At 68.7% G+C, this 57671-nt stretch carries 49 protein-coding genes (1 of these 49 running past the window's edge); 28 read left to right on the top strand and 21 right to left on the bottom strand.

Annotation, left to right across the window (positions count from 1 at the left end; all coding sequences use genetic code 11):
- A protein-coding gene (locus TY25_RS09330) for an ABC1 kinase family protein (protein WP_042255567.1) crosses the window boundary here: on the bottom strand, nt 1-1284 show its 5' portion. 678 nt of this gene lie to the left of the window's left edge; 1284 of the gene's 1962 nt are visible here — the first part of the coding sequence; its start codon is at nt 1282-1284; its stop codon lies beyond the left edge, outside the window.
- Nucleotides 1285-1492: 208 nt separating this feature from the next.
- Between TY25_RS09330 and TY25_RS09325 the strand changes: the two genes are divergently transcribed.
- Complete coding sequence (locus TY25_RS09325; protein ID WP_042255519.1) at nt 1493-2479, top strand: endonuclease/exonuclease/phosphatase family protein; 987 nt, start codon at nt 1493-1495, stop codon at nt 2477-2479.
- 27 nt (nt 2480-2506) lie between these two features.
- Here TY25_RS09325 and TY25_RS09320 read toward each other — a convergent pair whose 3' ends face one another.
- Nucleotides 2507-3931 (bottom strand): MDR family MFS transporter, encoded by a 1425-nt coding sequence (locus TY25_RS09320; protein WP_042255518.1) that lies wholly within the window; start codon nt 3929-3931, stop codon nt 2507-2509.
- Nucleotides 3932-4703: 772 nt separating this feature from the next.
- Here TY25_RS09320 and TY25_RS09315 point away from each other — a divergent pair.
- The 12 genes from TY25_RS09315 to TY25_RS09260 are packed head-to-tail and all read left to right on the top strand — an operon-like array spanning nt 4704 to nt 30353.
- Complete coding sequence (locus TY25_RS09315; RefSeq protein WP_162184194.1) at nt 4704-5465, top strand: CPBP family glutamic-type intramembrane protease; 762 nt, start codon at nt 4704-4706, stop codon at nt 5463-5465.
- A gap of 15 nt (nt 5466-5480) precedes the next feature.
- Nucleotides 5481-8786 (top strand): type I polyketide synthase, encoded by a 3306-nt coding sequence (locus TY25_RS09310; protein WP_081868768.1) that lies wholly within the window; start codon nt 5481-5483, stop codon nt 8784-8786.
- Nucleotides 8770-13803, top strand: a complete 5034-nt coding sequence (locus TY25_RS09305) for a non-ribosomal peptide synthetase (protein ID WP_052382888.1) — start codon at nt 8770-8772, stop codon at nt 13801-13803. The genes TY25_RS09310 and TY25_RS09305 overlap by 17 nt, the downstream gene beginning before the upstream one ends.
- A complete protein-coding gene (locus TY25_RS09300) occupies nt 13800-16781 on the top strand; it encodes a type I polyketide synthase (RefSeq protein WP_042255516.1) in 2982 nt (993 codons plus the stop codon). The genes TY25_RS09305 and TY25_RS09300 overlap by 4 nt, the downstream gene beginning before the upstream one ends.
- Nucleotides 16774-22413, top strand: coding sequence for a non-ribosomal peptide synthetase (locus tag TY25_RS09295; protein ID WP_052382887.1), 5640 nt, complete (start codon nt 16774-16776; stop codon nt 22411-22413). The genes TY25_RS09300 and TY25_RS09295 overlap by 8 nt, the downstream gene beginning before the upstream one ends.
- Nucleotides 22410-24176, top strand: a complete 1767-nt coding sequence (locus TY25_RS09290) for a fatty acyl-AMP ligase (RefSeq protein ID WP_042255515.1) — start codon at nt 22410-22412, stop codon at nt 24174-24176. Before TY25_RS09295 ends, TY25_RS09290 begins: the two co-directional genes overlap by 4 nt.
- Nucleotides 24173-25129 (top strand): hypothetical protein, encoded by a 957-nt coding sequence (locus tag TY25_RS09285; RefSeq protein ID WP_042255514.1) that lies wholly within the window; start codon nt 24173-24175, stop codon nt 25127-25129. The genes TY25_RS09290 and TY25_RS09285 overlap by 4 nt, the downstream gene beginning before the upstream one ends.
- A 2-nt stretch (nt 25130-25131) precedes the next feature.
- Entirely contained in the window at nt 25132-26871 is a 1740-nt protein-coding gene (locus TY25_RS09280; RefSeq protein WP_052382886.1) for an HAD-IIIC family phosphatase, read from the top strand.
- A complete protein-coding gene (locus TY25_RS09275; protein WP_063602714.1) occupies nt 26861-27109 on the top strand; it encodes an acyl carrier protein in 249 nt (82 codons plus the stop codon). The genes TY25_RS09280 and TY25_RS09275 overlap by 11 nt, the downstream gene beginning before the upstream one ends.
- On the top strand, nt 27106-28653 hold the full coding sequence (locus tag TY25_RS40415) for an SDR family NAD(P)-dependent oxidoreductase (RefSeq protein WP_052382885.1): 1548 nt from the start codon (nt 27106-27108) through the stop codon (nt 28651-28653). Before TY25_RS09275 ends, TY25_RS40415 begins: the two co-directional genes overlap by 4 nt.
- Nucleotides 28616-29575, top strand: coding sequence for an ABC transporter ATP-binding protein (locus TY25_RS09265; protein ID WP_042255512.1), 960 nt, complete (start codon nt 28616-28618; stop codon nt 29573-29575). The genes TY25_RS40415 and TY25_RS09265 overlap by 38 nt, the downstream gene beginning before the upstream one ends.
- Nucleotides 29562-30353, top strand: coding sequence for an ABC transporter permease (locus tag TY25_RS09260; protein WP_052382884.1), 792 nt, complete (start codon nt 29562-29564; stop codon nt 30351-30353). Before TY25_RS09265 ends, TY25_RS09260 begins: the two co-directional genes overlap by 14 nt.
- 3 nt (nt 30354-30356) lie before the next feature.
- On the opposite strand, the gene TY25_RS09255 is transcribed toward TY25_RS09260, so the two are convergent.
- Nucleotides 30357-30827 carry a hypothetical protein gene (locus TY25_RS09255; protein WP_042255511.1) on the bottom strand — a complete coding sequence of 157 codons (471 nt, stop codon included), beginning with the start codon at nt 30825-30827 and terminating at the stop codon, nt 30357-30359.
- Between the two features lie 280 nt (nt 30828-31107).
- Here TY25_RS09255 and TY25_RS09250 point away from each other — a divergent pair, with 280 nt between their 5' ends.
- On the top strand, nt 31108-31503 hold the full coding sequence (locus tag TY25_RS09250; RefSeq protein ID WP_042255510.1) for a nuclear transport factor 2 family protein: 396 nt from the start codon (nt 31108-31110) through the stop codon (nt 31501-31503).
- 148 nt (nt 31504-31651) lie between these two features.
- Here TY25_RS09250 and TY25_RS09245 read toward each other — a convergent pair whose 3' ends face one another.
- Together TY25_RS09245 and TY25_RS09240 are read right to left on the bottom strand one after the other, a co-directional pair.
- Entirely contained in the window at nt 31652-31852 is a 201-nt protein-coding gene (locus TY25_RS09245; RefSeq protein ID WP_042255509.1) for a hypothetical protein, read from the bottom strand.
- A 100-nt stretch (nt 31853-31952) separates the two neighbouring features.
- The gene (locus TY25_RS09240) at nt 31953-32849 is read right to left on the bottom strand and encodes an aromatic prenyltransferase (RefSeq protein ID WP_081868766.1); all 897 of its coding nucleotides are present in this window, start codon (nt 32847-32849) and stop codon (nt 31953-31955) included.
- A gap of 539 nt (nt 32850-33388) precedes the next feature.
- On the opposite strand from TY25_RS09240, the gene TY25_RS09235 reads away from it, so the two are divergent.
- From TY25_RS09235 to TY25_RS09225, 3 genes are all read left to right on the top strand, one after another.
- On the top strand, nt 33389-33616 hold the full coding sequence (locus TY25_RS09235) for a hypothetical protein (RefSeq protein WP_236639101.1): 228 nt from the start codon (nt 33389-33391) through the stop codon (nt 33614-33616).
- A gap of 66 nt (nt 33617-33682) precedes the next feature.
- Complete coding sequence (locus tag TY25_RS09230; protein ID WP_014984232.1) at nt 33683-34120, top strand: roadblock/LC7 domain-containing protein; 438 nt, start codon at nt 33683-33685, stop codon at nt 34118-34120.
- An 11-nt stretch (nt 34121-34131) separates the two neighbouring features.
- Nucleotides 34132-34503, top strand: coding sequence for a hypothetical protein (locus TY25_RS09225; protein ID WP_042255505.1), 372 nt, complete (start codon nt 34132-34134; stop codon nt 34501-34503).
- 88 nt (nt 34504-34591) lie between these two features.
- Here TY25_RS09225 and TY25_RS09220 read toward each other — a convergent pair whose 3' ends face one another.
- Nucleotides 34592-36661 carry a TerD family protein gene (locus TY25_RS09220; protein ID WP_042255504.1) on the bottom strand — a complete coding sequence of 690 codons (2070 nt, stop codon included), beginning with the start codon at nt 36659-36661 and terminating at the stop codon, nt 34592-34594.
- A 129-nt stretch (nt 36662-36790) separates the two neighbouring features.
- The gene (locus TY25_RS09215; RefSeq protein WP_042255503.1) at nt 36791-37582 is read right to left on the bottom strand and encodes a DsbA family protein; all 792 of its coding nucleotides are present in this window, start codon (nt 37580-37582) and stop codon (nt 36791-36793) included.
- A gap of 166 nt (nt 37583-37748) precedes the next feature.
- On the opposite strand from TY25_RS09215, the gene TY25_RS09210 reads away from it, so the two are divergent.
- Nucleotides 37749-38147, top strand: coding sequence for an NUDIX hydrolase (locus tag TY25_RS09210; protein WP_042255502.1), 399 nt, complete (start codon nt 37749-37751; stop codon nt 38145-38147).
- Between the two features lie 339 nt (nt 38148-38486).
- A complete protein-coding gene (locus tag TY25_RS09205; RefSeq protein WP_042255501.1) occupies nt 38487-39206 on the top strand; it encodes a haloacid dehalogenase type II in 720 nt (239 codons plus the stop codon).
- A gap of 213 nt (nt 39207-39419) precedes the next feature.
- Here TY25_RS09205 and TY25_RS09200 read toward each other — a convergent pair whose 3' ends face one another.
- From TY25_RS09200 to TY25_RS09165, 8 genes are all read right to left on the bottom strand, one after another.
- Entirely contained in the window at nt 39420-39629 is a 210-nt protein-coding gene (locus tag TY25_RS09200) for a hypothetical protein (RefSeq protein WP_042255500.1), read from the bottom strand.
- Nucleotides 39630-39844: 215 nt separating this feature from the next.
- Complete coding sequence (locus tag TY25_RS09195) at nt 39845-40372, bottom strand: O-acetyl-ADP-ribose deacetylase (RefSeq protein ID WP_042255499.1); 528 nt, start codon at nt 40370-40372, stop codon at nt 39845-39847.
- Nucleotides 40373-40411: 39 nt separating this feature from the next.
- Nucleotides 40412-40870 carry an SRPBCC family protein gene (locus TY25_RS09190; protein ID WP_042255498.1) on the bottom strand — a complete coding sequence of 153 codons (459 nt, stop codon included), beginning with the start codon at nt 40868-40870 and terminating at the stop codon, nt 40412-40414.
- Nucleotides 40871-41292: 422 nt separating this feature from the next.
- Complete coding sequence (locus tag TY25_RS09185; RefSeq protein WP_042255560.1) at nt 41293-42129, bottom strand: MerR family transcriptional regulator; 837 nt, start codon at nt 42127-42129, stop codon at nt 41293-41295.
- A 51-nt stretch (nt 42130-42180) separates the two neighbouring features.
- On the bottom strand, nt 42181-42672 hold the full coding sequence (locus TY25_RS09180) for a glycosyl transferase (RefSeq protein WP_042255497.1): 492 nt from the start codon (nt 42670-42672) through the stop codon (nt 42181-42183).
- A 33-nt stretch (nt 42673-42705) separates the two neighbouring features.
- The gene (gene bla / locus TY25_RS09175; protein WP_370466278.1) at nt 42706-43599 is read right to left on the bottom strand and encodes a class A beta-lactamase; all 894 of its coding nucleotides are present in this window, start codon (nt 43597-43599) and stop codon (nt 42706-42708) included.
- Nucleotides 43600-43615: 16 nt separating this feature from the next.
- Nucleotides 43616-44353 (bottom strand): LGFP repeat-containing protein, encoded by a 738-nt coding sequence (locus tag TY25_RS09170; protein WP_042255495.1) that lies wholly within the window; start codon nt 44351-44353, stop codon nt 43616-43618.
- Between the two features lie 98 nt (nt 44354-44451).
- Complete coding sequence (locus tag TY25_RS09165; RefSeq protein WP_014984245.1) at nt 44452-45198, bottom strand: LGFP repeat-containing protein; 747 nt, start codon at nt 45196-45198, stop codon at nt 44452-44454.
- A gap of 109 nt (nt 45199-45307) precedes the next feature.
- Here TY25_RS09165 and curA point away from each other — a divergent pair, with 109 nt between their 5' ends.
- Nucleotides 45308-46327, top strand: a complete 1020-nt coding sequence (curA, locus tag TY25_RS09160; protein WP_042255494.1) for an NADPH-dependent curcumin/dihydrocurcumin reductase — start codon at nt 45308-45310, stop codon at nt 46325-46327.
- A 60-nt stretch (nt 46328-46387) separates the two neighbouring features.
- On the opposite strand, the gene TY25_RS42525 is transcribed toward curA, so the two are convergent.
- Nucleotides 46388-46558 (bottom strand): SAM-dependent methyltransferase, encoded by a 171-nt coding sequence (locus TY25_RS42525; protein WP_115347071.1) that lies wholly within the window; start codon nt 46556-46558, stop codon nt 46388-46390.
- Between the two features lie 319 nt (nt 46559-46877).
- Here TY25_RS42525 and TY25_RS09155 point away from each other — a divergent pair, with 319 nt between their 5' ends.
- From TY25_RS09155 to TY25_RS09130, 6 genes are all read left to right on the top strand, one after another.
- Nucleotides 46878-47156 carry a hypothetical protein gene (locus tag TY25_RS09155; RefSeq protein ID WP_029892379.1) on the top strand — a complete coding sequence of 93 codons (279 nt, stop codon included), beginning with the start codon at nt 46878-46880 and terminating at the stop codon, nt 47154-47156.
- A gap of 199 nt (nt 47157-47355) precedes the next feature.
- A complete protein-coding gene (locus tag TY25_RS09150) occupies nt 47356-49155 on the top strand; it encodes a thiamine pyrophosphate-binding protein (RefSeq protein WP_042255493.1) in 1800 nt (599 codons plus the stop codon).
- Complete coding sequence (locus TY25_RS09145) at nt 49152-49808, top strand: DUF8713 domain-containing protein (RefSeq protein WP_042255492.1); 657 nt, start codon at nt 49152-49154, stop codon at nt 49806-49808. The genes TY25_RS09150 and TY25_RS09145 overlap by 4 nt, the downstream gene beginning before the upstream one ends.
- On the top strand, nt 49808-50830 hold the full coding sequence (locus TY25_RS09140; RefSeq protein ID WP_042255491.1) for a 3-oxoacyl-ACP synthase III family protein: 1023 nt from the start codon (nt 49808-49810) through the stop codon (nt 50828-50830). The genes TY25_RS09145 and TY25_RS09140 overlap by 1 nt, the downstream gene beginning before the upstream one ends.
- A gap of 12 nt (nt 50831-50842) precedes the next feature.
- Nucleotides 50843-51835 (top strand): pyridoxal phosphate-dependent aminotransferase, encoded by a 993-nt coding sequence (locus TY25_RS09135; protein WP_042255490.1) that lies wholly within the window; start codon nt 50843-50845, stop codon nt 51833-51835.
- Nucleotides 51836-51870: 35 nt separating this feature from the next.
- The gene (locus tag TY25_RS09130; RefSeq protein ID WP_342215985.1) at nt 51871-52407 is read left to right on the top strand and encodes a MarR family winged helix-turn-helix transcriptional regulator; all 537 of its coding nucleotides are present in this window, start codon (nt 51871-51873) and stop codon (nt 52405-52407) included.
- Nucleotides 52408-52411: 4 nt separating this feature from the next.
- Here TY25_RS09130 and TY25_RS09125 read toward each other — a convergent pair whose 3' ends face one another.
- Nucleotides 52412-52906: a phosphoribosyltransferase gene (locus TY25_RS09125; RefSeq protein WP_042255489.1), complete on the bottom strand. Its 495-nt coding sequence runs from the start codon at nt 52904-52906 to the stop codon at nt 52412-52414.
- A gap of 349 nt (nt 52907-53255) precedes the next feature.
- Here TY25_RS09125 and TY25_RS09120 point away from each other — a divergent pair, with 349 nt between their 5' ends.
- Nucleotides 53256-53630 (top strand): hypothetical protein, encoded by a 375-nt coding sequence (locus TY25_RS09120; RefSeq protein WP_146153994.1) that lies wholly within the window; start codon nt 53256-53258, stop codon nt 53628-53630.
- On the opposite strand, the gene TY25_RS09115 is transcribed toward TY25_RS09120, so the two are convergent.
- The 4 genes from TY25_RS09115 to TY25_RS09100 all read right to left on the bottom strand — a co-directional run bounded on the left by TY25_RS09115 (nt 53627) and on the right by TY25_RS09100 (nt 56980).
- Entirely contained in the window at nt 53627-53983 is a 357-nt protein-coding gene (locus TY25_RS09115; RefSeq protein WP_042255487.1) for a hypothetical protein, read from the bottom strand. The two genes, TY25_RS09120 and TY25_RS09115, sit on opposite strands and share 4 nt — an antisense overlap.
- Nucleotides 53984-54048: 65 nt before the next feature.
- Complete coding sequence (gene aspS, locus TY25_RS09110; protein WP_042255558.1) at nt 54049-55341, bottom strand: aspartate--tRNA(Asn) ligase; 1293 nt, start codon at nt 55339-55341, stop codon at nt 54049-54051.
- A gap of 224 nt (nt 55342-55565) precedes the next feature.
- Nucleotides 55566-56300: a DUF6882 domain-containing protein gene (locus TY25_RS09105; RefSeq protein ID WP_280430839.1), complete on the bottom strand. Its 735-nt coding sequence runs from the start codon at nt 56298-56300 to the stop codon at nt 55566-55568.
- A 218-nt stretch (nt 56301-56518) separates the two neighbouring features.
- Nucleotides 56519-56980, bottom strand: a complete 462-nt coding sequence (locus TY25_RS09100) for a hypothetical protein (protein WP_014984259.1) — start codon at nt 56978-56980, stop codon at nt 56519-56521.
- Nucleotides 56981-57164: 184 nt separating this feature from the next.
- Between TY25_RS09100 and TY25_RS09095 the strand changes: the two genes are divergently transcribed.
- The coding region (locus TY25_RS09095) for a hypothetical protein (RefSeq protein WP_042255556.1) at nt 57165-57671 on the top strand (507 nt) is incomplete at its 3' end.

The following is a 57671-nucleotide window of genomic DNA, read 5'->3' as shown; positions in this document are numbered from 1 at the left end:
GGCGATCAGGAACGCGGCGATGGCCAGCCGCTCGGTTTCGTCGAGCCGGCCGACCGCGCCGAAATCGAGCAGGCCGAGCTGTCCTTGGTCATCGATGAGCACATTGCCCGGGTGCAGATCGGCATGAAAAACCCCGGTGACCAAGATCTGCCGCAGTGTCTCCGACAGCAGCGTGGCGGCGGCCCTCGCTCGGGTGGGGGAGTCCAAGCGGTCGAGCACCGTGCGGGCCGAGCCGACCGGGACGCCGTCGAGCCGCTGCATCACCAGCATGCTCGCCGAGCAGAACTCGGGATAAGCCATGGGCATCGTGATCGCCGAATCCTGTGCTGCCCCAGCGAGATTGCGCATGTTGTCGAGTTCGACAGTGTAGTCGAGTTCTTCGGTCAGCGAGGCGGCGAAGCCCGCGACGAGATCGGTCACACCCATCTCGCGGGCCCAGGACGCGTCGCGCTCCAGCTTGCGCGCGAACCGTCCCATGATCTGCAAGTCGCGGGCCACCTGGGTGCGGGCCCCCGGACGCTGCACCTTGACGACCACGCGGCTGCCGTCGGTGAGTACCGCGGCGTGCGCCTGCCCGACCGACGCGGCGGCCAGCGGTTCTTGTTCGATCGAGGCGAAGACCTCGGTGGCCGGACGCCCGAGTTGTGCCGCGATGATCAGCTCCACCTGGTCCCACGGCAGCGGTGTCGCGTCGGTTTGCAGCGTCGCCAATTGGTCGGCGATCGTTGCAGGGACGACATCCCTTCGGGTGGACAGCATTTGGCCGAGTTTGACGAAGGTGACACCGGCATCGTTCAGCGCGTCACGCAGGTTGGCCGCCGCCGCGCTGGTCCGGTCCGGATGTGCGCGCGAGCCGCGCAGCAGGAACCCGCCCAGCCCGTGCCGGAGCAGCACACCGAGCAACTGCCAGTACCGGATCGCCTCCTGCCGCGACCGCCGCCAACGCCGCACCAGCGCGATCGGGCCCGGCACCGACCCGCTGGGCACGATGAGCTCCGCGACGTACAGCACCGCGAGCAGCAGCACGAAGATCCACGCCCACAGCAGCACCACCACGGTGAGCGCACCCCACGGCGCGGCGATCGCACCGGCGTCGTCGACCAGCCCGAGCCGGTGCGCCAACGCGGTCGCCGCCGTCGACCCGGCCACCGGAAACACCGCGGACAGCAGCACGGTCCGCGGCCAGCCCACCGGCGTCCCGATCACCCGCCGGGCGACGGTCGCGACCAGCCAGACCAGCAGCGCCCACCCGACGAGCACGAAAACCGCTGATACCACCGTCATCACGACCACCCGCGATTCGCCATGCGCCGAGCATGCCGGAGCCCCCGCCCGCTGACCATCGGGGATCACCCTGATGCCGCAGGGTGGAGCGGGGGATTCCGCGCAGCCACCGGCGCAAATTCGGGTAGTCGGGTACCTATATGCGCACTGCTGCCCAGAGCGACAATTGAGACGTTCGAATCGTCGGGGCCTGATGAGGATGTGTGACATGGTCACCCTGCGTATTGCGACGTTCAATCTCGAAAATTTCGACGAGACACCGAATCCCGGACCGTTCGAGCCGACGCTCGCCGACCGCATCGCGGTGATGCGACCGCAGATCGATCGGCTGCGGGCCGACATCCTGTGCCTGCAGGAGGTGAACGGTCAGGAGCGCCCGGGCCAGCCGCGCGCATTGCTGGCGCTGGCCGATCTCCTGCAGGGCACTCGACTGTCCGGGTGGAATGTCGTGTCGACGGAGAAGGCCAATGGTGAGGTGTTCGACGAACGAAATCTCGTGCTGGTCACCTCCCTGCCCGTCACCGCGCGCACGCAGCTGCTCAACGATCTGGTCGCGGCACCGATGTATCAGATCCTGACCGCGAATCCACCTGCGGCGCAACCGCACCCGATCAATATCGAGCGCCCGGTGCTGCACGTCGAACTGGACTTGTTCGGCGCGCCGCTGCACGTGATCGTCGTACACCTGAAGTCGAAACTGCCGACCGATATCCCCGGCCAGAAGGCCGACCGCTTCACCTGGCGCGACGCCGGGGCGATGGCCGAGGGCTCGTTCCTGTCCGGCATGAAACGGATGAGCCAGGCCGTCGAGGTGCGCAGGCTCATCGACCAGATCCTGGACCAGGACGCGGCGGCCCGCATCGTGGTCGCGGGTGACTTCAACGCGACCGCCGACGAGGTTCCGCTCGTCGCGATCCGCGGCGACGTGGAGGACACCGGCAACGGCGCGCTCGCCGGCCGGGTCCTGGTGCCGCTCGAGCACACGGTGCCCGAACCCGCGCGCTACACCCTGTTCCACCATGGCCGCGGCGCGATGCTGGACCATCTGCTCGTCACCCGTAACCTGCTCGCCAATTACCGCGGCACCGAGATCCACAACGAGGTGCTGCACGACGAGTCGGCCGACTTCGCGACGGACAAGAAGTACCCGGAGTCCGACCACGCGCCGGTGGTCGCGACGTTCGAATTCATCTGAGCAGCAGCGATTTCCAAGCAGTAGCGATCATTCGGCGGGTGCGCTGCCGACGGATTTGCGCGCGGGCATACAGGCCGAGGCGAGCAGCATGACCACCGCCATCACCGTCACGGTGACGAACACCAGATGCACCGCCGAGGACAGCGTGGCCGGCGCCGGATGATCGGTGTCGCCGATCCGCGCGTTCACGATCGCGCCGAACACCGCGACGCCGACCGCGCTGCCGATCGAGCGGGCGAACATGTTGGCCGAGGTGACGACGCCGCGTTCGGACCATTCCGCGCTCGCCTGCGCGGCGATGAGCGTGGGCGCGGCGACCAAGCCCATGCCCGCGCCGATCAGAAAACACGAGGCGGCTACCTGCCACAGCGTCGAATCCTCGGTGATCAGCAGGGTGGTCGCGGCGCCCACCGTGGCCAATCCGCTGCCGATCAGCGCGGTGGCTCGAAATCCGAGGCGCAGGTACACCTTTCCGGCGAGTGCGGCGGCGATCGGCCAGCCGAGCGTGAGCGCGCCGACGGTGAGCCCGGCGACCAGCGCGCTGGTGCCGAGTGCGCCCTGCGTGAAAGTCGGCACGTAGGAGGTCAATCCGAGCAGGATGGCGCCGACCAGCACGCCCACCACGCTGCTCGCGACGAGCACCCGGCGGGTGAACACCCAGAGCGGCAGCACCGGATTCGCGGCCCGCCGCTCCACCAGACCGAACAGCACGAGCAGCAGCGCGCCCCCGGCGAAGATGGCCACGCTGGTCGGCGAGCTCCAGGCCCAGGCCTGCCCGCCCTCGAGCAGGCCGAGGATCAGTGCGCCCGCGCCGATGGTCAGCAGTGCGGCGCCGAGATAGTCCACCTGCTGCTTGCGTCGCGGCGCGCTCTCCTTGAAGCTGCGCAACAACATCCAACCCGCCACGGCGGACAGCGGCAGGTTGATCAGGAAGATCCAGCGCCAGCTGACGTAATCGGCGAATATGCCGCCGAGCAGCGGACCCGCCACCGACGACAGCGCCCAGATGCTGGCCAGGTAGCCCTGCACCTTGGCGCGCTCGGTCAGGGTGTAGAGGTCGCCCGCGATGGTCATCGTCATCGGCTGGATCGCGCCCGCGCCGATGCCCTGCACGGCGCGGAAGATGATCAGTCCCAGCATGCTGGTCGCGAGGCCGCACAGCAGCGAGCCGAGCGCGAACACGGCGACGCCGAAGAGAATGACGGGCTTGCGGCCGACCGTGTCGGCGATCTTGCCGTAGATCGGGACGGTGACCGCCTGCGCGAGCAGATAGATGGAGAACAGCCAGGGGAATTGGGCGAATCCGCCGAGGCTGCTGGTGATCGTCAGCACCGCGGTGGCGATGATGGTCGAATCCAAGGCGACCAGTCCGGTCGCGAGCATCAGCGAGCCGAGAATGGCGCCACGCTCCGAACGAAGACCTACGGACGACTGCACGGTCTCGGTCGCCACACGCGGCCCCTCTCGTTCGCTCACCTAACCACCAACAACGAACGTATCTCCAGCCGAGCTATTCCCGCATGGGAATTTTCGCGGTCGCGACGCGGTACGCCGGTACCGGTTCGCGACCCGGCGGTGGACGGCCGCCGACGGGCAGGCGCGTGGCACGGTCCCGGTGGGTGGCCGTCGCATGAACACTCGCGCATGTGGCGCGGCCGCCGCGCGGCGGCAATTTGGGAACGGGCACAAATGGCTTTGTTGCTCGCTCCAGGAGTGGCAAACAATTGGCAATCATATTGCCGATACGCGATGTTGCGTGCGTTGGTGAGCAAAGTTTCGGGCAGTTGAATGGCCTGCGCCGCAGGGTTGACCGGGCTCGTCGAATTCGCCCCAATCGGGCGAAAAAACGGCGCAAATCAGACTTTCTGCACCGCCGGTATGTGGAGGTATTTACTCCGTATATCGGCGGTGGTCCACCTCACAGGATCTTCCAGATGGAAGCTGTAGACAGTTATCTCAGTACGGGCGTACTGTCTGGCCGATGTGTTCCGGACCAGCGAGTAGGTGATGCTTCAGCTCGGGCAGTAGAGCGAATTTCACCGATGTGCGCTGAGTCTCCCACGGAATAGTGGTAACGCAAGGACGCGGACGACCCCCATTCCATTCAGATACAAATACCGACCCGACCGGAAGTGAACGGGGCTCCCCGATGGAAATATTCTGCATAGTCCTGCTTGTCTATCTCGTATTCGCAGAGCCATTCTTCGAGATATTCTCGGTCCGCGTGTTCACGCGTGAATTCGGGCAGCGGTCCGACGCGCGCGTGCGCCTGTACCAGGGTGGCGTGTTCCGGACCTGGGCCACGCTCGCGGTCATCCTGGTCGCCTTCGCGATCAGCGGCACCTCGGTGCGCGAACTCGGCCTGACCCACTTCGACACCGCGATCTTCCGTGGCCTCTCGCTGCCCGAGCAGATCGTCAGCCTCGCCATCATCGCCGTCTACGTCTCGTATCTCTTTGGGCCCGTGCTGATTCCGCTGGTCGGTGGGCGTGCGGGCAAGGACTGGATCGCCCGCAAGATCGAGTACGTCGTGTTCATCACCCCGGAGAACTCGATCGAGCGCTTCTGGTGGCTGGCCAACTCGTTCAGCACGCCCGCCGAGGAGGTCGTCTACCGCGGCTTCACCCTCTACGCGGTCGCGCTGCTCTGGCCGGACCTGCCCTTCTGGGTGCTGGTCATCCTCGCGGGCGGCGTCATCGACGGCCTGCGGCACGGTTTCCGGCCCGCCGTCTCCGCGCAGGTGATTTTCGGTGGCGTCGCGCTCGCGCTCATGTACAAACTGACCGGCGCGATCTGGCCGACGATCGCCGTGAAGCTATTCCACGATCTGCGCGTTCTCGCCTTCCCGCTGGCGCAGGCGCGCCGGAACCTGGCCGCTCGGGGATTGTCCGAGATTCCGGGGAAAACCCTCGCCGAACAGAATGTCCCCGCCGACGCGGACAATCCTGACAACTCCGTGGAGTCTCGTACTTCTGTTTCTACGTAGTAGGGATAGCGTTAGATGTCTGCAGAAATGGCCCGTCGGACGGCCGACGAAATCAGCATGTTTCTCACCGAAACACTCAGTGAATTACTCGATATTGCCAGCGATGATGTCGCATTGAGTGAGCCGTTTTCCAGTTTCGGCCTCACCTCCGCGGTGGCCTTGGTATTCGTCGGCAAGATTTCCACCTGGATGGGCAAGCCGCTCCCGCCCGATCTGCCCTGGGAATACCCGACCGTGCACGCGCTGGCCGAAGGATTGGCGGCCGCACAGGACGGCCCCGCCCCGCTGCCGCAGGACAGCGCCGAGCCGGTGCCCGTGGCCACCACGCGCCCGCACACCGGCCAGGAGCCGGTGGCGATCATCGGCATCGGCTGCGCCTACGCCGGGCTGCGCGGCCCCGAGCAGCTGTGGGAAACCCTCTGGCACGGAAAAGAATTGGTGGGTCGGGCGCCGCACAGTCGATACGGCAGGTCACCGGCCGAAGCCGAGGCCGGCGCCTCGGACGAACACCGCACTCCCTGGTTCGGCTCCTTTCTCGACGACCCGTACGCCTTCGACGCGAACTACTTCGGCATCTCCGACGCCGAGGCCGCCGTGATGGATCCGCAGCAACGGCTGCTCGCCGAGACCGTCGCGGACGCGTTCGAGGACGCGGGCGTGCCGATCGAGCGGCTCGCCGGAACCGCGACCGGCGCCTTCGTCGGCATCACCGCGGGTGAATACGCCCGCGGCGCCGGCCACGACCCGCACGCAGGCCTGCCGATCGCCGCCGTCACCGGCAATGCGGCCAGCATCGCCGCCAACCGGCTGTCCTATCAGTACGACCTGCGCGGGCCCAGCGTGAGCGTCGACACCGCGTGCTCGTCCTCACTGGTCGCGCTGCATCTGGCGTTGCGCAGCCTGCACGACGGCGACTGCGACGTCGCGGTGGTCGGTGGCGTCAACCTGACGCTCGATCCGCACATCACCGCGGCGCTGGCCGAGGCGGGCATGATGGCCGCCGACGGACGCTGCAAAACCTTCGACGACCGCGCCGACGGTTACGTCCGCGGCGAGGGCAGCGCGGCCGTGGTGCTGAAGCCGCTGGCCCAGGCGCAACGCGACGGCGACCGGGTGTACGCGGTACTGCTCGGTTCGGCGGTCAACCAGGACGGCCGCACCAACGGCCTCACCGCGCCGAGCTTCCAGTCCCAGGTCGACGTGCTGCGCCGGGCCTACCGGCGGGCCGGGGTCGATCCGCGCGACGTGCAGTACGTCGAGGCGCACGGCACCGGGACCATCCTGGGCGACGCCATCGAGGCCCGCGCGCTCGGCACCGTGTTCGGCGAGAACCGCACCGGTACCGGCGAATTCCTGGTCGGCTCGGCCAAGACGGTGGTGGGCCATTTGGAGGCGGCCGCGGGAATCACCGGTCTGGTGAAAACGGCGCTGGCGCTGCACCACGGTCAGGTGCCCGCCAACCTGAACTTCGAATCGCCCAGTAAGCACATCGCTTTCGCGGACCTGCCGTTCGAGGTGCCCACCACGAGCCGGGACTGGCCCGCGCACGGCGGGCGCGCGCTGGCCGGGGTGAGTTCCTTCGGCTTCGGCGGCACCAACGCGCATGCCGTGCTCACCGGTGCGCCCACGCGGCCGGTTCGGACGCCGCCGTCGGCCCAGCCCGAAAGGCCCTATCTGGTCAGCCTTTCCGGGCGCAGCGAGCAGTCGACGCTGGCGCTGGTGGACAGCTGGCTGGCACTGCTGCGCGACGGTTCGGCACCGCCGGTCGCCGAACTCGCGCAGACCTCCACCGCGCGCCGGGCCCAGCATCCCTTCCGAATCGCGGTGCCCGCACGCGATCACACGGACCTCGCGGATCAGCTCGCCGCGATCGCCGCCGGTTCGTTGCCACTCGGCGCGGCGGCGGGCCGGGTGCCGCGCAGCGGTCCCGGCCAGGTGGGCTTCGTCTTCACCGGCCAGGGCAATCAGTGGGTCGGTATGGGCCGCAAGCTGATTCGCCAGCAACCGGTCTTCCGGGACGCGCTGCTCGCGGTGGATCGTGAGCTGCGGATCGAACTCGGCTGGTCGACCTTCGCGGTGCTGGACCGCGGCGGCGACGCCGAGGCCCTGGCCGATACCGGCACCGCGCAGCCGGTGCTGTTCGCGCTCCAGGTCGCGCTCGCCGCCTTGTGGCGGTCGTGGGGGATCGTCCCCGCCGCGGTGGTCGGGCACAGTGTCGGCGAGGTCGCCGCCGCGCACGTGAGCGGTGCGATCGATCTGCGCACCGCCGCACAGATCATCGCGGCCCGCGCGAAAGCGACCGCGCGCCTGCGGGACAACGGCTGCATGGCCGTGGTGAACCTGCCCGCCGCCGAGCTGGAACTGCCGCCGCGCGTGCATCTGGCCGGTACGAACGGGCCCAAGTGGGCCCTGATTTCGGGGCACACCGCCGCCGTCGACGGCTATCTCGCCCGGCTCGACGCCGAGCAGGTGATGACCCGGCGGCTGCCGGGCCGCTACGCCTTCCACTCGCCGCTGATGCTGGACTGCCTGCCGGAGTTCGTCGCCGACATGCCGTGCATCCAGCCGAGTTCGGGCAGCATCGCGTTCTACTCGACGGTCACCGGCGATCGGATCGACGGCACCCAGCTGAACGGCCTGTACTGGTCCGACCAGGTGGTGCGGCCGGTCGAGTTCGCCGCGGCGGTCGGTGCCATGATCGAGGCCAACGTCAGCTCCTTCATCGAGATCGGCCCGCATCCCGCGCTCAACGGGATGCTGAAAAGCCTGCTCCGCCACAATGATCGGCCCGGCATCGCGGTGCCGTCGCTGGTGCGTGACATCGACGACCTCTCGGTGCTGCTGGCCGCGGTCGGCGAGCTGCACGTGCGCGGGCACGAGATCCGCTGGGCCGGTGTCGATCCGGTGGACCGGTCGGCGGCTCAGCTGCCGCTGTACCCGTACGACCGCAAGTCCTACCGGGTGATCGACGGGGTGCCCGATATCCAGTCCACGCCGGCGACCCGGGCCACCGAGTTGTTCGTCGCCGACGCGGACTATGTCGCCCCGCGTACCGAATACGAACAGGTCGTCGCCGAGATGTGGGCGGAGTTGCTCGGACTCGAGCAGGTCGGCGTGTTCGAGAACTTCTTCCGCATCGGCGGCCATTCACTGGCCGCGACCCAGTTCGTGCGCAGGCTGCGCGAGCTCTTCGAGATCGAGTTCGCCCTGCGGCGCATGTTGCTGGAGCCGACCGTCGCGCAGGTGGCCGCGGCGCTGGAGGAACTCATGGTCGAGCAGGCCGATGCCCTTTTGGAGACCGCTCATGAACTCACCAGCTAGCAGCCTGGCCCTCGCGCGGCTGCGGGAACGCCGCGCGTCGGGTCTGGCCACCACCACCGTTCCGCTGCGCGAGGGCGCGGGCCCGTTCCCGGTCACCCCGGCCCAGCGCGGCATCTGGCTGCATGAGCAGCTGGCCGGTCATCCCGCGATCTACCATGTGCCGCTCGGCATCCGGATCGACGGACCGCTGGACGCGGCGGCCCTGCGCGCGGCGGCCGATGCCGTGACGAGCCAGCACCACGCGCTGCGCACGATCTTCACGGAGACGCCCGACGGGCTGCAAGCCGAGATCGTCGAGACCGACGGCGCCGATTGGCAGACACCGGATCTGCGGCTGGTGCCCGCGAAATCCCGGGCGGCGGCGGTAGATCAGTTACTCGAGACGCTGGCGACCGCGCCGTTCGAGCCGGCGACGCGGCCACCCGTGCGCTGGGCGCTGATTCGGCTGGCCGAGCAGCAGTGGCTGCTCGCGGTCGTCGCGCATCACCTGATTTTGGACGGACTTTCGATCGCGCTGCTGTTCGATCAGCTCTGGCTGGCCTACGGCGCACTGCGCCGCGGTGCGGAAACCGTGTTGTCCGCGCCGCCGCGGCAGTACGCCGACTATGCGGTGTGGAGCGCCGAACACGGGGTGCCCGCCACGCAGGCGGCGGCGGCCGAGCGGCGGGCCGCGCTCCTGCGCGGGGCGCCGCCGCTGGATGTCGCGATCGGCAGGCGACCCCGGCGCGTCGGGAACAACGGTGCGCGCGTCGAGGATTCGTTCCCGCGCGAGGTGACCGCAGCGGTGCGCGCCGCCGCGGCGGCCAACGGGGTGCCGCCGTTCGTCTTTCTGCTCGCCTGCTACGAGCTGATCCTGGCGCACCGCTACGGTCGGTTCGACTTCTGCGTCGGCATCCCGATGGCGGCCCGGCCGTACGCCGAATTGGCCAAGACCATCGGGCATTTCGTGAACACGGTGCCGGTGCGTGCCGATGTCGCGCCCGGCCAGACCTTCCTGGACCTGCTGCATCGCACGCGCGATACCGCGATGGCGGCCTATGACGACGAGACCGTGCCGTTCGAGCGGATCGTCGAGGCGATCGGCGGCCCGTGGGATCCGGCCTACAGCCCCGTGTTCCAGACCTTGTTCGTCCAGCAGGTGCTCGAGCGCCCCGACCTGAGCGAATGGGGCCTGACCGTCGACTGGCACACCATCGATACCGGCGCGACGCTGTACGACCTCGTCATGCACGTCGCCGAGGCAGGCTCGGAGCTGGTCGTGCAGCTCACCTACAACTCGGCGCTGCTGACCGCGACGGCCGCCGCCGATCTGGCGCTGGACTTCCGTACGGTGGCGGCCGCCGCGGCCGCGGCCGCGCCGACGACCAAGGTGGACGAACTGCTCGCCGCCCTCCCGGTGCGGACGTACGCGGTGAGCGATATTGCCGACGAGGAGGATTCGCTCGACACCGAGGCCGCCCCGTTCGAGGCGCCGATCGGCGAGCGGGAGATCCGGCTGGCCGCGCTGTGGTCCGCGGCGTTGCAGCGGCCCGAGATCGGCCGCCACGACGATTTCTTCCTGCTCGGCGGCACCTCGCTCGCGGCGACCCGGGTGATCTCGCAGATCCTCGACGAGTTCGGGGTGAGCGTCTCGCTGCGCGAGTTGTTCGAGAGCCCGACCATCGTCACGGCGGCGCGGCTGATCGAAGCCGCTGCCGCACAAGAGGAGTCGTTGCCGCCGCTACGCGCGCTGCCGCGCGCCGAGGACGCGCTGCTCGCGGTTTCCTATGCCCAGGAGCGGCTCTGGTTCCTGGAGACCCTCGATCCCGGCAACGCGACCTACATCATGCCCGGCGGGCTGCGGCTGCGCGGCGTGCTCGACATCGCCGCGCTGGAACACGCACTGGCACAGGTGGAGCGGCGGCACGAGGTGCTGCGCAGCGTCTACCGGACCACCGCGGACGGACAGCTGCGCCAGCTGATCCGCCCGTATGCCGCACGGCCGCTGGACGTCACGGATCTGAGCGACTTGCCGGCCGAGGCCCGCTCCGGCGCGGCGGCAGACCTCGCGGCCCAGGTGTACCGGGCGCCGTTCGATCTGACGGAAGGCCCGGTCTGGCGGTACCACCTGATCAAATCCGGCCCCGACGAATACCTGCTCGCCTTGGCGCTGCACCACATCGTGTGCGACGCCTGGTCGATCGCGGTACTGAGCCAAGAGGTCTCGGCGCACTATCGCGCCCGCACCGACCGGGACTGCGCGCCGCTGCCGCCGCTGACGGTGCAGTACGCGGACTACGCGGGCTGGCAGCGCGACAGCGCGACGAGTCTTGCCGGGCAACTGGACTTCTGGCGCGGCGAGCTCGCGCACCCGACGGTCACCGAGATTCCCGGCGACCGTCCACGCCCGGCTCGGCGCACCTCGCGCGGCGCGGTGGCGCGCCACTCGATCGACCCGCAGGTGATGGCGCAGATCCGCGCGCTCGCCGCCCGGCAGGGCGTCACGACCTTCGCGGTGCTGCTCGCGGCTTTCTATACCGTGCTGAATCGGTATACCCGCCAACAGGATCTGATCGTCGCCTCCCCGATCGCCGGACGGACCCGCTCGGCGGTCGAGCCGCTGGTCGGTTGCTTCTTGAACACGCTGGCGCTGCGCACCCGGGTCGATCCGGAGGAAACCTGCACCAGCTTGGTCGCCCGCGTCGGGCGGACCGTGCTCGCGGCGCACGCGAACCAGGACCTGCCGTTCGAGAAGGTCATCGAGGCGATGGTGCCGCACCGGGACATGAGCCGGACCCCGCTGGCCCAGGTGATGTTCAACTACCTGAACACCCCGCCGCCCACGCTCGAGATGGCCGGGCTCGAGGTCGAATTGGTCGACGCCCCGCGGGCGACCGCCAAGATGGACTTCGACCTCACCGTCGACGAAACCGACGGCACCGCCAAGCTGAGTCTCGAATACAGCCTCGACCTCTACGATGAGCCCAGCGCCGACCGGACCCTGCGTCACTATGCGGACGCGCTGGCCGCGATCGTGGCGGATCCCGAACAGCTCGTCGGTGCGATCGCGCTGGAGCGGACGGCACCGACTGCGGGCGAGCCGGATTGGGAGCTGCCCGGCACCGCGCTCGTGCCGGTGGCCGAGCCCGGCGAGCGTCTGATCGATCGTCTGGACGCAGTGATCGACGTGCGCGCCGACGCACCGGCGGTACGCGGCGGCGAGCGGGTCACCAGTTATGCCGAACTCGACCTGCTCACCGCCGCGATCGCCAAGCAGCTCATCGGCGCCGGACTGGACGGCAGCCGGGTCGCGCTGCTGTACGACCACACGCCGGAGAGTTTCGTCGCGGTGTGGGCGGCGCTGCGCGCCGGCGTGGCCTACGTCCCGCTCGATCCGCGGGCGCCCGAGGCCCGGCTCATCGAGATCCTCGAGGAAGCCGATGTGTCCGCGCTGGTGTGTGATCCGTCGCTGACCGCGCTCGCGCGGTCCGTCGCGGGCGGCGCGCAGGTGTTCACGGTCGCGGCGCGGGCCGACCATCCGGACCCCGCGCTCGGCGCGGTGCCCACCAACGACCTGTCGACGTGGGCGAAATCGCATATAAGCGCCGACGATTTCGCTTACATCCTGCACACGTCCGGGTCCACCGGACGCCCGAAAGGCGTGGCGCAGAGCCGCGGTAACGCGTTGGCGCACGCGGTGACCTACGCACGGCGGCTGCGCCTCGGCCCCGACGACGTCGTCGCCGCGCCCGCGCGCTACACCTTCGACGCCGGGGTGTTGAATTCGTTCGGCGCGGCGGTGGCGGGCGCGCAGCTGTGCGTGATCGATCCGCACAACTACGGTCCGGCCGCCTTGCGCGCGGAGATCGAACGGGCCGGGATCACCGTCCTGCACTGCACCCCTACGCTTTTCCGCTACCTGCTGAGCGACGCCGACGCGCCGTGGACACCGCGGGCGTTGCGGCTCGTCGCGCTCGGCGGCGAGGAGGTGGTCCGCGGCGACGTCATCGATTTCGGCAAGCATTTCACCGCCGAGTGCCGGCTGGTGAGTCTGTACGGACCGTCGGAATGCTCGGTGGCGTTGCAGCACATCGTTTCTCCCGCGGACGCGGATCGTGCGGGCGTGCCGATCGGCCGCCCCGTCGAAGGGGTGGCGGTGGACCTGGTGGATGCCGCAGGCCGGCCCACCGAGGTATACGGCGAGATCGCCCTGCGCAGTCCCTATGTGGCCCTCGGCTATTGGCATCGACCCGAACTCACCGAGCGGGCGTTCGGCACCGGCCGCGACGGCGTGCCGTACTACCGCACGGGCGATCTGGCCCGGCGCTTACCCGACGGCAAGCTCGTCTTCGTCGGCCGGAAGGACCGGCAGGTCAAGATTCGCGGCCACCGGGTGGAACCGGGGGAGGCGGAGACCTTCCTGCGCGCACATCCGACGGTGGCCGAGGCGGCCGTGGTACTCGACGCCGACGCCGAGGTGCCGCGGTTGGTCGCCTATCTCACCCAGGAGGGCCCGCTCGAGCCCGACTACCTGGAGTTGTCGGCGTTCTTGCGAACCAGGCTGCCCGACTACATGATTCCGTCGGCCTACATGGTGCTCGACCAGCTGCCGCGTGGCCTCACCGGCAAACTGGACCGCGCCAAGCTGCCCAAGATCGCCCCGGCCGCGCCGCCGGTGTACATCGCGCCGAGCACCGAGCTGGAGCGCGTCGTCGCCGAAGTGTGGGCGCAGGTGCTCGACCGCGAGGTCGGTCTGGGGCAGAACTTCTTCGATCTGGGCGGGCACTCGCTTGCCGTGGCCCGGGTGCGCGGCCTGCTGGAGCGTCGGCTCGGCATCGAACTGGCGATGACCGACCTGTTCGCCGCGCCGACCGTCGACGGACTCGCGAAGACCCTGGCCGGTCGGGCGAGTACGCCGGAGGAGGGGGACCGCGGGCTCGACCGGCGCGCGGCCGCCGCGCGTCGGCGGGCCCACCGCCAGAGCGCGGGGTCGCCCGCGCCGCACCTGTCCGACGACGAGAGCGGGGACCCGCGATGACGCACGACGACAACGATTTCCGGATCGCCGTGACCGGCATGGCCTGCCGTTTTCCGGGCGCCGACACGGTCGCCGAGTACTGGCGCAACCTGTGCGCGGGACGTGAATCGGTGCGCCCGCTCGCGCCGGAGACCATGCCCGCCGACCCGCCCGCCGGTTACGTGCACGTGGGCGCGTTGCTGCCGGACGCGGACAAGTTCGACGCGGAGTTCTTCGACATGAGCCCGCGAGAGGTCCAGCTGACCGACCCGCAGCAGCGTTTGTTCCTGCTGTGCGCGTGGGAAGCCTTGGAGGACAGCGGCCGCCTCGCCACCGAGCACCCCGGCTCCGTCGGTGTTTTCGCGGGCGCGGGCCTGAGCACCTATCTGCTGCGCAATCTGGCCGGGCACGCGAGCCTGTTCCAGACCCCGAGTTCGCAACTGCACGCCCTGCACGGCAACGCCTCGGACTACCTGGCCACCAAGGTCTCCTACAAGCTCAACCTGACCGGACCGAGTTTCGCGGTGCAGACCGCGTGCTCCACCTCGCTGGTCGCGATTCACCAGGCGGCGCAGGCGCTGCTGGACTTCCAGTGCGATGTGGCGCTGGCCGGCGGTGCGAGCGTGCAGGTGCCGCAGCAAGCCGGTTACATCTACGAGGAGGGTTCGATCCTCTCCCCGGACGGGCACTGCCGGGCGTTCGACGCCGACGCCGGTGGCACCGTATTCGGTTCCGGCGTAGGCGTTGTCGTGCTCAAACGGCTCGCCGACGCGCTGGCCGACGGCGACCGGGTGCACGCCGTGATCCTCGGTTCCGCGGTGAACAACGACGGCGCCGACAAGATCGGTTACACGGCGCCGGGCATCGCGGGCCAGCGGGCCGTCATCCGAGAAGCATTGTCGGCGGCCGGGATCGGCGCCGACACCATCGGCTACGTCGAAGCGCACGGCACCGGAACGAAACTGGGTGACCCGATCGAGATCGCGGCGCTGAGCGCCGCCTATCGTGAGCACACCGCAGCCACGCAGTACTGTGCGCTGGGTTCGGTGAAAACCAATGTCGGCCACTTGAATTCCGCGGGTGGTGTCGCCGGTTTCATCAAAGCGGTGCTCACGGTGCGCGACGGCCGTATCCCGGCGAGCCTGCACTACACCAGGCCGAATCCCGAGATCGACTTCGCGTCCGGCCCGTTCTACGTGAACACCGAGCTGAAAGCGTGGTCCGCCGAGGTGCGCCGGGCCGGGGTGAGCGCGTTCGGCATCGGCGGCACCAATGCGCACGTCATCGTGGAACAGCCACCGGTGCCCGCACCCGTCGCGGCGGCCGGCGGCCCACGCGCGCTGTTGATCTCGGCGCGCACGCCGCAGGACGCCGACCGTGCCGCGGCCCGCCTGGCCGACTACCTCGACGACACCGATGTCGAATTGGCCGCTGTCGCACACACGTTGGCGCATCGTCGCCGCCGGTTCCCGCATCGCCGCATGGTGGTGGCGAGCACGACGGCGCAGGCGGCCACGGCGCTGCGCAAGCCCGTGGCGGGCGAGGCGGTAGCCGCACCGGCGGTGGCGTGGTTGTTCCCGGGGCAAGGGGTCGCACTCGGCGCAGCGGTCCTCGAACTCGCGGCCACCGTCGGTCCGTTCGGCAGCCGCCTGCGCGAGTGCGCGGAGTTGCTCCGCGCGGACGGGTTCGAACTGGACGCGGCGATCCGGCAGGCCGAGGGCACCGAACAGACCCAGGTCGCGTTGTTCGCGGTGGAATACGCGCTGGCGGGCATGTGGCGCGAGTTCGGTGTCGCGCCGACGGAACTGCTGGGGCACAGCCTCGGCGAGCTGGTCTGCGCCACCCTCGCCGGCGTCTTCGAACTGCCCGACGCGCTACGCCTGATGGTCGCGCGCGGCCGGATCATGGCGGCCGCGCCGCCCGGCGGGATGCTCGCGATCTCCCAGGGCGCGGACGCCGTCGCGGCACGCCTGCCGGAGGACGTGTGGCTGGCCGCGGACAATTCCGCGACCCGCTGCGTGGTCGCGGGCGCGCCCGCGGCATTGCTCCGGCTCTCGGAGGAGCTGTCCGCGGCAGGCGCGGCGAGCTCGCTGCTCCCGGTCGGGCATGCCTTCCACACGCCGCTGATGGACGAGGCCGCGGCGCGTTTCGCGGAGCTGGTGCGCGGCGTGCCCCGCCGGTCGCCGCGAACATCGTTCTGGTCCAACGTGACCGGTGCCCCGATCACCGCCGAGCAAGCGGTGGACCCGGGGTACTGGGCCCGGCAGATGACCAGCACGGTGCGCTTCCGCGAGGCGGCCCTCGGGCTGCTCGGCCGCAATCTGTCCACCGTCGCGCTCGAGGTGGGGCCGGGCAAATCGCTGGTCTCGTTCCTGCGCACCGCCGATCGCGGATCGGCCACGGTCGGCACGCTCGGCGTCGGTCTCGGGGCCGGTGCGCCGGAGTCGGCGATCGTCGAGGCGGCCGGTCGCCTGTGGCTGTCCGGCGTAGACGTCGACTTCGAAGCGATCTATGGCGACCGGACGCCCGCGACGGTCGGCCTGCCCACGTATCCCTTTGCGCTGAAGCGCTATTGGGTCGATCCGCCGGAGACCGCGCCGACGCGCATGCGCCCGGTCGAGCAGACCCCGCCGGAGCCTGCCGCCACCGGCGCGAGCGATGCCGCGGGCACTGAAGAGGACGAGTTCGTCGCGGCGGTGCGGCAGCGCGTGCGCGCCGTGTGGTGTGCCGCCCTCGGCGTGGACGCGGTCGGCGTGGATGCGAATTTCTTCGAGCTGGGCGGCGATTCGCTGCTCGCGGTGCACGTCGCAACCCAGCTGCGCGCCATCTTCCCGTTGGAACTCGCACTGGGCGAACTGTTCGCGGGCCCGACCGTCGCGGGGATGGCCGAGACCATCGCCGCACACCTGATACGGCGGCTGGACGAGCTGTCCGACAGCGAGGTCGAACTGCTGCTGAATCAGCCCGGGGCGGCCGAAGAACGGCGCAACAATGCCTGAACTCATCGATACCGGCGCCTCCCGCCGCGAGTTGCTGCGGCGCTGGGCCGCGGGCAGCACGCCGCGCGCGGCTGTTCCACGCCGGCCCGATCCCACCGCGGCCGCGCCACTTTCGGCCGCGCAGCAGCGGATCTGGTTCCTGGAACAGCTGTTCCCCGACCGGGCGACGTACACGATGCCGCTGGCGCTGCGCCTGCGTGGCCACCTGGATATCGCCGCATTACAGGGCGCGCTGTCGCTGGTGGTGGCCAGGCACGAATCGCTGCGCACCAGTATCGAAGTGCGCGAGGGCGTTCCGGTACAGGTGGTCGGGCCGGTGGCCCCGCTGCCGATGACCGTGGTGAACTCGGCGCAATTGGACCCCACGCAACCGCTCGCCGACGCGATGGCACAGGTCGAGCAGTTCAGCCGGACAGTGTTCGACCTGTCCGGTCCGCTGGTCGAGGTGCTGCTGGTGCGGCTCGGCGCGGACGACGCGATCTTCGCCGTCGCGATGCACCACATCATCTCCGACGGTTGGTCGCTCGGCGTGTTCGCCACCGAGCTGATGTCGGCCTACGCCGATCTCACCGCGGGACGGCACGCGCCCGAGCTGCCGGAACTGCCGCTGCAGTACCCCGACTACGCCGTCTGGTTGCAGGATCTCGCGCAGCGCGACAAGTTCGGCGCCGACCTCGACTACTGGCGCGGCGTGCTCGGCGACGAACCGCCGCTGGTGACGTTCCATCCGGATCGCCCCCGGGCGCTCGAACCGGAGAACCGCGGGGCGCGGGTGCTGTTCACGATTCCGGCCCCGGTGCTGGCCGGCCTGCGCCGCCTGGCCGACGAGGTCAGGGTGCACGACCGTCCCGCAACGCTGTTCATCGCGCTGATGGCGGGATTCAAAGCGCTGCTGCGGTATTACACCGGCGCGGAGGACATCACCGTCGGCACCCCGATCGCGGGCCGGACCCGGCCCGAGATCGAGCCGCTCATCGGGTTCTTCGTCAACGCGCTCGCCTTGCGCACCGACCTGTCCGGGGCGCCGACGTTCCGGGAACTGCTGGCCCGCGAGCAGCGGGTGGTCTTCGACGCGTTCGATCACCAGGAGGCCCCGTTCGACCTGGTCGTCGAACACGTGCGCCCCGACCGGGAACTGAGCCATTCGCCGCTGTTCCGCACCGCCGTGGTGCTACAGAACACCAGTTTGCCCGAACTCGCGATCCCCGGCCTCGACGCCGAGTACGTCGAAGTGCATTCGGGCACCACGAAATTCGACGTGCTGGTGACCCTGCGGCAGGTCGGCGCCGAACTGGCGGGTGCGTTCGAATACGACGTCGACCTCTACGACGAGCCGACCGTGTCCGCGATCGCCCGGCACTTCGTCGCGCTGCTGACCGCGGTGGTCGCGACACCGGATACTGCGCTCCCGGAACTGGACTTCCTCGAATCCGGTGAACGCCAGCGGGCGCTCGCCGCAGCGCTGCCGTGTGCCCCGGCCGCCGCGGCGCGACTCACGCTGCACGAGCTGTTCGCGGCCCAGGCGATCCAGACGCCCGAGGCGGTGGCGCTCACCTTCGGCGACAGCGCGCTGACCTATGCCGAACTCGCCGCCGCCGCAGACGGATTGGCCCGCCGACTGCGGGCGCGCGGCATCGATCGCGGGTCCTTCGTCGGCATTCACCTGGAACGCTCCGCCGACGTGGTGGTGGCGATCCTCGCCGTGCTGCGTGCCGGTGCCGCCTACGTGCCGCTGGACCCGATGTATCCGGCGGACCGGATCGAGTTCATGATCGCCGATTCCGGTGCGCGCCTGGTGATCAGCCACAGCTCGCTGCTCTCGGCGACCGAGACCGCGGGTCCGGACCTGCTGCTGATCGACCAGCTGCCTGCGGAATCCGTGCCCGATCTCCCGCTGGCGCAGGCCGAACCGCACGACCCGTGCTACGTCATCTACACCTCCGGGTCGACGGGGGTGCCGAAGGGCGTCGTGATCGAGCACGCCAATGTGATGCGGCTGTTCTCGACCACCGCCCGCTGGTACGACTTCGGCGCGCAGGACGTATGGACGATGTTCCACTCCTACTCCTTCGACTTCTCGGTCTGGGAGATGTGGGGCGCGCTGCTCTACGGCGGCCGTCTGGTGGTGGTGCCCGGCTCGGTGAGCCGGTCCACCGCCGAGTTCGCGGAACTGCTTGCGCGCGAACAGGTCACGGTGCTGAACCAGACGCCGTCCGCGTTCACCCAGTTGCTGCGCGCGCTGGAGAGCGCGCCGGGTACCGAACTCGCCGTGCGCTGGGTGATCTTCGGTGGCGAGGCGCTCGACCTCGCCACGCTCACCCCGTGGTTCGACCGGTTCGGCCAGGCGGCACGCCTGGTGAACATGTACGGCATCACCGAAACCACCGTGCACGTCACCTACCGCGAACTCGCCAGGGCCGACGTGGAATCGGCGGCGGGCAGCCTGATCGGTGTGCCGCTGCCGGACCTCGGGGTGCTGATCGTCGACCCCGCGGGGCGGCCGGTGCCCGACGGCGTGGCAGGGGAGATGCTGGTGTCCGGCCCCGGCGTCGCCCGCGGCTACCTCAACCGCGACGAACTCACGGCCGAAAGGTTCGTGGCGAGCGCCGTGCTGGACGGCCGCCGCGTGTATCGCACCGGCGATCTGGCCCGCCGCCGCGCCGACGGTGACCTGGAGTACCTGGGCCGGATCGATCAGCAGGTCAAGGTGCGCGGGTTCCGGATCGAACTCGGCGAGATCGAGGCGGCGATCACCGCGCACCCCGGCGTGGACCAGTCGGTCGTGCTGGCGCGCAAGGACACCGGCGGAAACGTCTCGCTCGTCGCCTATTTCACGCCGGGCGACGTGACGACGGACGCGGCGGACGCCGAACAGGATCAGGTCGCCAACTGGCAGGTCGTGTTCAACAGCACTTATCGGCAGGGGCGTGAAGGCGACGCTGATTTCGACATCTCCGGCTGGAACAGCTCCTACACCAATGCCGCCATTCCCGAGGAGCACATGCGGGAGTGGGTCGAGGCGACGGTCGCGGCCGTGCGTTCGCTCGTCCCTCGCCGAATTCTCGAAATCGGCTGCGGCACCGGCCTGCTGTTGTCCCGCCTGGCGCCGCTGTGCGAGGTCTACGACGCCACCGACGTGTCCGCCTCCGCCATCGAGAACGTCCGGGCGAAGATCGTCGATCCCGATCCCGGGCTGGCACACGTGCGGCTGGCGCTGTGCGCCGCGGACGAACTGCCCGCCGACCTCACCGGCTCCTACGATGTCGTGCTGATCAACTCGGTGGTGCAGTACTTTCCGAGCGCCGAGTACCTCACCCGGGTGCTGCACGATGCAGCCGAGCTGCTCGCCCCCGACGGCGTGCTGTTCGTCGGCGACGTCCGGGATCTGGTGCTCAGCGAATCGTTCCACGCGACGGTCGAGGCGACCAACGCACCGACCGCGGGTGCGAGCGAGCTTGCGCCCGCGGTCCGCGCGGCGCTCGATCGGGACGCCGAATTGGTGATCTCACCCAAGTATTTCGAGGATTTCGTCGCCGCGAGCCCGGTGCTGACCGGCAGCCGCTTGCGGCTCAAGCGCGGTGTGCAGCTCAACGAGATGTCCCGATTCCGCTACGACGCCGTGCTGTACGCGGGCGCCCGCGGACTTCCGGTGCGGCCCAAGGTGCTCGACGCGACGACGACGCCGCAGCGACTGGCCGAAGTGCTGGAGCAGGACCGCCCCGCGGCCGTGCTCGTCACCGATGTGCTCGACGCCCGGGTGGCCGGACCGCTCGCGGTGGTCGAGGAGTTGCGGCGAGGCCGGGCGACCGCCGCCCAGATCCGCGCCGTGCTGGCCGATTCCGGCGGCGTGAGCCCCGAGGACTATCTCGCGCTCGCCGATCGGGTGCCGTACCGGATCGAGGCGCTGCGCCGCCCCGGCGGGCGCTACGACGTCGTGGCGACCGGCTGGGAGGTCGCACTGTCCGGTGCGCCGGCGCGGGCCGCCGAATGGCCCGGCGATCTGATCGTCTCGGATCCGCTGCGGGTCAAGGCGCGCGACGATCTCGTGGTCGACGTGCGGGCCCACCTGGCCCGCCGGCTGCCGCAGCACATGGTGCCCGCGGCGGTGCTGGTGCTGGACGAATTCCCGTTGACCGCCAACGGAAAGCTGGACCGTCGCGCGCTGCCCGCACCGGTGCTGCGCCGGAACCCGGTGGCCTACGAGCCGCCGCGCACGCCGCTCGAACAGCGGGTCGCGGGCGTCTTCGCGCAGGTGCTCGGCATTCCCCGGGTCGGCCGGGAAGACAACTTCTTCGATCTCGGCGGTCACTCGTTGCTCGCGGCGCAGCTCATCCTGCGCCTGAAAGAGACCTTCGGCGAAGACATTCCGCTCGGCTCGCTGTTCGCCCGGCCGACCGTCGCCGGTGTGGTGGCGCTGCTGGCGGGGGAGACGTCGGCGGAGGACACGATCGACCTGGCCGCCGAGGTGGCGGCCGTCGTCGAATCCTGGCCCGCTGGACCGTGGACCACCGCCCGGCCGGAAACGGGAGAGGTGCTGCTCACCGGTGCGACCGGCTTCGTCGGCGCGTTCCTGCTGCGGGAACTGCTGGAGCGCACCGAATCCCGGGTGCACTGCCTGGTCCGGGCGGACACCCCGGAGGCGGGCCTGGCCCGGCTCGCGGCGACCTTCGACACCTATGAGCTGCCGCGTACCGCGTTCGACCGGGTCGTGCCGGTACTCGGTGATCTGGGCGAACCACGACTCGGTTTGAGCGAGAAGCAGTTCCTGCTGCTCGGCCGCACGATCGAGGCGATCTATCACAACGGCGCGCACGTGAATTTCGCGCTGCCGTACCAGGTGCTGGCCGCGGCCAATGTGCGCGGCACCGACGAACTCCTCACCCTGGCCAGGAACAGCGGTGCGCCACTGCATTTCGTGTCCTCGCTGTATGTGCTCGGACCCGGTGATGCGGTGGACGGCCGGGTCAGCCAACGGCTGCCCGCGCAGGACCCGTCGCAACTGTCCCTGGGCTACCTGCGCAGCAAGTGGGTCGCCGAGCGGCTGGTCTGCGCGGCCGGTGCGCGCGGCTTGCCGGTCACTGTGTTCCGGCTCGGTCGCATCGGCGGGGACAGCCGTACCGGCGCCTGCCAGACCAGCGACTTCTTCTGGCTGCTGGTCAAAGCCAGCCAGGAGGTCGGCCGCGCACCCGAGGTGGACTTCCCGGTGGATCTGGCGCCGGCCGACTTCACCGGCGCGGCCATGGTCGAACTGGCCCGCAACACCCGGCCCGGCACGCACATCTACCACGTGCGCAACCCCGCGCCGGGTTCCTTCGCCGACGCCGTCGGCTGGCTGCGGGCGAGCGGCACGCCGGTGCGGCTCGTGCCTCTCGACGAGTGGCGTGCCGCGATCGCCGCGCACGCGGCCGAGGCGGGCGCGGGCTCGGCGTCCTACCGCGTGCTGAGCCTGTTGAACACCGGTGACGGGCTGACGCCGCTGATCCAGTTCGAGGTCGACGATGCGGTCACCGCGCTGGAACAGGTCGGTGTGCACTGCCCGCCGGTCGCCCACGACCTGTTCACCCGCTACCTGGATTACTTCCGCAAGGTCGGCTTCCTCGCCGCGCCGTCACCACAGGAGGTCGGAGTATGACCACGACACTGCTCACCGGGGGCGATATCGAATACGACACGCTGGTGCGCGCGCTGACCAGACAGGCCGCCCAGCATCCGGACCGGCTCGCCTACAGCTTCCTGAGCTATCCCGATTCGACCTCCGCGATCGGGGTCACGGAGTCGCTCACCTACGCCGAAATCGACCGTGCGGCAAGGGCATACGCGGCCACGCTGCTCCAGGTGGCGCACCCGGGGGACCGGGCCGTGCTGCTGCTGCCGCCGGGCCTGGAGTACGTGAAAGCGTTCTTCGGGTGCCTGTACGCCGGCATCATCGCGGTGCCGCTGTATCCGCCGAGCGCGCACAATTCCAACGGCCGGATCGACGCGGTGTGCGTCGACGCCGACCCGGCCTGCCTCGTCACCACCGACGACGCACTGACCGATGTGACCGCGTGGCTCGATAATTCGCCGACCGACACGACCCGGCTGATCGTGACCACCGGCGAAGTGAACGCGCGGCTGGCGACCGACTGGGAGCCGGTGCTGGTCGACCGGGAACAGATCGCGTTGCTGCAGTACACCTCCGGCTCCACCCGCACCCCCGCGGGCGTGATGGTGCCGCACCGCGGCCTGCTCGCCAACGCCAGGCAGACCTACCAGATGATGTACCACGTCGGGGTGGGCCCCGAGGACGAGATCGGCTTCGTCAGCTGGCTGCCGCTGTTCCACGATATGGGCCTGATGGTCGGCGTCATCATGCCGATCATCAACGGCCACGGCGTGGTTCAGATGTCGCCCACCTCGTTCCTGCGCCGGCCGCAACGCTGGTTGCGGGCGATCAGCGACCATCCCGCACAGGTCTTCGCCGCCTCCCCGAACGTGGGCTACGAACTGTGCGCCGAACGGGTCGGCCCCGAGGAACTCGACGGCATCGACCTGAGCCGCTGGCGCTATGCCCTGTCGGGTGCCGAGCCGGTGCGGGTCAGCACGATCCGGAAGTTCTACGCCGCCTTCGCCGGACACGGCCTGTCCGAGTCGAGCCTGATCGCGGGGTACGGTCTGGCCGAGGCGACGCTGCTGGTCTCGGTGAACTGGCGCACCCTGTCCGGCGTGCAGACCGTCACAGTGGACCGCACGGCGCTCGCCGCGGGATCGGTGGTGGTCGCGCCGGACGGCGCGGACATCGTCAGCGGCGGCGCCCCGGCGCCCGGCACGGCGGTGCAGATCGTCGATCCGGACACCAGGGAGCCGCTGCCCGAGAACCGGCTCGGCGAGATCTGGGTGCACGGGCCGTCGCTCTGCTCCGGCTATTTCAACCGGCCCGCGGAGACCGAAGCGACCTTCCGGGGCGAACTCTCGCCGCGCGACGGCAAGTACTACCTGCGCACCGGCGACATCGGATTCCTGCACGACGGGGAGGTCTATCCGACCACCCGGCTCAAGGACCTGATCATCATCGACGGCCGCAACTACTACCCGCCGGATCTCGAAGACGCTGCGGAGCAGGCGCATCCGCTGGTACTGCCGGGGCGCTGCTCGGCCTTCTCCATCGAAGTCGGCGTGCAGGAGAAGATCGTGGTGCTGGTCGAGGCCAGGATTCCGGCCGACGACACCGCGACGGCGCAGGAACTGCGGAACGCCGTGCGCGAAGCTATCTTCCGGGTGCACGACGTCGGCGTGCACGAGGTGCTGCTGCTGAGCCCCGGCGGGATTCCCCGCACGTCGAGCGGCAAGATTCAGCGTTCGGCCTCGCGCACCGCCTACCTCGACGGCACGCTGCGGGTGCGAGGCGAGAAATGACCACGGCACTGTCCACCCACGGCGACAAGCTGACCTGCTTCACCGCGGCGCTGGCGAGCGCACTGCTGGCTCGCGGCGAAACCCGGTGGTGGCGGCCGCTGCTCGCGGGCGGCCCGACCCTGGCGGTCACCCCCGCCGAGCAGGACCTGCTGCTGTTCGAACACGACGCCGCCGCGCCGCTGCCCGCTCTGGGGTTCGGCGTGCACGGCGACGACGACTGGGCCACGGCGTACCACGCGCTGGAGGAGCAGGTGGCCGCGCACGGTTCGGTCGTGCTGCTCGCCGACATCTTTCACCTGCCCTGGCAGCACGGCTATCGAAAATGGCACGCGCCGCACTGGCTGGCCATCGTGGCCACCGTCGACGGCTGGGTGGTGGAGGACCCGCTCGCCATGACCACCGAGCTCGGACCGCAAGCCGGGCAGCGGGTTCCGGTGCTTTCGGCCGCCGAACTGCGGGAGTGGTCGGTGAGCCTCGGCCCGGATGACACGGTCGCGCTGCTGCGCGAACAAGCGATGGCAGGTACCTCGCAGATCCAGGTGGGCCGGACCTATCGCTGGCTGCAGGCCCGCCCTGCCGAACTGATCGTGCCGCGAGCAGACCGGTTGGTGGGTGCGGATGCGCTGGTGGCGCTGGCGAGCCGCTACCAATTCGCTTCGACCCCAGACGATTTCACCCAGCTCGACGACCTGTGGCAGGCCCTGCGGCAACGTGAACTGCTGCTGTGGGCGGCGGAGTTCGACGACGAGGTGCTCGACGACGCGGGCCGCGAACATTGGGAGCGCGCGGTGGCCCTGTGGCGCGAACTACCGCCCCTGCTGATGCATGCCCGGATGCGGGCCGCCGCGGGCGGCACCGTGCAGACCGCGCGCATCGCCGAAAACCTGCTCGCCCTGGCCGAATATGAAGGCAAGCACCTGGCTTTCGCGCACCGCAGACCGGAAGGAGCGTAGCGATGGCCGATATCGCGGTGCGGATCGCACCCGCCGACGGATATGTCGCGTGGACCCAGCACGCGAAAACGCTCGCCCGCGAACCGAGCTCGCCGGGCGTCGCCGTTCGTCTGGCCGTGCTGGCGACCTACACCACCGACTTCCTCACCGAGCTGCTGCCGCTGGCCTGCGCTCGCGCCGGGGTGACCCCGGAGCTGCTCGAGTTTCCGTTCGGTCAGGTCGAGCAAGTCCTGCTCGCGCCTCAAACACCGTTTCGCGAAGGCGATTACGTCGTGCTGGCGGGTACGCACCACGATGTCACCGGCACGGTCGAGGAGACCGTGGACCGCTGGGTCGGGCTGTGGGACGCCGCGGCGCGCTCCGGCGTGCGGGTGGTGCAGCTCGGGTTCGCACCGCCCGCGGTCGACGCGTACGGCGCGGCCGCCTGGCGTACCCCGCAGTCGCTCTCACACCGGGTGCGCGAGATCAACGCGCGGCTCGCCGAACAGGCGGCGGGCCGAGTGCTCTTCGTCGACGTGGAACAGCTTGCCGCCCAGGTGGGTCTGCGGCAGTGGGAGGACTCGCGCAGCTGGTACCGGGTGCGGCAACCGTATGCGCCGGACAGCCTGCCGTGGCTGGCCGCGGCGATCGCCGACACGGTCGCGGCCGACCGGGGCCGGTCCGCGCGGTGCGTGGTGGTCGACCTCGACGGCACCCTGTGGGGCGGCGTCCTCGGCGACGACGGCATCGACGGCATCCGGGTCGGCACCGGCGCCGAAGGCGAGGCGTTCGCCGATTTCCAGCGCTATCTGCGGGCGCTCACCGAGCGCGGCGTACTGCTCGCGGTGGCCAGCAAGAACGATCGCGAGCTCGCGCTGCGGGCCATCGACGAGGCGCCGGGCATGGTGCTGCGGGCCGCGGACTTCACCCACATCGTCGCCGACTGGCGGCCGAAATCCGAACAGCTCCAGGAGATCTCGCAGAAGATCCGGCTCGGCCTCGGCAGCATTGCGTTCGTCGACGACAACCCGGCCGAATGCGCCCAGGTCGTCGCCGCGCACCCCGAGGTGCGCGCGCTGTGCCTGCCCGCGGCGCCCGCGAAGTTCCGTGCCGCGCTGGCCGCGCTGCCCTGGCTGCATCCCGGTGCGCTGTCGAGTGAGGACTTCTCGCGGCAGCGCTCCTACCAGGCACTGGCCGCCGCCGAACGGATCGTGACGGACAACCTGGACGAGTTCCTCGCGAGCCTGGACATGATCGCCACCATCGAGCCGATCAACAGCACCACGCTGGACCGGGCCGCCCAGCTGATCGCCAAGACCAACCAGTTCAACCTGACCACCCGCAGGCACACCCAGAGCCAGGTCCGGAAGATGGCCGAGGATCCGCGCTGGTTCGCCGCGATCCTGCGCCTGCGGGACCGTTTCGCCGATCACGGCATCGTCGGCGTGCTGCTCGCCGAGGACCGCGAGGGCGCCGTCGAGATCGACACCCTGCTGCTGAGCTGCCGGGTGATCGGCCGGAACGCGGAAGACAATCTGCTGGCCGCGGCCGCCGAATGGGCGCTGGCACAGGGCAGCTCGCGATTGGTGGGCCGGTATCTCCCGACCGCCCGCAACGCGCTGGTGCGCGAGCTGTACCCCCGGCACGGTTTCGCACTCGAGGCGGAGTCGGCGCAGGGGGCGGTATACGGATTCGACCTGACGGGTGGCGCGCCCGCGCGCAGCCCGCACGTGCGAGAGGCGCAGACCCACCATGGCTACTGATGTGATGGAGCAGTTGCTCGAGCTGTTCGCCGAAGTGGTCGGCGAGCCGGCCGCCCACGGCCCCGATACCGTGCGCGCCGACATGGACACCTGGGATTCGCTGGCCCAGGTCCGGCTGGTGTACGCGGTGGAACGCGCGTTCGCGGTGGAACTTCCGGAGCGCACGCTCACGTCGGAACCCACGCTCGCCGAACTCGCCGCGGCCGTGGTGACCGCACGGCGGGAGCGGGTGTCATGACGGCCCGCGTGTTCCGTGTGACCGATACCGACGTGGCGACCTACGCGGCCGCCACCGGTGATCGCAATCCGTTGCACGTGGACAACGATTTCGGCCACCGTTCGCCGTACGGCAGGCCGGTGGCGCACGGCGCGCTCGTGGTCACCTTGGCGCTGGCCGCGCTCGCCGAGACCACCGATCCGATGGCGGTGCGCGATATTCGGGCGACGTTCCGGCAGCCGACGATTCCGGGCCGCCGCTACGAGGTCGACTGGACGGTGTCGGAGAGCGAGGCCCGCGGCCGGGTCAGCTTCGGCGGCATCGAGGTGGTCGGCGTCCGGTGCCGGCTGGGTTCGGTGCTGCCGTGGTGCGGACCCGCCGCCGCGGACCAACCGCGCCGTGATACCCCGCGCGTGCTCGGATTGGCCGATGTGGCAGGCGATTCCGCGCAGGCGCCGGGCGCCGAAGGCGGGACGTATGCGGTGGACTACCCGTTGATCGCCGCCCTGGTCTCGCGGGTGATCGGCGGGCGCGTGCCCGAACATGTCGCGGCCGTGCTCGGCTGGGCCAGCTACTGGACCGGCATGTGCACGCCCGGCCGGGACGCGCTGCTCGTCGCGACGACCATCGTGCTGCACGGGTCCGGTTCCGGCGCAGTGGAATTCGACACCGCCGCGCCCGAGGTGGACCGGCGCTCGGGGCTGGTCACCCTGCAGGCCGGCATGCGCTGCGGCGCCAGCGCCGACGTCACCGTGCAGAGCCTGATCCGGGAGTCGGTGCCCGGACCGGACCCGCAGGAACTGGCCGCCGTGCTACCGCCCTCGGAGCGGCTCGCGGGCCGCACCATCCTGGTCGTCGGCGGCAGCCGGGGACTCGGCGCCGCCGTCTCACTGGGGCTGGCGAGTCAGGGCGCGCGGGTCCTGGTGAGCTGCACCCGCGCGCCCGAGGTGCTCGCCGCGGCCTCGCACGCCTACCGGGACCGGCTGTGGCCGGTGCTCGCCGACGCCAGCGACGGCTACGCCCTCGGTGCCGCCCTGCCCGAAGGGCCCCTCGACGGCGTGGTGCTGCTCGCGGCCCCGGCGATTCCGACGCTGCCGCTGGCGCCGGACGCGGTCGAGACCGCCGCGCAGTTCATGGCGGCGAGCACCCGGCTGGTCTTCGCGCCGCTGTCGGTGTGCGTGCCCCGGCTCGAGAAGGGCGCCACCGTGGTGCTGATCTCGTCGGAGGCGGTGCTGGCTCCGCCCCGCTGGTGGCCGCACTACGCGGCGGCCAAGGCCGCGGTCGAGGGACTCGCGGAATACGTTGCGCGCCATCATCCGTGGCACGTGGTGGTGGTCCGTCCGCCGCGGCTGTGGACCGACCTGACGAACACCCCGGGCGGACGCGCGGTGAGCAACCCCATCGCGCCGGTCGCCGCCGATATCGTCAACGCCTTCTCCGCCGAAGACGTTGTCGCCGGAGAAGTTTCGGTGCTCGGCGCGGCCGGATGGGGCGCGCCCTGGCCACTGCTGCACGAGGAGGTGCGAGATGCTGGAGATCTGCGATCTGAACAAGTCGTACGGTAAGAAACAGGTGCTCACCGGAGTCGACCTGCTCGTGCGACCCGGCGAGATCGTCGGCCTGCTCGGTCCGAACGGGGCGGGCAAGACCACCACGGCGTCCATCGTCGCGGGTCTCACGCCCGCCGACTCGGGGACGGTCCGGATCGATGACATCGACCTCGCGACCGAGCCGCGCCAGGCCCGGCGCAAGCTGGGTTTCGCGCCGCAGGAACTCGGCGTGTATCCGACGCTGACCGCGCGGGAGAACCTGACCTTTTTCGGCAGGCTGATGGGTGTGGGCCGCAGGGAACTGCCCGCGCGGATCGACGAGGTCGCCTCGCGGCTCGGCATCACGCCGTTCCTCACCACCCGGGCACACCAGCTCTCCGGTGGTCAGCAACGTCGGCTGCACACCGCGATGGCGCTGCTGCACGAGCCGGACGTGCTGTGGCTGGACGAGCCGACCGTGGGCGCGGACGTCTCGGCCCGGCAAGACCTGCTCGACGAGGTACGCAACCTCGCCGATCGGGGCGCGGCGGTGGTGTACGCAACCCACTACCTGCCGGAACTCGAGGTGCTCGGGGCCCGGGTGGTCGTGCTGCATCAGGGCCGAATCCTGGCGCAGGGGAGTGCCGCCGACCTGATCGAGCGCCACGCGCAGGCGGCGGTCAGTCTCGAATTCGCGACCGAGATCCCCGCGAGCCTCGGCGGGTTCCTCGCCGCGCCGGGCGCCACGGTGGTCGAGGGGCGCCGGCTCGACATTCCGACGAACGCGCCGGGCCAACTGCTCGCGCAGCTGTTCACCACGTTGGACACCGATACCGAGCAACTGCTTGCCGCGGAGATCCAGCACCCAAACCTGGAGAACGCCTACCTGGCGATCATGCGCGCGGCCGCGACCGGCGCCGACCAGCCCGTCGAAGGGATCCGAGATGCTGTTGCATGACTCCGCCGTCGATCGGGTGCGCGCGCTGTCCTGGGCGGACCTGCGCCGCATCCGGTCCGACCCGGCCCAGCTCATCGTGCTCACGGTGCTGCCCATCGGCATGATGGCGTTCCTGACCCCGGCGAACAAGGCGCAGCTGCGCTTCTTCGGCGGGTTCCCCAACGCCAGCGGCATCGAGCAGGCGGGGCCGGGCACCATCGTGATGTTCGCCTTCTTCATCACGACCTTGCTCGGCGCCTCGTTCTTCCGCGAGCACGAGTGGGGCACCTGGGATCGGCTGCGTGCCGCGCCTGTGCGCGCCGGGGAGATCATCCTCGGCAAATCGCTCCCGTCGGTGCTGTTCTCGGTGGTGCACCTGAGCATCCTGTGGCTGGTCGCGTTCACGCTGTGGGACCTGCACAGCAAGGGCTCGGTCTGGCTGCTGGTCCCGATCAGCGCCTCGCTGATGGTCGCGACCTGGGGCTTCGGCATCGCGCTCGTCTCGCTGTGCCGCACCATCGACCAGCTCTCGATCATGGCGCAGGTCGGTTCGCTGGCCATCGGCGGGCTGGCGGGCACGATCACGCCGCGCGACACGCTGCCCGGTTGGGCACAGGCCTTATCGCCGTTCACGCCGCAGTACTGGGCGTTGAAGGGTTACCAAGACGTCATCCTGCGCGGAGCCGGGTTCGCCGACATCGTCGTGCCCTGCCTGATCCTGCTCGGGGTCGGCGTCGTCGGCGGACTGGTCGCCCTGTTCCGGTTCCGGCTCAGCCACAGCAAGGTCGGCCGCAGCTGAGCGCTATTCGATCGGCTGAGTGATCGCGTTGTGCTCGTCGTTGATCAGATGGAAGGCCGAGGCCAGGTCGTCCAGGGCGGTCTGCCAGAGCGATTCGGTGCCGTCGCCGTGCGGGTTCCCGCTGCTCAGGGACAACAGCACCTGTGCGGCCTCGGCGGCGCGGGCTGCGGCGTCGAGCAGGACCGGGGCCTGATCGGAGAGATGGCGCGGGGCCAGCGCGTCGATCCGGTTGTGCAGCCAGTGCGCGTCGAAATGGGCCTGTTCGGTGGCGTTCTCGCCGTCCAGCGCGGGCTGGGTGCTCGCCGCGGTCCAGCGCCGGGCCAGTTCCTGCTGGTCCGGCGTGTTGGTCACCGCGCTGCGCAGTTCGCTGCTGAACACCCGCTGCAACAGCGCGGCCAGTTTGGCGCGCTCGACCGCCGGGTCGTTGTTCTCGGTGGCGAGGGCGTCGATGTCGCCGGGGTCGATGTGCAGCACTGCCAGAATTGCCCTCAGTTGCGCGATCGTGGCCACTCAACCCCTGCCTTGTCTGCCTCGCCGAGCCGCTCCTCGGCACCACCCGACCCCCGGTACACGGAACGATTAACCAAATGATAGCCGCACGGTGTCATCGTGACACCGCAAACGCCGCGCGAATCGTCCGGTCCGATATGCGTGTTGGCTATGGCCCGCAATCGATCTCGGCGCGAAGTTGGTTGTGCCTTTGATCACCGCCGCCTCTCTGGCCGATTTAGAATGATCCCTCTAATATCGAGGTATGAGCAACAGAGATGTGGTGAATCAGTTCTATCTGGCGATCCAGGCCAACAGCGGCGCCGCGATCTTGGCCGCGCTGCATCCGCAGTTCGAGGCCGAGGTGGCACCGGGCATGCCCAGCGTCACCGACTTCGCGCCGCGCGGTCCGAAGGTCGCGCTGGCCACCGTGTGGGGACCCGTCGGCCAGGACTTCGATATCGCGCCGTACGCCGAGGCCTGGTACGACACCGAGGACGGCGGGGTGCTCGTCACCGGGCACTATCGCGGCACTGCGCGCGCGACGGGTAAACCCGTACTCGCGGAGTTCGCGCATCTGTGGCACGTGGCCGACGGCAAGATCAGCGCGCTGCATCAGTACACCGATACCTGGTGCTGGCGCGCCGCGCTGGCCGCCTGAGCAACTCGCGATATCGGGCAGTCCCGGTGTGCGCATGGTGACCTCGTTCCGAAACATCGATGCCTACACATCTGAGTTCGGCTCGGTCACCCCCGCGGATTGTCGACACGCCGAAACAATCTCGGCGATCTCGTTGCGGCCTGGTCGCTCAGCGGATCTTGCTCTCGGCCGCGACCATGTCCAGGACCAGATCCTGTAATAGTCGGCAGGTGGTGTGCGCCTGGGCGAGCAGCAGCTCCGACGATTCGGCCTCCGCCACATCGATGAGCTCGTTCATCTGATGGCACAGGGCGACGAGCCGTCGCACGACCTGCCGCCGCTCCCTGCAGGTGAGTACGTCGCTACGCATACCTTTCCCATCGCGGCGCGCCGCCCACTCGTTTCGGCAACTCGCCGGACACCTTGCGGCGAAAGGATTGTCAGCGTCGCCGCCGCTGTTGCGCAGCGCGTCAGTTGACGCGGGGCGCGGTGCCGCCGGGGAAGGTGACCTGCTGGGCGGTAGCGTATTCGGCTTGGACCTTGTAGTAGCGGTCGGTGGGGCCGTAGGCGGCGTAGAAGACGAAGCCGCGCGTGTCCGGGTCGACGAAGGGCGCGCCCTCGACGAAACGGGCCAGCACCGGATGCAGGTGCGTCGGGAAGTTCGCGGCCTGCACGCGCAGCGGGAAGCAAATGCGTTGCATGCGTGCGGAAGTCCACGAGAAGGTGCGATAGATATTGAAGGTGCGGCCGAGTAGCGCGAGCTCCTCCTCGGTCGCTGCGGTGAAGTCGAGGTCGGCCAGGATCTCGGCGATATCGGCCGAGCCGAGGCTGCCCGGTTCGAACACGTTCGAGTACAGATTCATCGTGCGGGCCGCGAAATCGACTGCGAGGATACCGATTCGGCCGCCGTAGCGGGACAGGTGCCCGGCGTGCGCGCGGGCCGCCTCCGGTATCCCGGGGAAGGCGAGCATCCGTTCCACGCTCAGCAATTCGGGGAAGATCAGCCAGATCTTCTGCACACCGTCGGACAGGGCGACGTCGACGCCCGCCCGGGCGGGCACCGCCGCGCTGACGGCGGCAAGCAGCTCCTCCATCGGATGTCCGGTGTAGGTGAGCAGTCCGGCGTCGCGCAGGGTGGCGACGAGTTCGGTCGGCTCGCCGGCGTGCATCAAACGCATGTTGACGTCGCGCTCGGGCACCGGGTGTGTGGTGGTGCGTACGGCGACAACGGAATTCGTCCACAGGTCGGCGAGCGGCTCCAGGACCGGGTCCACGACCGCCGGGTCGTAACGGACCTCGGCCAGGCGCGCGTACTCGCGCAGATCCCGGCGCAGGCTGTCGAGCGTCACCACTGCGGTAGAACTCATCAGTCACCTCGAATATGCAACCGCCACAGGCTGCCCGAGCCGCCGATGGCTGTGGGAACGGATGGACCGACACGACGTCCGAGGGGACACGATAGTCGGTCCGGGCGCAGGATACGGCGAAGTGGGCAGGAAAGTTGAAGCGTTGACCGAACGGACGGCGGCGCCGGCCCGAACGGAGGAAACCGAAAGGTACCTTTTCGCTGTCCGGGGCAATACCGAAAGGTATTGAAACTGTTAGGTATTAAATACTGCGAGGTATATTTAGGACGTATCCTCGGTAAATGCCGCGCTGCTGCGAATTCCCCCCGCGTTTGCCGTACAACACGCGGAGACGGTGTGTAGCGTCTGGAATCCTCAACCCTTACAGAACAGGCGAGGAGCGCGTGCTCGATATCGACGGCTGCCTTGCGCGCATTATGGATATACCCGGTGCGTGCAGTACGACACTAGTGGACGGTACGAGCGGTCTCGCGATCGCCGCGGCGGGTCGGCACGACCTGGTCGATCAACACGAAGATGCCGCTGCCACAACCGATATCGTGCGTTCAGTGCTGCACTGCGCGGCGCTCGCGACCGGATCCGACGACACCGAGATCATCGTGTGCGGAACGCACGCCTATCACCTCTTGAATCCGCTGCCCGGGGATTTCGCCGGGCAGCTCTTCGTGCACGTCCTGTTCGATGGTGACACCGGAAATCTGGCGCTGGCCCGATACCGGCTGCGGGGAATTCTCGCGGAATTCGCTGGGGACGATCATGAGCGTTGAGACGGAAGTCCGCGGGGCAGTTTGGGAGGACCCGTGACCGCGCGAAGGAAATTGCTCGGAGATTTGATGGGAAGGTTGACAAAGGTGGCGATGACCGCACCGGAACTGAACACGACCGTACTGGGGGAGTTGAAGCTGCTTCGCGAGCGGGTCCCGCAGCTGACCGGCGCGCTGGTCGCCTCCAGCGACGGGTTGCTCGTCGCCCACGATTTACCACCGCACATCGAGCCCGGCGGCATGGCCGCCCTGGCCGCCGCGCAACTGTCGCTGTCTTATCGGCTGACGACCACCGCGCACGGGGGCGGCTTCCACGAGGTCGTGGTGCGCGGCAGCGAAGGACACGTGGTGATCTACGCGGCGGGGTGGACCTCGCTGACCGTTCTGGCCGGGCCCGACGTGAATGTCGGCCGACTGCACCTGGAGTCGCGGCCGGTGGCCCGCGCCATCGCCGACCACATGCTGGCGAACGACTTCGGCACAGACCAGACAACACACACCGAATGAGAGGAAAAGACATGTCCAATCTGGATCTGTCGCTGAAAGACATGATGGTGATCGACGGCGCGCTCGGCGCCGCGGTCGTGGACTACAACAGCGGGATGGCGCTCGGCACGCTCGGCAGTTCCAAAGCGCTCGATCTGCAGGTCGCCGCCGCCGGCAACACCGAGGTGGTGCGCGCCAAGATGCGCACCATCGATCAGCTCGGCCTCAACGAAGGCATCGAGGACATCCTCATCTCCCTCTCCGGCCAATACCACATCATCCGTCCCGTGAGCGGCCGAAAATCCAAGGGCCTGTTCCTCTACCTCGCCCTCGACCGCACCCGCGCCAACCTCGCCCTCGCCCGCCACCGCCTAAAAGGCATAGAAGAAGACCTCGAGGTCTGACCCCCGGTAGCGCCGGCGCGGCGGCCCCTCGCCGCCCGGGCGCGCCCCGGTCGGGTCCGTTTGCCGCGCCGGTTCGGTCCGTCCGGGGTCAATCCTCGGCCGCGGCCATCACGTCCGCCACCGCAGGTTCGGGCTGTTTCGGGGCAGCGGGCACCCATCCCCGCAGCGGCTGCACGACCGAGCCGTAGAAGGCGTCGGTCGCCGAGGTCACGCTGGCGATGAAGCTCGCGGCGGTACCCGAGCGTCGGCTACCCATCGGAAACGTCTGCTCCAGCGCGAAGGACACGATCGAGCCGACGCGGTCGTTCGTCAGCACCTTCGGGTCCGCCCGCACGGTGGCAAGGTGTTCGCAGGTCTCGTTTCCTCGTTCGGAGAAGACTGCTTCGACTTGGACGTCGCCCGGTGCTTCGCTCAATTGCCGCAGCAGCCAAGCCAATCGGCGCCCCGAATTGCCTTCGTTCGGTGCATCCAGCGTGGTCCGGCAGCGGATCTTGTTCGTCCGCACATCCGCGATCACGACGAGATCACCTGCGGTATCGGGGATTCGCAGTACTGCCTCGAAACTTCCCTCGGCGGCGAGGTGTTCGGCCACTGCCGCGCTACGGGCTCCAGGATCAGCGCGATGCCTGCGCGGCAGGACATGTGTGACGGTCACCCCGAGTTCGGCGGTCAACCGCAATGCGAGGTGGCGCGACAGCGCGACCCAGGTATCGGCGACGGTCAGGGCCTTCTGATCACCGGCACGCAAGGTGCCGGCGACCACTGCGTCGCGGACCGCGACCCAATGCCTGCCCATGTCGACGAACTCCGCCGCACCCGACCGCGGATGATCCAGATAGCGCAGGAACTCGCTCAGGATCCAGGCGTGCAGGTCGTTGTCGATGCCGCCGTGGGAGAGCAACATTCGCGCCTCGTGCGCCACCTCGGACCAAGACAGGTGCCGTAGTGCCACCTTGGTGAGTTTGCGCCGGTCCACCTCGACAGGGAGTTCGCCCGGCCCGGCCGGAATGTCGTTCGACAGGCTGACCACTACGTCGTACTTCTTCTTACGCGCCACGTCGAGGTAGCTTTCGAGCTGGTCGCGCCGGAGCTTGCCGTTGCCCGTCTTGACCTCGAGCAGCCCCGTCCACACGCGGCTGCCGCGCGAGACCTTGAGCACGGCGTCTGGAATGACCTTCGAATCGCCCCGGTCGTACTGTACCTCGACGTAACCCTCGAAAGCGCCCACCGGCGCACCCATTCGGGCACAGACGGCGCGTGCGAACGGACGCACCGCCTGCATGGTCGCGATGAGCGCCGAGGTCGCGCGCCGCTCTTGCTCTTCACCCGCACCGACGCCGACGACCGAGAAAAGTGGGGCCGGTTGCCAGGAATCGAGTTCGGCCAGTTTGAATTCGACCGGCTTCGCCTTGCGTGGCGCTCGTTTGGCGGTGCGGACACCGCGAGTGCGGGCTTGCGGGCGCACTACCGGGGCGGTGTCCTGCTGCGGCGCATCGGCAACCGCGACAACCTCGATCGCATCGGCTGTGACGGGCAGCGGGTCCTCGACAGAGGCGATGTCTGCGGTAGCTTCCGCGGTTTCGTGTTCGTCGTCGATGTCGACACCGAAATCTGTTGCGAGACCGGCAAGTCCGGAGGCCCAGCCCTGCCCGACGGCACGCACCTTCCATTCACCGCCCCGCCGGTACACCTCGCCGAAAACGAAGGCCGACTCCGTAGTCGCATCGGCGGTCACGTACTCCGCCAAGGAATACCCGGCAGCGTCGACTACTCGAAGGGTCAGTTTGCCGAGGTTGCCGAAGGTCCCGTCACCGACACTGCCGACCAGGGCAATGGTGTGGACTGCGGCGGAAACAGCAGACAGATCGATTGCGATGCGGGCCTGCGCGCCCGCTTCGGTCGCGCTCGTACCTAGAAACCGGACCGAGCCGTCCGGTGACTCCGGCTGGTTGTAGAAGATGAAATCGCTGTCGGCGCCGACCTTTCCGTCAGCGCTCAGCAACAGCGCGGAGGCGTCGACTTGGATCTCCGACTCGGACCACCCGATCACGACGTCGATCTGAACTACCTCGTCCGGCAATCGAACGTTTTGACCTTTGGCCAGGGTCGGAGATGTCACAGAAAAGTCACCCCTTGGGTAATCAGGCACGCAAGCCATTACTGGCCCCCACTGCGTCGGCATCGCGCGAAGTGCGACGATGCAGTGATAGTCGGGCGCGGGTGCGGCCTTGTTACGCAGGGATTTCGAGACTTACCGGTCTGCTGAGTCCTGGGTGCGCGCTGGTGCTCAGCGGAGGGTGGGGGCTAGGCCGTTGGGGGTGAAGAGTTGTTTGGGGTCGGCTACGGGGCGGTTGTTGATCAGGACGGTGGGAGTAGAGCGGATGCCGCCGTCGATGATCTCCTTGGATTTGGTGCGCAGGTAGGTGTCGTAGCGGCGGTCGGTGATGCATTGGGCCACAGCGGGTTCGGTGTAGCCGGCGCTCTGGGCGATCGCGATCAGGTCGGTGTCGGGCAGGCCGGCGCCGCCCTCGGCGGGCTGCTGCTCGAACATGGAGGCCAGCCAGCCCTGGAACTTCGCCGGGTCGGCTTCGGCGACACAGTAGGCCGCGTTGCCCGCGCGCGAGGAGTACTGGGTGGTGGAGGCGCGGTCGAGGAACGAGATGATGTTGTACTCGATCAGCGCGGCACCGCGGGACGCGGCGTCCTCCAGGGCGGTGGCGTTGGCCTGCTCGAACGCCTGGCAGGCCGGGCATTGCAGGTCGGCGACCACCTGGACGACGTTTTTCGCGGCGGGATCGCCGATCTGGATGGCGCCGTTGGCGGTGACATTGGCGGGGGTCGCGGCCAGCGGCTGCTGTTGCTCGGCGGCGGGCTGCTGACCGGTCGCCGGCTGTTGCGCCTGTGGCGCCGCGACCGCGGTGCCGACGAAGTCCCGGCTCAGGTCCTGCGCCACGATCACGACGCTGACCCCGGAAATGACGGCGAACAGCAGGGCGCCCGCGACCATGCAGGCCAGCACCGTGCGATTGCGGTCCCCGCTCGGCGGCAGGCTGGGCCACCCACTCCGACTGGTGTTCATCGTTCCCCCATGCCTTTCGCCGATCGAACAGGTTCGCTCCGACACATTAGTGTCGCCGACCGCGTTTCGTATCGCCGACCGGCGAATAGCACTCGGCGCGCGGATGATCGGCGGCTTGTGCATATTCGGTTGACCCGTCACCGGAGCGGAAAAGTAGGGTGGTCCGGTGATTCGGACAGCTGCGTTGGCCCACGTCAGGGATCGCCGTCTGCTGCAGACGCGATCGATCGGCAAGGAAGTCTTCTACATGGCGGGCGGGAAGATCGATCCCGGGGAAACGCCCGTCGGCGCGTTGCACCGCGAGGTGCGTGAGGAACTCGGCGTCGGCGTCGTGTCCTGCGACGAACTCGGTGTGTTCGAGGCCGAAGCCTACGGCCACGCGGCCGGCACCCAACTGCACATGACGTGCTTCACCGCGGAGTTGGACGGTGAGCCCCAGCCGACCAGCGAGATCGCCGAACTGCGGTATTTCACGGTGAGCGAGTACGCGGCAATGGATCACGTCGCCCCCGGCTCGATGCTGGTCTTCCGCAGGTTGCACGAGTTGGGCGTGGTCGACTGGTAGGTCCGCGAGAGCTGCGTTCTCGCAAGGGTATTCGAGATCAACTTGCGATTCGGCACGAATAGCACCACGGTGCGGTAGGCGGTGCACGCAACTGCTCGTTGCGACGTTACGCGATGCGCGGATCGCCAGCGCGGTGGGCGCGGTGTTGCGGGGTCCGTGGGGGTCGCGTGTTATGTGATCGGCGGACCCGATTGCGGCGAGGGTTGCCGCGGAAGAGCGACGTGGCCCTTGAGCAGCTGTCACCGCGATTGGTATGGCGCGAAGCCACTTCCGCGCTAGGCTCGGCTGCGAGATTCGGCGAAGGCCGGGTTGCGGCGCACCCACTCGAAGGGAGTCCGAATGTCCGGGTTCGATCGGGGTGCGGTGCAGGTGATCCTGTGTGACATCTTCGGTACCACGGTGGACTGGTTCAGCGGGGTCAGTGGGCAGGCGGCGGAGATCTTCGCGGCGGCCGAGGTGCAGCTCGATGCAGAGGTGTTCGCCAACGACTGGCGGGACATGTATCTGCCTGCGATGCAACGGGTTCGGGCGGGCGAGCGGCCGTGGGCCTATCTCGACACGTTGCATCGTGAATCGCTGGACAGTCTGCTGGAGCGGCACGGCGTCGCCCTCGATGACGACGCCCGTGCCCGGTTGGTCCGAGCCTGGCACCTGCTGCCCGCCTGGCCCGACGCGGCAGCCGGGCTGGCCCGGTTGCGGACCCGCTATACCGTCGCGGCGCTGTCCAACGGCGGCATGGCGTTGCTCACCCGTCTGGTGAAAACCGCTGAGCTGCCGTTCGATTGCATCCTGTCCGCGGAGTTGGCCCGGTCCTACAAGCCGGCACCGGAGGTATATCGCACCGCGGCGACACTGCTCGATATCGACCCCGATCGGGTTCTGATGGTCGCGACCCACGGTTGGGACATCGACGGCGCGCGAGCGGCGGGCTTGCGCACCGCTTTCGTCGAACGCCCGGGGGAGAAGGGCCCGCATCGGCAGGCCGACCGCCCGTCGGACACCGTCAGCGACCTGACGGCTTCCGACTTCCTTCAGCTCGCCGAAATCCTGGGCTGCTGAGCACTTTCCGCGGAACAGTCGATTCCACCCCAACGAACTGAGCTTTCCATCGACCCGACCGGCCGGCTTGTTACGACGCGGCGTCGCGCACCCGTGATCTTGATGCCTGCCCTGCCCTCGTGCTAACTGCCGCCTCATCACTTCTGTGTGCCTGTCGACAGTGGTGGCCGATCTGCGCCGAGGTGTCGGGCAGGGCCTGGTGCTGTAAACCGGTCAGCCGCAGAACAACGGCTGAAGCGGAGTCAACAGCGGGCTCACGGGGCCGTTCTGCCCACCCGTGATCTCGATCAGAAACACCGCCGGCCAGGTGAACACCGAGCACAGCAGCGAGGGCGGCGGCGGGGAGGCCTGAGCCGGCGCGGCCACTACCGACGTCGACGCGATGATCGCCCCGGCTACGCCCCAGAGCAGCAACTTTCGCATAGGTGTTCCTTCCTGCTAAGGCTGGACCTGCGAGGCGTAGGACGCTGTGTTCGCAGGTGAAGTGCATATCTGATCGGTGTTCAAATAGGGAACACTGATCGCAGATAGCCGAATAGTAGCTATATGTCGCCAGGTTGACAACCGGTGCAGACAACACCGAAGCCCGGACCGGGCTCGATGGTTGGCTCGGGTCGTGGCGAGCACGCGAGAGCCGCTTACCCCGCGGCGGCGAACGCCTCGTATCCGTGTTCGTCGAACAGCACGAAATGTGCTTCTCGTACGGTGGTTTTCGTGCTGCGGACGGTGTCGATGGCGATTCGGGCGCCATCGTCGAGGGGCCAGCCGAAGGCGCCGGTGGAGATGGCGGGGAAGGCGATGGTTCGGGCGCCGAGTTGGTCTGCGACGCGGAGGGATTCGCGGTAGCAGGAGGCGAGGAGGGCGGAGCGGTCTTCGGTGGGTGACCAGATCGGGCCGACTGTGTGGATGACCCAGCGGGCGGAGAGGCGGCCGGCGGTGGTGGCGACGGCTTGTCCGACGGGGAGACCCTGCTGGTATCGGGTGGCGCGTAAGTCGCGGCAGGCGGCGAGGATTTCGGGGCCGCCCGCCGCGTGGATCGCTCCGTCGACCCCGCCACCGCCGAGCAGAGAGGAGTTGGCCGCGTTGACGATCGCGTCGACGGACTGCCGGGTGATGTCCCCGCGCAGTAGCACGATGGCGGCGGTCCGATGCGATTCAGCGGTCATGGGGTCGACGGTAACGGGTGTGCCGAGAAGTGGGCCGGTTCAGGACTTCTCGGCGAGTTCGGCGAGGCGATCGACGGACGCCAGGAGCTTGTCCGAGGTGGTGGCGCGGGCCCGGACCAACCGCTTCTCGTCGGTCAGCTGCGACCAGTCGTACGTGTGCGTCACCCGGGTGCGTGCGTCGTCCAGCGGTTCTATCTCCCAGCGCCACAGGTGTCCCGGCGGCTGCTGTCCGACTTCGGATGGGCGCCAAGCGATTCGGCGTCCCTCCTCGAATTCCACCACGTGGTTTTCCCGCACGGCACCTATGGTGAGCGTCATGGTGAACACGTCGCCGACCGCACGCACCCGCTGACCGGTCGGCGCCTCGGCCAGATTCTCGTTACCGTCCCAGCGCGGTTGCTGCGCCGGGTCGGCGATCAACTCGAAGATCGCCGCCGCCTCCGCGGCAACTTCCCGGCTGGCCTGTACCACCTGCGCGACATCATCGGTCTCTGTCATGCTTCCGATCGAAACATCTCCGCACCCATCCCGCACCCCAAACTGCCCGCGGTCGGCAGACGTGCGCACCGCCACCGTCGTGCGCGCTCGGTTGTGCGACTGCCTGCCGTCGAGGGGGCCTATGCTTCGGCCGCCGTGTGCTGGACGTGCCAACGCCTATCGTCGAGGTCGGCAGCTGTGCCCGTTCGGCGGGCGCTCGGTTTGCGCGATTGCCTGTCGCCCAAGACGCAAGAGCGTCTGCGTTCGGCGGATTCCCAGTGCCTTCGCGACTGTGCTCGGTGGCGCGACCGCTTACCGTCGAAGGCGGGTAGCGGCCGATGCTGTGCCGCCGCCGTGGCGCGTCCGGCGACGCGGCCACCTGGCCAGGCCGGATAGCCGAGCGTCGCGGTTGGCCGCGCCCGCACCGTCGCACACCCCGACGTTCAATCCCATGTGGCCGTTTCCGGCTCGACTCCGTGCACGCGGGCGTTCGCGAACACCACGTCGCGCAACCACAGGGTGAGGTCGGGGGCCATGGCGTCGTGGTATTCCGCGTACCCGGGTTCGTCGACGAACATGCGGGCGATGCAGACGTGGCGGGCGTGGGGGCAGTCGAAGTAGCGGGACAGCAGGGCGCGATGACGTTCGGCGAGGGTGTTGGCCGCGTCGGAACCGGGGGCGATATCGGCGAGTTTCGCCGCGGCCAGGTCGGCGTACAGCTGCTCGGTTTCGGCGGCGATCTCGCGCCAGTCGTCCGCGGACCGATTCGCGGCCCGTTCGGCGTATTGCGCCCACTGCGGGCTGTCGCCCCAGCGCTGGCCGGCCTGCTCGACCCATTCGCTGCGCCACTGGTCGCCGAAGATCTCGACCTGCTGTTGCGGTGTCAACCGGATGCCGGACCGGAAGGATTCCAGCATCCGGTCGACCGCGCCGACCATCTCTTGCAGGCGAGCGATCCGGTCGACCAACTGGGATCGTTGGTTGCGCAGGTGGTCGCGCGCGTCGGTGGCCGGGTCGTCGAGGACTCGGGCGATGTCGGCGAGCGGCAGCCCGATCTCCCGGTAGACGAGCACGCGATGGATCCGCGCGATGTCCTCGGCCGAGTACAGCCGGTAGCCGGACCAGGTCCGCCCGCTCGGCTGGACCAAGCCGATCACGTCCCAGTGGTGCAGCGTGCGCACGCTGATCCCGACGAGCGCGGCGGTCCGGCCGACGGTCGTGCCGTCCGGGTCGGTCGGCTCGCCCGTCCCGGCCGGTGCGTCGCGGGCGCCTCGTGTCATCACCTCAGTATCGCGCATGGCTACTGCCTCCGATCTCCGGCGAATCCCAGGTCACGCTTCCGGTACGGGGAATCCGACGGCCCGCAGGGCGTCCGCTTGCGGACTGCGCGGGTCGATCGGCCGCGCCGCCGTCATGACGACGTGCGCGCGCTCCGGCGTGATCACCGTCAATTCGAGGGCGTTCCACGGCATCTCCCGGGGACCACTGGTGGAGCCGGGGACGAGTTCCTCGCAGCGGCTTGCGATCTCGTCGATCTGACTGGGCACACAGGAGAAGTCGACCCGCATGACGGGCGCGGCCTCGGCCGGCTCCCCGGCGACGAGCAATACGTCTTGAAATGCCCAGCGCCGCAGATGGATCAGCTGACCGGGGATGGTGAAAATGTCGATGAAGCCGAGCCCGTGCAGCCAGAAGTCCGCGGAAGCGGCGAAATCGGCGGTCGGCACGGTGATGAACATCGGCATGCCGTAGTAGCTGCGGTAGACCTCGGGAGCGACCGCGTCGAGCGCGGGCACCGGAACCGGGCTGATGTATTCGTTCATGCCCTGATCGTCGAGCCTCACGCGACGTAAGGGTCAAGCCAACGCTTTCACCACGTACGCGGCGGCCTCGGCGAGCAACGCCTGGTCGTATTCGGCCGCCGCGGTCGCCTTGCTGGACATGAGCGAGATGACCAGCGGCGCACGCTCCGGCGGCCACACGATGGCGATATCGTTGAGCGTGCCGTAATCCCCGGTCCCGGTCTTGTCGGCCACCTGCCAGCCCGGCGGCACGCCCGCCCGGACGCGCAACGCACCCGCACCGGTCGCGTTGCGCTCCAAGAGATCTCGCAGGAACGCGCGCTTGCCCCCGGGCAGCGCGTCGCCGAGCACGATCCGCTGGTAGTCGGTGCTGAGCGCGCGCGGTGAACTGGTGTCGCGTAAATCGCCGGGTGTCGCCTCGGTGATCGCGGGTTCGATCCGGTCCATCCGGGTGACCGGATCGCCGAGACCGTGCAGGTAGGCCGTCAGTTCCGCGGGTCCGCCGATATCGCGCAGCAGCAGGTTGCCCGCCGTGCCGTCGCTGTAGCGCACGGCCGCGTCGCACAGGTCGCGGATCGTCATGCCGGTGGCGACATGCTGCGGTGTGATCGCGGCATTCTTCGTCAGGTCCTCATCGGTGTACCGAATCACAGTGTCCAAGTGCGACATCGGATTTCGATGCAACATGGCCGCGGCGGCCAGTCCCTTGAAGGTGGAACAGAACGCGAACCGCTCGTCTGCCCGGTGCGCGATGGTCGCACCGCTCGCAGTATCGAGGGCGTAGACACCCAAGCGTGCGTCGAACTTTCGTTCCAGCTCGAAAAGCCGGTCGTGCCGTGCCTGCGTTGTCGGCGCGGAACCCGTTGTCGCGCTTGTCGAACAAGCTGTCAGCGGCAGCAGTGCGGTCGCGCCGAGTAGCGTCCGACGGCTGATGCGCTTGTCACCCAAGGTCATCCGATGAATGCTACGGCTGCCAGGTGATGCGACCACCTTCGAAATCCTGGGCTTTGCCACCCTCGTAGTCGTATTCGTCCCCGGTGGGGTAGCCGTAGGCGCCGTTTGCCCCGGCCCGGGATTCCCAGGTGAGCCGGATCGCGCCCCAGACCGCGTGGGCACCTGTCTTCTGCGACCAGTAGATGGCGCCGTCGTTGAACAGGTTGTAGCGGCCGTTGTTCTTGGCGGCCGCCTCGTCGGTGATCGGGAAGCCGAGCGGGCTGTTCTCCGAGCCGAGCGAGTTCCACTTGTCCCGGATCACGCCGCCGAGCTGATGCGCCGCGGTGCCCACCGACCAGTAGATCGAACCACCCTGGAAATGGCTGAAGCTGCCCGCTTTCACCGGCGTCTGCTGCACCCGGGTCACCGGGTAGCGCAGCGCGCCGGACTCCGCGCCGAGGCCGCGCCATTTCTCCAGGATCGGGCCGCCGATCTGGTGCGCGCCGACCTCGGCGTTCCAGTAGATCGCGGCGTTGCGCTCGAAGTCCTGGTACTTGCCGCCGTTCGCGGCGTCGGTCTCGGGCGTCGTCGGGTCGCCGAGTGCCGCGTTACCGCCGGCCGCGTCGTATTCGACCTCGATCGCGCCGCCGACCTCGAAGGGGCCGATCGGCCGGGCGTGCGCGACCCCCGCGGTGAGGGCTACCGCGAGCACCGCGGTGGCCAGTGCGGTCGAATACGAGCCGGGCAGAATCCGGTACAGGCGTGCCAATGAAACTCCTCGGTCAGGCCATCCTCGATGACGAGACAGCGTCGCCGAGGATGATGACACGCCGCGACCGCGTCGAACCCGCCGACCCGGCGGTGCGCTCAGGGCTGCCAGGTGATACGTCCCCCTTCGAAGTCCTGGGCCTTGCCGCCCTGGTAGTCGTATTCGTCGCTGGTGGGGTAGCCGTAGCCGCCGTTCGCGCCCGCCCGTGCTTCCCACGTGGTGCGGATCGCGCCCCAGACGACGTGCGCGCCGTACTTCGGGGACCAGTAGATGGCGCCGTCGTTGAACAGGTTGTAGCGGCCGTTGTTCTTGGCGGCCGCCTCGTCGGTGATCGGGAAGCCGAGCGGGCTGTTCTCCCAGCCGTAGGCGGCCCACTTGTCCCGGATGGCACCGCCGATCTGGTGGGCGGCCGTGCCGACGGACCAGTAGATGGACCCGCCCTGGAAGTGGTTGTAGCGCCCGGGCTTCGACGGGGTCGACTCTTCCCTGGTGACGGGGTAGCCGAGCACGCCATTCTCCCAGCCCAGGTTGCCCCATTTGTCGCGGATCGCGCCGCCGACCGCGTTCGCGCCGGTGCTGGGATGCCAGTAGATGGAGGCGTTGCGTTCGAAGGCCTGGAATTTCCCGCCGCGGCCCGCGTCGGATTCCGGCGTGACCGGATCGCCGAACACGGCGCCGCCGCCCGCCTGGTCGTATTCGACCTCGATCGCGCCGCCGACATCGAACGGCCCGATCGGCCGGGCGCCCGCCGGGCCCGCCGTGAGCAGTGCCGCGAGCGCGGTGGCGGTGGCCGCGGTCAGCGCGACGCGGCCGTGTGGGCGAGGGGTGCGAGATAGACGTGCCAAAAGAACTCCCGGGGTGCTGGTGAGTACGAGACAACGGTGTCGCGCAATCCGACACCAGCCCTATCGGCGGTACCGGCGAGGTCGTTAGCCGAGGACTACGCTTGGCCGCATGGTCGAGTCGACGCGAATCGTGCTTGCATCCCGGCCGGTGGGCGCGCCCACCCCCGCGGACTTCCGTATCGAAACCACGGAACTGCCACCGCTCGAGGACGGGCAGGTGCTGCTGCGAACGTTGTACCTGTCGCTCGATCCCTATATGCGCGGGCGGATGAGCGATGCGGAGTCCTACGCGAAGCCGGTCGAGCTCGGCCAGGTGATGGTCGGCGCCACGGTCGCGGAGGTGCTCGACTCGCGCGACTCCGGGTTCGCGAAGGGCGATGTGGTGCTGGCCTACTCGGGCTGGCAGAGCGCCGACGTAGCGTCCGCGTCGTCCCTGCGCAAGCTCGATCCGGACAAGGCGCCGATCTCCACCGCGCTCGGTGTGCTCGGCATGCCGGGCTTCACCGCCTACTCCGGACTGTTGAAGATCGGTCAACCGCAGGCCGGGGAGACGCTCGTCGTCGCCGCGGCGACCGGTCCGGTCGGTGCCACGGTCGGGCAGCTCGCCAAGATCAAGGGTGTGCGCGCGATCGGCATCGCGGGCGGGCCCCAGAAGTGCGCGGCGCTGCGCGACGAGCTGGGCTTCGACGTCGCCCTCGATCACCGCGCCCCCGACTTCGCCGACCAGCTGCGGGCGGCGGTGCCAGACGGTATCGACATCTATTTCGAGAACGTCGGCGGCCACGTCGCGGACGCGGTGTACCCGTTGCTGAATACCTATGCGCGCGTGCCGGTTTGCGGCATGATCGCGAACTACAACGCGAGCGGCAAGCCGGAGGGTCCCGACCGCTTCCCGTCCTTCTACGCCCGCATCCTCACCAAGAGCCTTACCGTTCGCGGCTTCATCCAGACCGAGTTCGTCCGCGAGCTGTATCCCGATTTCCTGCGGGAGGTCTCCGGCTGGATCGCGGAGGGACGCATCCGCTACCTCGAGGATGTCGTCGAAGGGTTGGCCAACGCGCCCGAAGCTTTCATCGGGCTGCTCGAGGGGCGCAACTTCGGCAAACTCGTCGTGAAAGTCGCCGACTAGCAACGACAGTCATCGGCCGGCGCGGCGTCGCGGTCAGGGCTCGCGGCCGATACCTGCCCATTACCGGGCGGATTCGACGTCGGTGTCGCCGGCGTCGGGATGTCGGCTGACCACGGGCACCACCCCGGGCTCGACGAGGTCGGTGCCCGCGAAGAGCGCCTCGGTCTCGGCCCGGCCGCGCGGGTGGAACGTGATGCCCGCCTGTTCGGCGGCATCGAGCCGCTGGGCCACCCCGTGAGTGCCGCGCGGTTGTGGGTCGTCCTCGGGTCAGATCACGGTCTTGCTTCGGTGTGTCGAATTTTCGGTGTGTCGCAGACCACGCGTGATCTTGGTGAGGTTCAATTGCGCAGGTCACGAGTTTTTCCGGCGACGAGCGGAAAGCGGGAGCGACATGGCACGAGTCCGTAGCGGCAGATAGCTCCGTCGTGCCAGTGGTGTCGGCGAATTCTGTGCCGGCGCATTTCTTCGGTTGGTCGAATCGCGCACGACAGCGCGATTTCCTCGTGTCCGGACCCACCTCAGCCTGCGAAAAGGAGCAACGAACGTGAGCATGATTCTGGCCGCGCTACACGACACCGTTCTTGCGGAGGTCAGCAATCCGACTCCGGAGGCGCCGCCGCTGGCGGACAAGTTGATGCAAATGGGCCGCTACTTCACCTGGCTCGTGCAACTGTCCGGCATCACCGCCATCACCTACGGCGGTGGCCGGTTCGCGTGGGAGAAGTGGAGCGGTGGCGGTTTGCAGTCGCCCAAGATGATCGCCAGTGCGATGGCCGGCGGTGCGGTGGCGACGAGTGCAGGAACCATCATGAACTCCGTTATCGGCTGACCTCGTACCGATTTCGATCACCGGCTCGGCGAGTGGATCTCGTTGAGCCGGACTCAGCTGTCACCTGCACAGCGCCCGTTGGGCAGCCGCACAACAAACTGGACGCTTGATCAAAGCTGTTGTGCCGCAATCTAATTCCGCTTGGAATATGACTCGGATCACATTGTGACGGCCAACTGTCCCAGATACATTGTGTGCGATGAATCGCACGCGATCTATCTCGGAAACGAACGGCGTCGCCGTCGAATGCCGGAAAACGGTCGCCGACCGCATCATCGAGCTGATCGCCGCGCACACCGATCATGTCTTCGGGGTCGGCGGCGCGAACATCGAGGACGTCTACGATGCGCTGCATCGCAGCGCCGCGCCACTCACCGGCGTCGTCGCGAAACACGAGTTCGGTGCCGCGACCATGGCCGACGGCTACGCCCGCACCACCAACCGCCTTGGGATCGTGGTCGCGACGTCCGGTGGTGGGGCCCTGAATCTCGTTGCCGCGCTGGGTGAATCGTTCGACTCGCGGATACCGGTACTGGCGCTGGTCGGCCAGCCGCCGCGCCCCCTCGAAGGGCACGGCGCCTTCCAGGACACCGGCGGTGGGCACGGACGAATCGACGCCGAACGCCTGTTCGGCACCGTCGCACGAGTCTGCCTGCGCCTGGACCGAGCCGAGGACGTCACCGAGGTCGTCACCCGGGCGATCGAAGCCGCACGAGCAGGCGGCCCAGCAGTCCTCTTGCTCCCCAAGGACGTTCAGGCACAGCAAGCGCCCGACGAAGAAGCTTGGCCGATCGACCCTGGACCGAGGCCACTCGACCTTGTTGGCGGTGAACCATCCGGAAACGGTGCGAGGCGGGGTAAAGGCGGAGTGCAGCTTGACGGCGCGCTCGACTCCGAGCCGAAGGGCGATTGCCGCGAAGGCGCGGCGCAAAGGGGCCAGGCGCGACGGGTCGACGGCGCAGTGCGTGCGGGTGTGTGGCGCACCGTGATCATCGCGGGACCCGAGGTTGCGCGGGCGGACGCGCGGGGGGAATTGCTTGCTGCCGCAGTGGCATTGGGGGCAGCGGTGGCGGTGACGCCCGACGCGAAAGACGTCTTTCCGAACGGGCACGCGCACTTCGCGGGGATCGCGGGGAGTATGGGGCATCCGCGGGTAGCGGAGCTATTGGCTGCTGCCGAGTTGTGCGTCGTGGTCGGCACTCCGCTGCCCGTGCTCGCCAGGGCGGGGCTCGAGGCCGCGCTCACCGCGTGCCCGCGGATCTGGCATATCGGCACCGATCGCGCCTTCGTGCGCACAGCTGCCTGGCTGTGTGGTCCACTGCGGACCAGGTTGGCCGAGCTGACCGCGTCGGCGGCGGTCGATGCGGTGCTGCGGGAGCCGATCGTGCCTGCGCCACTGGAGGTTCCGCATGCTTCGGGTCCCGGCGTGCGCTACCGCGACGCCCTCGACGCGATCGCCGCGCGCCTGACGCCGGGCACCGACGTGGTGGTCGACGCGGGCAACACCGGCGCGGCCGCGGTCCATCACCTGCCGGTGCCACCGGGCGGCCGCTTCGTGATCGCGTTGGGCATGGGCGGCATGGGTTATGCGTTCGGCGCGGGTATCGGCAGCGCGCTGGGCCGGCGGCGGCGCACGTTCGTCCTCGCCGGGGACGGCGCCTACTTCATGCACGGTCACGAGGTGCACACCGCGGTCGAGTACCACGCGCCGGTCACGTTCGTGATCTTCAACAACAACGCGCACGCCATGTGCGTCACCCGCGAACAGCTCTACTACTCCGGCGATTACACCTACAACCGGTTCGGACCCGCGCGCATCGGCGCGGCGGTGGCCGCCATGTTCCCGCATCTCCCCGCCTATTCCGCGGACACGCGGGCCGAGTTCGAGGCCGCACTGCACGCGACCGCCACCGAGACCGGCCCGGTGTTCCTCGAAATCCGCTGCGACCCAGACGAAATCCCACCCTTCGCCCCCTTCCTGAAGGAGCTCTACGCATGACCGAACCCGCCGCCGCGCCGATCGAGGTCCCGGATGTCGAAGTGCCAGGCGTCTATCGGATCGAGAACATCAGCGTCAAGGAAGGCATGCCGATCGTCCTGGACATGACCCGCGCGGTGTATCCGCACGACGAGGTCTACGGGCAGTTCTGCACCGTCAACGAGTACGTCGCCGCCCCGCCCGACGAGGTGTTCGAGTACCTGTCCGATACCCGCAGCCTGTGCGAATGGACCTACAGCATGCGGGGTTTCGAGCGCACCGCCGAACCGGACCTGTGGGTGTCCGACGATCGGATCGGCGAGCACACCCGCATCTACACCCGCACGGTCGCCAACGCCGCGGCCCGCACGGTCGACTATCACTGTGCCTGGGACCAATCCGAGCACCTCTGGATGATCTATCTGATGCGCGTGCTCGACGCGCAGGTGGTGCTGAACAAGCCGGGCTCGGTGGTCGTGTGGACCAACTGTCACCATCCGTTCTACGACGAGAACGGCTACCCGGACACCGCCCCGCCGGGTCGCCCGGTCTGGGTCGGGGATTTCTGGAATCTCTTCTACGCGGGCCACCTGCTGGAACTGCGGAATCTGAAAGCGATCTGCGAGCACCGGCACGCCAAAGGCGAGCCGGTCAAGCCGAAATGGCTGGACTGATGGGCACGACGACCGAAACCGTAAGCCTGGCAGACGTTTCCAGCTACCTGCCGAAGAACCGGGTCGCCGCGGACTATTTCGCCCGCTACGCCGATCCCGCGGACAACACCTCGAACGCGATGTTCAAGTCCCCGCCGTTCCGGCATCACATCGCGCCCGGCGAGACGCCCGCCGATATGGCGGAGCAGGCGATCGCGCCGATGCTCGAACGCCGGGGTAGCGAATTCCTCAGCGAGGTAGACGTTCTCATCGTGCACACGCAGATCCCCGAGCTCGGCATCGTCGGTAACGGGGGAGAGGTTGCCGCGCGGCTCGGCCTCGCCCCGGAGTGGCTGATCGACCTGCACAACGGCGGGTGTGTGGCCTTCGTCTACGCGATGAAGATCGCCAGGCAGCTCTTGCTGAGCAGTGCCGCGCGTGCGGCGTTGATCATCACCGTGCAGAACGCGGCGGGGCAGATCTTCACCCAGGAGCAGGTGCGGTCCAAGCCGCAGGCCGCCATCCCCGGGGACGGAGCGGGCGTCGGTCTGCTCGTGAAGTCCGGTGAGTCACCGATTCTCGACGTGGAAGCCCGGCATCTGCCGGAGTACGCGGGACAGATGACGGTGCTCGCGGATCCGCCGCGCAAGTACTGGGAGGCGGGTCCGGGCCAGATGCATGTCGGCTTCACCGAGTCGAAGATCGCGAAAGTGCTTGCCCGGGGCAATCGCATCGTGCCGGAGGTGGCACACGCGGTATGCGGGCGGATCGGCGTGCGGGCCGACGAGTTGGACCTGCTGGTGACGAACCAGCCGAACCGGGCCTTCTTGCGCAATTGGCGTGACGCACTGCAACTTCCGGTCGACCGGCACCCCGACACGTTCGACGAGTGCGGCAACCTGTTCGCCGCGGGCATCCCGGTGACGCTCGATCACGCGGTGCGCGCCGGTAAAGTGCCCGCCGGATCGCTGCTGCTGCTCGCCGGTTTCGCGCATGCCGGGGATTTCGCGGCGGCCGCCGCGGTGCGCTGGGGTGGACGCTGAGGACCGCGGCTGATGCACACCGCGCACCGCGGCCACCGGCTGTCCTTGAACGAAAACCCGTACGGCCCGCTGCCTTCGGTGTGGCAGGCGCTGACCGGGGCGCTCGGCGCGGCGAATCGGTATCCGGAGTTCCTGCCGCGCAGGCTGCCCGAGCTGATCGCGACGCGGCTCGGCTACCCGCCGGAGCAGGTGGTGGTCGGCGCGGGCGCGACCGGCGTGATCATGCACATTCTGCAGGAGTTCGTGCCGCCGGACGCGGGGGTGGTGCTGGCGACGCCCACCTTCGACGGCTACCCGCTGCTGACCGCGACGGTCGGCGGCCGGGTGGTGGAAGTCCCCTTGACCTCAACGGGGCACCAGGATCTGCCCGCGCTGGCCGCGGCCGTCAACAAGCGGACGGCCGTCGTGGTGCTGTGCAGTCCGCACAATCCGACTGGCACCGCGATCGGGCACGCGGAACTCTCGGGGTTCCTGGAACGTACTGCTCGGTCGGTCGTGGTGGTCTTCGACGAGGCCTATGTCGATTTCGTGCGGCCGAGCGAGCGGGTGCGCAGCGCCGAGCTGCTCGCGCGCCATCCGAACCTGATCGTCGTGCGCACCTTCTCCAAGGCGTACGGCCTGGCCGCGCTGCGGGTCGGTTACGCGCTCGGCTCGGTGCCGCTCATGGCCCGAATCCGGCGCTGGCAGTTGCCTTTCGGGACGACCGCCCTGGCCGAGGCGGGCGTGCGCGCCTGCTACGCCGCGGAGGCGGAACTGGCGGTGCGCACCGCGACGATCACCCGCGAGTGCGGCAGGCTCACGACCGGGCTGCGCGAACTGGGCTATCAGGTGCCGACCAGTAGCGCGAACTTCGTCTACCTCACCGGCTGCGATTCGCTCGAACTCGACCGGCTGCGTGTGGGTTTCGCCGGCGCCGAGATCCAGGTGAAACACTGCGCCACCGGCATCAGGATCACGGTGGGCGACACCGCGGCAACCGAGGCGGTGATCGCGGCCGCACGGTGAGAAATTCCCTGTCCACCATGCGTACAGTGCAGGGTATGTTCGAACAAGCGCATCCCACCGCAGCGGTGCGTGTCGATCCGGCCGCACCACACGGCACCGTCGCAACCGCCGGGGATCCCGACCACGACCTGCTCTCGCTGACGAACCAGCTGTGTTTCGCCCTGTACTCGACCTCGCGCGCGATGACAGCGGCCTACCGGCCGTTCCTCGACGCGATGCACATCACGTATCCGCAGTACCTCGCGCTGCTCGCGCTGTGGGAGCGGCCCGGGATGACCATGAAGGAACTGGGCGAACAGCTACGCCTCGACTACGGCACCGTGTCGCCGCTGATCCAGCGACTACAGGCGCACGGTTTCGTGGAGAGCGTGCGCAGCGCGCACGACCGCCGCTCGGTCGAACTGCGCGCGACCGAGGCGGGTATCGCACTGCAGCGCCAGGCGCGGGAGATGATCGAGTCCGTGATGGCCTCGGTCGGCTACCCCATCGACACCCTCATCGCCCTGCGGGACCAGGTGAACGCGCTCGGCGAACGGCTCGACGCGCTGACCGGCGAGCGCAAGGAGCGGTAACCGCTCAGGCGTCGAGCACCTTCACCTGCCGCTGCACCACCGGCGGTTCGGTCGACCACGGGAAGTTGATCCAGCGATCGGTGTGCCTCCACACGTATTCGCAGTCGACTTCCGAGCGCGGCTTCTGATAGATCACCGCGCACCGCACCTCGGCGACGTGGTGTTCGCAGAAGTCGCGCACCAGCTTCAGTGTGGCCCCGGTGTCGGCGACGTCGTCGGCGACCAGCACGGTGGCGCCGGCCAGATCCACGGCCTGCGGGACCGGCGGCAGCATCACCGGCAGATCGAGCCGCTGGTCGATGCCGGTGTAGAACTCGACGTTCATCACGTGCAGGTTCTTCACGTCTAGCGCGTAACCGAGCGCGCCGGCCACGAACAACCCGCCGCGCGCGATCGAGAGGATCAGATCGGGCTCGAACCCGTCGTCCGCGATCGTGGTCGCCAATTCCCGACTCGCCGAACCGAACAGTTCCCAGGTCAGCACTTCCCGATCCGCCATGGATCCTCCATCTTCCTCGTCGCGACTGCGCACCGAGCATACGAGGGGCGCGCGGTGTGTCCGCCCGCACGGTCCGCGTTCGGTGCGGCCACGCGGGTGCATCGGGCCGGTGCTCGCCGCTCGGCCCGATTTCGGCGGAGAAAGCCCTTTACCCGATTCGCGGCTTCGCCAAACGGCGCGAACGCATTCCGCCGCGCGATTTCCGCCGGAATTGTGTCCGGCTTTTCCGGGTGTGCCGATACGTGGACGACACCCGTTTGAAATCGGGCAAAACGTTTGTGGCTTCGGCTACGGTTCGCGCTATCGGGTCTCACCTCGGCCCCTTTCCTGCCTCCCGTGCACTAGAGAAATGAGGATTGTCATGCGCCTGTCCCCGGTCCGGATCGCGGTCCTCGCAGTCTTGTTCATCGCGGCGGTAGCCGGCCTGACCTCCGTGGCCGCGATCGCGGGCGCCGAGGAACCGTGGACCTACGTGTGCGACGACATCGAGGAGCCGGAGCAGGTGGGGGCGGTCGGCACGGGGAACTGTCAGGCGCGCAACGGCGCTCCGGAATCCGGGCCGATCAAGCAGAAGTTCAAGCTGCACCAGCGTGGCATCGCGCCGAAGCCGGAGATGATCGCGGTCTGCGAAGGCGAGAGCAAGGAGGCTTTCGGCGAGGCGGCCTTGCCGGCGAAGGTCGATGGATTCGGTTGCTACGTCTACGAAGGCGCGCTGGGCGGCTAGTCCCGGCGGCGATCCTGCCACGAGTCGTGCAGCCCGCGCATCGCGCGCAGACCGGCGACCGACACATCGGGCCACGGCGGGCGGCGCAGGATCGCGAGTGTCGTGATCACCGCCGCCGCCAGCCCGATGAATTCGCCCAGCAGCGCGAGACGGGTGGTATCCACGACGGGCTCCCATTTCACCTGGCCGTCGTGCACGACGAAAATGCCGAGCGGCGCGGCCGCACGAGGGCCACCGCCGGGTCGGACGACAGTGACGATCGTCGACCCGTCGGCGGTCTCATAGGGTTCGCCATAAACCCGTGTTTCCTGCGCGTCCGGCGTGAACCGGCGAATGACCCTGTCGCTTTTCATGTTTCCCCCGGCTGCGGTCGGTTGATCAGCCCACCGTACCCGCCGGACGCGCCACGGGGCGGATCTCAGGGCTGCAGACGGTGGCGATCCCGGGGAAACAGCGCCGCCCGGCGGATGTTGTCGGCCTCGGTGAGGCGCGACACCCACCGTTCCAGCCCGATGGCGAAACCGCCGTGCGGTGGCATGCCGTGCCGCATCGCGGCCAGGTAGGCGTCGTACGCGGCAGGGTCCGCACGGCGCGCCGCCAGCGCGGCGAGGTAGTCGGCATGGTTGTGCAGGCGTTGCCCGCCGGTGACCAGTTCCAGCCCGCGGAACAGCAGGTCGAAAGAGTTGGTCCAACGCGGGTCGTCCGGCTGCGGATGGGTGTAGAAGGGGCGTTTGGCCGCCGGATAGCCTTCCACGGCAAGGAAATCCGAGTCGTAGCGCTGCTTGGCCCACGCGCCGAGGAAGCGCTCGTGTTCAGGCGCGAGGTCGGGCTCGTCGGCGGCGGCGCCGACCAGTTCGAGCGCCTCGCGGAAGTGCACGACCGGGATCTCCTCGGGTACGACAGGCAGTCGCACCCCCGCGGTTTCGACTGCCGCGGAGGCTTTTTCGGCGATGGCCTCCAGCATGGCCGCGAGTGTCGCGCGGAGCTGGGCGAGTACGTCCCGGTGGTCGCGCACGAACCCGAATTCGACGTCCAGGGAGACGTATTCGGCCAGATGCCGCGCGGTGTCGTGCGGTTCGGCGCGAAAGACCGGACCGACCTCGTACACCCGCTCGAAGACGCCGGTGAGCATCTGCTTGTACAGCTGCGGTGACTGCGCCAGGTAGGCGGGCGCTCCGAAGTAGTCCAGCGCGAACACATTCGCGCCTGACTCGGCGCACTGGCCGACGATCTTAGGGGTGCTCACCTCGGTGAAACCCGCACCGTCGAGGTGCCGCCGGAAACCGGTGAGCGAGGCGGCGGCGATCTGCCACACCGCCCGTCGCGTCGGATGGCGCCAGCTGAGCGCGGCGTGGTCCAGCGCGACCGGCAGGGTGACGCCGAGTTCGGGGCGCCACAGCTCGAGCGGCGACGCCGCGGCCGGTGCGCTCAGCGCGTGCACGGCCGGGTCGACGAGTTCAACCCCGCCCGGCGCTTTGGCGTTGCGGCTCGCGGTTCCGGTCAGCCGGACCACGGTCTCCTCCGGCAGTTCCGAAACCTGCTGACGCACAGCGGGATCGGTGACCACCGCCTGGGCCAGTCCGGAGCGGTCGCGCAGCACGACGAAGCTCACGCTCGCGAGCTGCCTGCGCCGATGGATCCAGCCCTCGATGGTCACCGGACCCGGTTTTCGCAGGGCTGCGGGCAGTGCCGCACAGAGCGTACGTGGCATCGAAATCACCTCCTGGTTGTCGTCCCCGGGAGGTGTGGGCGATCGGGTATGTCGCGGTGCCACCACACCTTCGCGACGCGTGGCGCGCCGCCTCTGCTGGTCGATTCTGAGCTCGGTGACCGGCCGACGCGGCTCGGAGTTCGTCACGCTCGTCGGCGCCGCATTCTCGATGGTAGTGGCCACCGGCGACCGCGCCAGTCATTTTCCCGGCGCGGCCCGGTGTTTCAGGCCAGGCTGTCCGCCCGCGAGGAGGACATCGCCGTGACGCGGCCCGCGGCGTCGAAGGCGATGGCCACCTCCAGACCCGGACCGGCGAGCAGGAGTTTGCTCGCGTCGTCGGTGAAGGTGGCGGCGAGCCCACGCTGCACCGCGTAGCTGTGGATGGCCCGTCGATGGTCGGGCAGCTCGAGCCGGAAGACGCCGTTGAGCACGTGCATGAGGCTGAGTAGATCGAGCGCGGGCGGGGTCAGCTCGGGGTGTTCGATCAGGACCGCGAGCCGGGTGCCGCCGCCGACATCGCAGCTGTACCACGTCCAGCTGCCCGAGACCGCCTTGCACAGTTCACCGATGAGCCAGGTGACCCGGTTCGGTTCGGTGGGCGCGCCGGGCAGCTTCGCGAACGGGATCTCGGCGGTGTGCAGTTCCGGGATCCCGTGGCGCAGACCGTAATCGCGCACCGACCGGGCGAGTTCGGTGACCTCCGACGGGTACCAGTCGTAGTTGGCCCAGCTCCACAGCCAGCTGCGCGGACCGGGCGCGGCCGTGCCGAGGACGTGAAACCGCGTACAGGCCAACGGATGATCGCCGAAGAACTCGAATAATGGCGGCTCATATGTGACATGCCAGCGGTGCGCGCCGAGCACTTCGATACTGCGCTCTTGATGTTCATACGACATTAATGCCGCGTCATCGAGCAACTGTTCGAGGGTTGGCGATTCACTGCGGAGATAAGCCGTCACGACAGCTAATCCTGATCGATTTTCATACACGACGCATCCCCCTAGAATTGGCGTCCATAGCGGTTCGCCTGTCGTTATGAGCGTCTGGTGATCCGATGATTATGAAATTACGCCAGCCGGAACCGATGTCGTCGGCGTGGCGTGGCGTGGATATACCCCGATGTGCTCCGATGCCCCGGAGAACCGACCGGTGTGCACGATGTGTTTGCGCGCGGAGACTACCGGTGGCTGGTTTGTACGCCGATCTGCTTGGTGAGCGCCCGGACGTCGGTCAGCAGTTGTGGTGCCTGGCTACAGTCGTCGGTGTTCACGTTCTTCGTCGTGTTGTCGGCGTAGGTCACGACCACTTCGTAGTAGAACTGGTCGAGGCATTCGTCCGGACCCAGATAGCTGTCGCTGAGCGTGCGGAACTGCTGGCTGCCGACCAGGTCGAACAATTGGCCGCGCCGCTGATCGGCGACGGCGCTGTCGACGGTGTAGATGTCGTGGACCCCCGCGATGCCACCGGTCTGGTGTAGTTCGATGCGCACCGCCGCGGAGGTGGTCGCGGCGGTGGACGGGTCCGGTGCTCGACCGCTGGATTCCGAGCCACAGCCGGTGGCTCCGAGCAGTGCCGCGGCCACTCCGATCGGGAAGGCCGCCGCCAGTACTCGCCTGCGGTGAAATCGCGGTTTCCGCATGCTTCTACGCTACTCAGACAGGTCGGCGAACGTAATCGTTCATCTATTCCCCAGTCGCGCACCGCAACCGCGCCCACCGGGCGGAGCGGGCGTTCGCTCGGGCGGTGGGCGTTCGGGCGGTACGGGGCGGCAGGGTGGCATGATCGACCCCGGGACAGGTCGGCCCGGCTACGGAGGGTGTTTCATGGCAACCGTCGGCGTACTGCGCATCGCCCGGTTGCGGGCGCTGATCGAGCATCCGGGTACCGGCGCCGGCGAACGTGCCGTGGCGCAGCGGATGCTCGACCGCATCCTGCACAAGTCCGGTACCAGCGCAAGGACCGATTCCGCGCAGCGGTCCTACGGTGCCAGGCACGACCGTGGCGGGCGGCACGCCGATCTTGCGCGCATCGTCGAAATGATCCGCGCGGACCTCGATTTCGCGCAGCGCTTCACGGTGCCGGGGGAGGCCACCGAACTCGACCTCCGCAGCCCGATCCGCGACGCTCCGGCCGGGATCACCTACTCGGTCGAGTCGCCGTCCTACGGCCGGATCGTCATCGGCATCGAAGGTGTCCCGCTCGAGTGGGGATGGTCGCGGGCGGACGGGATCGAGACCGTCGCCCCGGCGCTGCACGAACTCGCCGCCGCACTGGCGGACATCATGGACAGCTACAACCGGGACGGCCCCGAGATCGGCAAGCGGTTCTTC

This window comes from Nocardia brasiliensis NBRC 14402, from assembly GCF_000308475.2.
Lineage (GTDB): Bacteria > Actinomycetota > Actinomycetes > Mycobacteriales > Mycobacteriaceae > Nocardia > Nocardia brasiliensis.
This window is presented reverse-complemented; position numbering and strand designations above follow the sequence as displayed.

Excerpts from the sequence above, each read along its gene's own strand:
- TY25_RS09130 (WP_342215985.1), top strand. The coding sequence starts at position 51,871 with ATGTTCGAACAAGCGCATCCCACCGCAGCGGTGCGTGTCGATCCGGCC.
- TY25_RS09115 (WP_042255487.1), bottom strand. The coding sequence starts at position 53,983 with ATGAAAAGCGACAGGGTCATTCGCCGGTTCACGCCGGACGCGCAGGAA.
- TY25_RS09245 (WP_042255509.1), bottom strand. The coding sequence starts at position 31,852 with ATGCGTAGCGACGTACTCACCTGCAGGGAGCGGCGGCAGGTCGTGCGA.
- TY25_RS09290 (WP_042255515.1), top strand. The coding sequence starts at position 22,410 with ATGACCACGACACTGCTCACCGGGGGCGATATCGAATACGACACGCTG.
- TY25_RS09260 (WP_052382884.1), top strand. The coding sequence starts at position 29,562 with ATGCTGTTGCATGACTCCGCCGTCGATCGGGTGCGCGCGCTGTCCTGG.
- TY25_RS09200 (WP_042255500.1), bottom strand. The coding sequence starts at position 39,629 with ATGCGAAAGTTGCTGCTCTGGGGCGTAGCCGGGGCGATCATCGCGTCG.
- TY25_RS09230 (WP_014984232.1), top strand. The coding sequence starts at position 33,683 with ATGGGAAGGTTGACAAAGGTGGCGATGACCGCACCGGAACTGAACACG.
- TY25_RS09300 (WP_042255516.1), top strand. The coding sequence starts at position 13,800 with ATGACGCACGACGACAACGATTTCCGGATCGCCGTGACCGGCATGGCC.
- TY25_RS40415 (WP_052382885.1), top strand. The coding sequence starts at position 27,106 with ATGACGGCCCGCGTGTTCCGTGTGACCGATACCGACGTGGCGACCTAC.
- TY25_RS09155 (WP_029892379.1), top strand. The coding sequence starts at position 46,878 with ATGATTCTGGCCGCGCTACACGACACCGTTCTTGCGGAGGTCAGCAAT.
- TY25_RS09275 (WP_063602714.1), top strand. The coding sequence starts at position 26,861 with ATGGCTACTGATGTGATGGAGCAGTTGCTCGAGCTGTTCGCCGAAGTG.
- TY25_RS09305 (WP_052382888.1), top strand. The coding sequence starts at position 8,770 with ATGAACTCACCAGCTAGCAGCCTGGCCCTCGCGCGGCTGCGGGAACGC.
- curA (WP_042255494.1), top strand. The coding sequence starts at position 45,308 with ATGGTCGAGTCGACGCGAATCGTGCTTGCATCCCGGCCGGTGGGCGCG.
- TY25_RS09250 (WP_042255510.1), top strand. The coding sequence starts at position 31,108 with ATGAGCAACAGAGATGTGGTGAATCAGTTCTATCTGGCGATCCAGGCC.
- TY25_RS09125 (WP_042255489.1), bottom strand. The coding sequence starts at position 52,906 with ATGGCGGATCGGGAAGTGCTGACCTGGGAACTGTTCGGTTCGGCGAGT.
- TY25_RS09265 (WP_042255512.1), top strand. The coding sequence starts at position 28,616 with ATGCTGGAGATCTGCGATCTGAACAAGTCGTACGGTAAGAAACAGGTG.
- TY25_RS09325 (WP_042255519.1), top strand. The coding sequence starts at position 1,493 with ATGGTCACCCTGCGTATTGCGACGTTCAATCTCGAAAATTTCGACGAG.
- TY25_RS09225 (WP_042255505.1), top strand. The coding sequence starts at position 34,132 with ATGTCCAATCTGGATCTGTCGCTGAAAGACATGATGGTGATCGACGGC.
- TY25_RS09205 (WP_042255501.1), top strand. The coding sequence starts at position 38,487 with ATGTCCGGGTTCGATCGGGGTGCGGTGCAGGTGATCCTGTGTGACATC.
- TY25_RS09180 (WP_042255497.1), bottom strand. The coding sequence starts at position 42,672 with ATGAACGAATACATCAGCCCGGTTCCGGTGCCCGCGCTCGACGCGGTC.
- TY25_RS09140 (WP_042255491.1), top strand. The coding sequence starts at position 49,808 with ATGGGCACGACGACCGAAACCGTAAGCCTGGCAGACGTTTCCAGCTAC.
- TY25_RS09295 (WP_052382887.1), top strand. The coding sequence starts at position 16,774 with ATGCCTGAACTCATCGATACCGGCGCCTCCCGCCGCGAGTTGCTGCGG.
- TY25_RS09215 (WP_042255503.1), bottom strand. The coding sequence starts at position 37,582 with ATGAACACCAGTCGGAGTGGGTGGCCCAGCCTGCCGCCGAGCGGGGAC.
- TY25_RS09285 (WP_042255514.1), top strand. The coding sequence starts at position 24,173 with ATGACCACGGCACTGTCCACCCACGGCGACAAGCTGACCTGCTTCACC.
- TY25_RS09185 (WP_042255560.1), bottom strand. The coding sequence starts at position 42,129 with ATGACACGAGGCGCCCGCGACGCACCGGCCGGGACGGGCGAGCCGACC.
- TY25_RS09310 (WP_081868768.1), top strand. The coding sequence starts at position 5,481 with ATGTCTGCAGAAATGGCCCGTCGGACGGCCGACGAAATCAGCATGTTT.
- aspS (WP_042255558.1), bottom strand. The coding sequence starts at position 55,341 with ATGCCACGTACGCTCTGTGCGGCACTGCCCGCAGCCCTGCGAAAACCG.
- TY25_RS09190 (WP_042255498.1), bottom strand. The coding sequence starts at position 40,870 with ATGACAGAGACCGATGATGTCGCGCAGGTGGTACAGGCCAGCCGGGAA.
- TY25_RS09150 (WP_042255493.1), top strand. The coding sequence starts at position 47,356 with ATGAATCGCACGCGATCTATCTCGGAAACGAACGGCGTCGCCGTCGAA.
- TY25_RS09280 (WP_052382886.1), top strand. The coding sequence starts at position 25,132 with ATGGCCGATATCGCGGTGCGGATCGCACCCGCCGACGGATATGTCGCG.
- TY25_RS09120 (WP_146153994.1), top strand. The coding sequence starts at position 53,256 with ATGAGGATTGTCATGCGCCTGTCCCCGGTCCGGATCGCGGTCCTCGCA.
- TY25_RS09135 (WP_042255490.1), top strand. The coding sequence starts at position 50,843 with ATGCACACCGCGCACCGCGGCCACCGGCTGTCCTTGAACGAAAACCCG.
- TY25_RS09195 (WP_042255499.1), bottom strand. The coding sequence starts at position 40,372 with ATGACCGCTGAATCGCATCGGACCGCCGCCATCGTGCTACTGCGCGGG.
- TY25_RS09100 (WP_014984259.1), bottom strand. The coding sequence starts at position 56,980 with ATGCGGAAACCGCGATTTCACCGCAGGCGAGTACTGGCGGCGGCCTTC.
- TY25_RS09145 (WP_042255492.1), top strand. The coding sequence starts at position 49,152 with ATGACCGAACCCGCCGCCGCGCCGATCGAGGTCCCGGATGTCGAAGTG.
- TY25_RS09220 (WP_042255504.1), bottom strand. The coding sequence starts at position 36,661 with ATGGCTTGCGTGCCTGATTACCCAAGGGGTGACTTTTCTGTGACATCT.
- TY25_RS09240 (WP_081868766.1), bottom strand. The coding sequence starts at position 32,849 with ATGAGTTCTACCGCAGTGGTGACGCTCGACAGCCTGCGCCGGGATCTG.